The organism is Flavivirga eckloniae (assembly GCF_002886045.1).
Classification (GTDB): domain Bacteria; phylum Bacteroidota; class Bacteroidia; order Flavobacteriales; family Flavobacteriaceae; genus Flavivirga; species Flavivirga eckloniae.
The window spans coordinates 3,605,146-3,662,816 of record NZ_CP025791.1 but is presented as its reverse complement, the minus strand read 5'-3'; the positions used below and the strand labels follow the sequence as shown (position 1 = coordinate 3,662,816).

At 34.1% G+C, this 57,671-nt stretch carries 49 protein-coding genes and 1 tRNA gene (2 of these 50 only partly in view); 19 read left to right on the top strand and 31 right to left on the bottom strand.

Features of this window, described 5'->3' with window-relative positions; all coding sequences use genetic code 11:
* The 7 genes from C1H87_RS15190 to C1H87_RS15160 form a co-directional block, all read right to left on the bottom strand.
* A protein-coding gene (locus tag C1H87_RS15190; protein ID WP_158655240.1) for a hypothetical protein crosses the window boundary here: on the bottom strand, positions 1-491 show its start. The gene continues 1,285 nt to the left of window position 1, outside the view; only the first 491 of its 1,776 coding nucleotides appear in the window; its start codon is at positions 489-491; its stop codon lies beyond the left edge, outside the window.
* Positions 479-1,657, bottom strand: coding sequence for a DUF4249 domain-containing protein (locus C1H87_RS15185; RefSeq protein WP_102756624.1), 1,179 nt, complete (start codon positions 1,655-1,657; stop codon positions 479-481). Before C1H87_RS15185 ends, C1H87_RS15190 begins: the two co-directional genes overlap by 13 nt.
* Position 1,658: 1 nt before the next feature.
* On the bottom strand, positions 1,659-4,424 hold the full coding sequence (locus C1H87_RS15180; RefSeq protein WP_102758292.1) for a TonB-dependent receptor: 2,766 nt from the start codon (positions 4,422-4,424) through the stop codon (positions 1,659-1,661).
* Between the two features lies 1 nt (position 4,425).
* Positions 4,426-5,166 (bottom strand): hypothetical protein, encoded by a 741-nt coding sequence (locus C1H87_RS15175; protein WP_102756623.1) that lies wholly within the window; start codon positions 5,164-5,166, stop codon positions 4,426-4,428.
* A gap of 562 nt (positions 5,167-5,728) precedes the next feature.
* Positions 5,729-6,361: a hypothetical protein gene (locus C1H87_RS15170; protein WP_102756622.1), complete on the bottom strand. Its 633-nt coding sequence runs from the start codon at positions 6,359-6,361 to the stop codon at positions 5,729-5,731.
* Between the two features lie 364 nt (positions 6,362-6,725).
* Complete coding sequence (locus tag C1H87_RS15165; RefSeq protein WP_102756621.1) at positions 6,726-7,055, bottom strand: YegP family protein; 330 nt, start codon at positions 7,053-7,055, stop codon at positions 6,726-6,728.
* 115 nt (positions 7,056-7,170) lie between these two features.
* Positions 7,171-7,890, bottom strand: a complete 720-nt coding sequence (locus tag C1H87_RS15160; protein WP_102756620.1) for a LytR/AlgR family response regulator transcription factor — start codon at positions 7,888-7,890, stop codon at positions 7,171-7,173.
* Positions 7,891-8,044: 154 nt separating this feature from the next.
* Here C1H87_RS15160 and C1H87_RS15155 point away from each other — a divergent pair, with 154 nt between their 5' ends.
* Together C1H87_RS15155 and C1H87_RS15150 are read left to right on the top strand one after the other, a co-directional pair.
* Positions 8,045-8,434, top strand: a complete 390-nt coding sequence (locus C1H87_RS15155; RefSeq protein ID WP_102756619.1) for a MotA/TolQ/ExbB proton channel family protein — start codon at positions 8,045-8,047, stop codon at positions 8,432-8,434.
* Positions 8,431-9,900, top strand: coding sequence for an alpha/beta hydrolase family protein (locus C1H87_RS15150; RefSeq protein ID WP_102756618.1), 1,470 nt, complete (start codon positions 8,431-8,433; stop codon positions 9,898-9,900). The genes C1H87_RS15155 and C1H87_RS15150 overlap by 4 nt, the downstream gene beginning before the upstream one ends.
* Positions 9,901-10,406: 506 nt before the next feature.
* On the opposite strand, the gene C1H87_RS15145 is transcribed toward C1H87_RS15150, so the two are convergent.
* The 3 genes from C1H87_RS15145 to C1H87_RS15135 all read right to left on the bottom strand — a co-directional run bounded on the left by C1H87_RS15145 (position 10,407) and on the right by C1H87_RS15135 (position 13,602).
* On the bottom strand, positions 10,407-11,306 hold the full coding sequence (locus C1H87_RS15145) for a hypothetical protein (RefSeq protein ID WP_102756617.1): 900 nt from the start codon (positions 11,304-11,306) through the stop codon (positions 10,407-10,409).
* A 350-nt stretch (positions 11,307-11,656) separates the two neighbouring features.
* On the bottom strand, positions 11,657-12,520 hold the full coding sequence (locus tag C1H87_RS15140; RefSeq protein WP_102756616.1) for a hypothetical protein: 864 nt from the start codon (positions 12,518-12,520) through the stop codon (positions 11,657-11,659).
* Positions 12,521-13,008: 488 nt separating this feature from the next.
* The gene (locus C1H87_RS15135; RefSeq protein WP_158655239.1) at positions 13,009-13,602 is read right to left on the bottom strand and encodes an RNA polymerase sigma factor; all 594 of its coding nucleotides are present in this window, start codon (positions 13,600-13,602) and stop codon (positions 13,009-13,011) included.
* Between the two features lie 127 nt (positions 13,603-13,729).
* Between C1H87_RS15135 and C1H87_RS15130 the strand changes: the two genes are divergently transcribed.
* From C1H87_RS15130 to C1H87_RS15110, 5 genes are all read left to right on the top strand, one after another.
* Positions 13,730-14,881, top strand: a complete 1,152-nt coding sequence (locus tag C1H87_RS15130; RefSeq protein WP_102756614.1) for a FecR family protein — start codon at positions 13,730-13,732, stop codon at positions 14,879-14,881.
* Between the two features lie 101 nt (positions 14,882-14,982).
* On the top strand, positions 14,983-18,558 hold the full coding sequence (locus C1H87_RS15125; protein ID WP_102756613.1) for a SusC/RagA family TonB-linked outer membrane protein: 3,576 nt from the start codon (positions 14,983-14,985) through the stop codon (positions 18,556-18,558).
* Positions 18,559-18,606: 48 nt separating this feature from the next.
* Positions 18,607-20,019: a RagB/SusD family nutrient uptake outer membrane protein gene (locus tag C1H87_RS15120; protein WP_102756612.1), complete on the top strand. Its 1,413-nt coding sequence runs from the start codon at positions 18,607-18,609 to the stop codon at positions 20,017-20,019.
* 12 nt (positions 20,020-20,031) lie between these two features.
* Positions 20,032-20,763 (top strand): cadherin repeat domain-containing protein, encoded by a 732-nt coding sequence (locus C1H87_RS15115; RefSeq protein WP_158655238.1) that lies wholly within the window; start codon positions 20,032-20,034, stop codon positions 20,761-20,763.
* Positions 20,764-20,956: 193 nt separating this feature from the next.
* Complete coding sequence (locus C1H87_RS15110) at positions 20,957-22,345, top strand: TlpA family protein disulfide reductase (protein ID WP_102756610.1); 1,389 nt, start codon at positions 20,957-20,959, stop codon at positions 22,343-22,345.
* A gap of 333 nt (positions 22,346-22,678) precedes the next feature.
* On the opposite strand, the gene C1H87_RS15105 is transcribed toward C1H87_RS15110, so the two are convergent.
* From C1H87_RS15105 to trxA, 4 genes are all read right to left on the bottom strand, one after another.
* Positions 22,679-22,752, bottom strand: a tRNA-Asp gene (locus tag C1H87_RS15105).
* A 172-nt stretch (positions 22,753-22,924) separates the two neighbouring features.
* Positions 22,925-23,854: a DUF58 domain-containing protein gene (locus tag C1H87_RS15100; protein ID WP_102756609.1), complete on the bottom strand. Its 930-nt coding sequence runs from the start codon at positions 23,852-23,854 to the stop codon at positions 22,925-22,927.
* A 16-nt stretch (positions 23,855-23,870) separates the two neighbouring features.
* On the bottom strand, positions 23,871-24,416 hold the full coding sequence (locus C1H87_RS15095; RefSeq protein ID WP_102758291.1) for a ClpP family protease: 546 nt from the start codon (positions 24,414-24,416) through the stop codon (positions 23,871-23,873).
* 82 nt (positions 24,417-24,498) lie between these two features.
* On the bottom strand, positions 24,499-24,816 hold the full coding sequence (gene trxA / locus C1H87_RS15090) for a thioredoxin (protein ID WP_102756608.1): 318 nt from the start codon (positions 24,814-24,816) through the stop codon (positions 24,499-24,501).
* A gap of 342 nt (positions 24,817-25,158) precedes the next feature.
* On the opposite strand from trxA, the gene C1H87_RS15085 reads away from it, so the two are divergent.
* From C1H87_RS15085 to C1H87_RS15075, 3 genes are read left to right on the top strand one after another with little or no spacing between them, the layout of a single operon-like run.
* Positions 25,159-25,590 carry an SRPBCC family protein gene (locus tag C1H87_RS15085; RefSeq protein ID WP_102756607.1) on the top strand — a complete coding sequence of 144 codons (432 nt, stop codon included), beginning with the start codon at positions 25,159-25,161 and terminating at the stop codon, positions 25,588-25,590.
* Positions 25,580-25,909, top strand: coding sequence for an ArsR/SmtB family transcription factor (locus C1H87_RS15080; protein ID WP_102756606.1), 330 nt, complete (start codon positions 25,580-25,582; stop codon positions 25,907-25,909). Before C1H87_RS15085 ends, C1H87_RS15080 begins: the two co-directional genes overlap by 11 nt.
* Entirely contained in the window at positions 25,902-26,297 is a 396-nt protein-coding gene (locus tag C1H87_RS15075; RefSeq protein WP_102756605.1) for an SRPBCC family protein, read from the top strand. The genes C1H87_RS15080 and C1H87_RS15075 overlap by 8 nt, the downstream gene beginning before the upstream one ends.
* 339 nt (positions 26,298-26,636) lie before the next feature.
* On the opposite strand, the gene dnaE is transcribed toward C1H87_RS15075, so the two are convergent.
* Positions 26,637-31,022: a DNA polymerase III subunit alpha gene (gene dnaE / locus C1H87_RS15070; protein ID WP_102756604.1), complete on the bottom strand. Its 4,386-nt coding sequence runs from the start codon at positions 31,020-31,022 to the stop codon at positions 26,637-26,639.
* 200 nt (positions 31,023-31,222) lie between these two features.
* Here dnaE and C1H87_RS15065 point away from each other — a divergent pair, with 200 nt between their 5' ends.
* From C1H87_RS15065 to rimM, 3 genes are all read left to right on the top strand, one after another.
* Positions 31,223-32,284, top strand: a complete 1,062-nt coding sequence (locus tag C1H87_RS15065; protein ID WP_102756603.1) for a lactonase family protein — start codon at positions 31,223-31,225, stop codon at positions 32,282-32,284.
* A 111-nt stretch (positions 32,285-32,395) separates the two neighbouring features.
* Positions 32,396-32,953, top strand: coding sequence for a 30S ribosomal protein S16 (locus C1H87_RS15060; RefSeq protein ID WP_102756602.1), 558 nt, complete (start codon positions 32,396-32,398; stop codon positions 32,951-32,953).
* A gap of 348 nt (positions 32,954-33,301) precedes the next feature.
* The gene (gene rimM / locus C1H87_RS15055) at positions 33,302-33,826 is read left to right on the top strand and encodes a ribosome maturation factor RimM (RefSeq protein ID WP_102756601.1); all 525 of its coding nucleotides are present in this window, start codon (positions 33,302-33,304) and stop codon (positions 33,824-33,826) included.
* A gap of 15 nt (positions 33,827-33,841) precedes the next feature.
* Here the strand turns inward: rimM and C1H87_RS15050 are convergent, their stop codons facing one another.
* A complete protein-coding gene (locus C1H87_RS15050; RefSeq protein ID WP_102756600.1) occupies positions 33,842-34,291 on the bottom strand; it encodes a DUF2383 domain-containing protein in 450 nt (149 codons plus the stop codon).
* A 146-nt stretch (positions 34,292-34,437) separates the two neighbouring features.
* Here C1H87_RS15050 and C1H87_RS15045 point away from each other — a divergent pair, with 146 nt between their 5' ends.
* The 5 genes from C1H87_RS15045 (at position 34,438) to C1H87_RS15025 (ending at position 41,906) form a co-directional block, all read left to right on the top strand.
* Complete coding sequence (locus tag C1H87_RS15045) at positions 34,438-35,181, top strand: tRNA1(Val) (adenine(37)-N6)-methyltransferase (protein WP_102756599.1); 744 nt, start codon at positions 34,438-34,440, stop codon at positions 35,179-35,181.
* Between the two features lie 108 nt (positions 35,182-35,289).
* Entirely contained in the window at positions 35,290-36,468 is a 1,179-nt protein-coding gene (locus C1H87_RS15040; RefSeq protein WP_102756598.1) for an acyl-CoA dehydrogenase family protein, read from the top strand.
* A gap of 144 nt (positions 36,469-36,612) precedes the next feature.
* The gene (locus C1H87_RS15035) at positions 36,613-40,059 is read left to right on the top strand and encodes a hypothetical protein (protein WP_102756597.1); all 3,447 of its coding nucleotides are present in this window, start codon (positions 36,613-36,615) and stop codon (positions 40,057-40,059) included.
* A gap of 129 nt (positions 40,060-40,188) precedes the next feature.
* Positions 40,189-41,088: a metallophosphoesterase family protein gene (locus C1H87_RS15030; RefSeq protein ID WP_102756596.1), complete on the top strand. Its 900-nt coding sequence runs from the start codon at positions 40,189-40,191 to the stop codon at positions 41,086-41,088.
* A gap of 23 nt (positions 41,089-41,111) precedes the next feature.
* Positions 41,112-41,906, top strand: coding sequence for a DUF1853 family protein (locus C1H87_RS15025; RefSeq protein WP_102756595.1), 795 nt, complete (start codon positions 41,112-41,114; stop codon positions 41,904-41,906).
* A gap of 375 nt (positions 41,907-42,281) precedes the next feature.
* Here the strand turns inward: C1H87_RS15025 and C1H87_RS15020 are convergent, their stop codons facing one another.
* The 15 genes from C1H87_RS15020 to C1H87_RS14950 form a co-directional block, all read right to left on the bottom strand.
* Positions 42,282-42,611: a 2Fe-2S iron-sulfur cluster-binding family protein gene (locus C1H87_RS15020; protein WP_102756594.1), complete on the bottom strand. Its 330-nt coding sequence runs from the start codon at positions 42,609-42,611 to the stop codon at positions 42,282-42,284.
* 290 nt (positions 42,612-42,901) lie between these two features.
* Positions 42,902-43,234, bottom strand: coding sequence for a hypothetical protein (locus C1H87_RS15015; RefSeq protein WP_102756593.1), 333 nt, complete (start codon positions 43,232-43,234; stop codon positions 42,902-42,904).
* 160 nt (positions 43,235-43,394) lie between these two features.
* Positions 43,395-44,819: an NADH-quinone oxidoreductase subunit N gene (locus C1H87_RS15010; protein ID WP_102756592.1), complete on the bottom strand. Its 1,425-nt coding sequence runs from the start codon at positions 44,817-44,819 to the stop codon at positions 43,395-43,397.
* A gap of 220 nt (positions 44,820-45,039) precedes the next feature.
* The gene (locus C1H87_RS15005; RefSeq protein ID WP_102758290.1) at positions 45,040-46,527 is read right to left on the bottom strand and encodes a complex I subunit 4 family protein; all 1,488 of its coding nucleotides are present in this window, start codon (positions 46,525-46,527) and stop codon (positions 45,040-45,042) included.
* A gap of 22 nt (positions 46,528-46,549) precedes the next feature.
* A complete protein-coding gene (nuoL, locus tag C1H87_RS15000; RefSeq protein ID WP_102756591.1) occupies positions 46,550-48,469 on the bottom strand; it encodes an NADH-quinone oxidoreductase subunit L in 1,920 nt (639 codons plus the stop codon).
* Positions 48,470-48,631: 162 nt separating this feature from the next.
* Positions 48,632-48,949 carry an NADH-quinone oxidoreductase subunit NuoK gene (gene nuoK / locus C1H87_RS14995; protein ID WP_102756590.1) on the bottom strand — a complete coding sequence of 106 codons (318 nt, stop codon included), beginning with the start codon at positions 48,947-48,949 and terminating at the stop codon, positions 48,632-48,634.
* 75 nt (positions 48,950-49,024) lie between these two features.
* A complete protein-coding gene (locus C1H87_RS14990) occupies positions 49,025-49,567 on the bottom strand; it encodes an NADH-quinone oxidoreductase subunit J family protein (protein WP_102756589.1) in 543 nt (180 codons plus the stop codon).
* Between the two features lie 4 nt (positions 49,568-49,571).
* Entirely contained in the window at positions 49,572-50,066 is a 495-nt protein-coding gene (locus C1H87_RS14985; protein WP_233783163.1) for a 4Fe-4S binding protein, read from the bottom strand.
* Positions 50,067-50,390: 324 nt separating this feature from the next.
* Positions 50,391-51,536, bottom strand: coding sequence for an NADH-quinone oxidoreductase subunit NuoH (gene nuoH / locus C1H87_RS14980; protein WP_233783161.1), 1,146 nt, complete (start codon positions 51,534-51,536; stop codon positions 50,391-50,393).
* Positions 51,537-51,672: 136 nt separating this feature from the next.
* Positions 51,673-52,794, bottom strand: a complete 1,122-nt coding sequence (locus tag C1H87_RS14975) for an NADH-quinone oxidoreductase subunit D (RefSeq protein ID WP_102756587.1) — start codon at positions 52,792-52,794, stop codon at positions 51,673-51,675.
* A gap of 6 nt (positions 52,795-52,800) precedes the next feature.
* Positions 52,801-53,262 carry an NADH-quinone oxidoreductase subunit C gene (locus C1H87_RS14970; protein WP_102756586.1) on the bottom strand — a complete coding sequence of 154 codons (462 nt, stop codon included), beginning with the start codon at positions 53,260-53,262 and terminating at the stop codon, positions 52,801-52,803.
* A 187-nt stretch (positions 53,263-53,449) separates the two neighbouring features.
* On the bottom strand, positions 53,450-53,935 hold the full coding sequence (locus C1H87_RS14965) for an NADH-quinone oxidoreductase subunit B (protein WP_158655346.1): 486 nt from the start codon (positions 53,933-53,935) through the stop codon (positions 53,450-53,452).
* Positions 53,936-54,033: 98 nt separating this feature from the next.
* Complete coding sequence (locus C1H87_RS14960) at positions 54,034-54,384, bottom strand: NADH-quinone oxidoreductase subunit A (protein ID WP_102756584.1); 351 nt, start codon at positions 54,382-54,384, stop codon at positions 54,034-54,036.
* Positions 54,385-54,401: 17 nt separating this feature from the next.
* A complete protein-coding gene (locus C1H87_RS14955; RefSeq protein WP_102756583.1) occupies positions 54,402-55,412 on the bottom strand; it encodes a 2-oxoacid:ferredoxin oxidoreductase subunit beta in 1,011 nt (336 codons plus the stop codon).
* A gap of 7 nt (positions 55,413-55,419) precedes the next feature.
* The gene (locus C1H87_RS14950) at positions 55,420-57,282 is read right to left on the bottom strand and encodes a 2-oxoacid:acceptor oxidoreductase subunit alpha (RefSeq protein ID WP_102756582.1); all 1,863 of its coding nucleotides are present in this window, start codon (positions 57,280-57,282) and stop codon (positions 55,420-55,422) included.
* Positions 57,283-57,440: 158 nt separating this feature from the next.
* Between C1H87_RS14950 and C1H87_RS14945 the strand changes: the two genes are divergently transcribed.
* Positions 57,441-57,671, top strand: partial view of a 4Fe-4S dicluster domain-containing protein gene (locus C1H87_RS14945; RefSeq protein WP_102756581.1) — the 5' portion only. 120 nt of this gene lie beyond the right edge of the window; only the first 231 of its 351 coding nucleotides appear in the window; it begins with the start codon at positions 57,441-57,443; its stop codon lies beyond the right edge, outside the window.

The window sequence follows — 57,671 nt, the reverse complement described above, 5'->3', positions numbered from 1 at the left end:
GCTGGGTTATTATTTTCAGACGTGTTATTTACCGAATCCGGAGTTAAAACATAAGGGTTAACAACGTAAATATCTTTAACAAAAAAAGGGTTTCTAGGACCGTTAATCGTCCATTTAGTATAGGCAATAAGTTTGTAATTACCGGTTTCAACATCAGATGGTATAAAATAATCTCCACTTGCCATACCGTCTACTAACTTGAGCTTCTGATTAAATAAAATAGTATTGTTTTCTCCTACTAATTCAACATATGCTATTTTACTTATACTACTTAATTCACTTGTTTGTTCTAATAAACAAAAAACTTTATAATAAAATGTTTCTCCAGCTAATAGCAATTTATCATTTATGTGCACTACTACTTTTTCTTTTGGGACTGTTTTTATCATGACATTTTGAATGTCATCTTTAATTTGTCCAAAAGCAACACCATGAGAGAAACACAGTATAATGCTGTTTATGGCTGTTAAATATTTTATTAATCTTCCCAAAATTCTGGTTTTATGTTTGAAGAAAACGTTGTACAATCTACACATTTTGATGAAACAAATCTAGGCGAAAACTTACCACCAGAAACGTACATATAAGCACTTGGGCTATTTAGCCATTTAAACATCCGAAATCTTTCCTCCATTTTACCATAATTTAAAGTAATTTCATCGCAACGAAAAAAATAAAATGGATAATCAAAATCGAAATCTTTATAATTGAAGTAAATTCTTTTAGACGTTACTGAAGAGACATCAAAAAAACCAACAATTTTTTCTTTACGGTTTTCTTTTGAAAAGATATTTCCTCGTATAAAACCTGGTTGATTGTCTATTAACAGGCTTCCATCTGAGCCCAATTCTTTTAATATTTTATAGAAATTATTTGCGTTTGCAGATTGCACATATTGTCTTACTAAAATACTATACCGTTCTCTTAAAAAAGCGGTTTCAGAAGATAAAAAGCGAATAGGAAATCTGGATATTTTATCCTCACTTAAACCGTTAACACTTGTAATTAAAATTTGATTTGAATATTTAGTAGAGTAACAAACTTGCTTATCTCTAGATCTCAAAACATCTAATGTATCAAAATGTATATCATATTCTGTATACACAACATTAACAGGTATAATATTATTGGTTGTAAAAAGTGGAGCCACAACCTTATAGGTTTCTTCATATTCATATCTAAAATAGTTGGCATCACCTAAATTATCATTAGTATTAACAAAAACCTGTGCACCAGTCGTACCATTCGCATTAATTGCTTCTACATACAAATCCATTTCTGCTTTGGGAGCTAGCGACTCTTCATCAGAAATATATTCTTTTCCATCTGATGCTGTTATGAATAATTTATAAGAAACACCTTCTACCGCTTGAAATTCCTGAATTGAATTGTATATACCTGATCCTTCATACCTAAAATCGTATTCATTGTTGTTACTATCTACTATTTTAACCTTTGCCTTTTCCTCTAAAACGGGCGTATCGTTTTCTAGTCGGTATGTACGAGAAATTTTTATTTTTTGCGTTTTCAGCTCATCAGTTATAGTTGCCTCAACTACCAAAGTATCTTCAAAAGATTCCGTGACCAGGTTAAATGGTTCCGTACAACTAAAATTAACTACCAAAACAAGTAAAAATATATGCTTATTTAATCTCATTTTAAAATTTAAAATTATAAGTTATAGTAGGCACTGGGATTGCAAAAACAGACGATTTATAACCTTTTACTTCTCCATTCTCATTTACAAAAAAGACCGATAACGGATTATTTCTCCCCAAAACATTATAAACAGAAATATTCCAAAAACTATGAGCAAGCTTTGCGTTTTTATGGTTTCCTTCAATATTAATTCCGAGATCTAATCGATAATAGTCTGGTACTCTAAACTTGTTTCTATCACTATATATCAATTGTTCTGATCCATTATAAATGTATTTACCCACAGGATATGTAATGGGCCTTCCAGATTGATAATTAAAATTTAAAGAAAAACTATAGCGCTTGGTTAATTTATAATTTGATATGAGACTAACATCATGGGGCCTATCTTGATTGGCCGAAAAGTAATCTCCATTATTTACTTGATTTGTTAAAAACTCACTATCCAATTTCACTAATGTTCTTGAATAAGAGTACCCAAGCCAGCCATTAAACTTTCCTTTTTTCTTTTTCAATAAAAACTCTATACCATAGGCTTTTCCTTCTCCCTGCAACAACTCTGTTTCAATATCCTGATTAAGCAGTAATTCGGCACCCACTTTAAAATCTAAAAGATTATTCATTTTCTTATAATAGCCTTCTAAACTAGCCTCATACACACCGCTATCAAAATTTTTAAATACTCCTAAAGAGTACTGTTCTGCTCTTTGAGGTTCTATATTTAAATCGGATAACTTCCAGGAATCGATTGGAGAAGCCGTTGTATTAGAAGATAATAAGTGAGAATATTGAATGGTCTTATTATAACCACCCTTTATTGAAAGGGTAGGCGATAAAAAGTACCTTGCAGAAAACCTAAATTCCGGACCGCCATGTGTTTTTATGACTTCATTATTTTTATATTGTTTCGTTTCTATAACCGATTCTGAACTCAACGGTACACCTGAAGCATAAACTTTCTGGGTTCCTGGTCCAAGAGCTGCATAAAAAGAATATCTAAAGCCTAAATCGAAAAGTAATTTTTCATTAACTTCAAATAAATCTGAGATAAAAACAGCCGACTCAAATCCCTTTTCTTTTTCTACAGTTTTACTTTCAATAACAGATTTATCTCCTATAGGATAAATATTTCCGGGTCTGATAACATATGATTTACCACTTAATCCGTAAGTGAATTTATGTTTCTTGTTGTACCGGTATCTCGCTTTTAGCTTTAATTGAGTTTCATCAATGCTATAACCAAAATCAAAATTTCTATTAAATATGCCATCATAGATTATGTTGAATTTATATTGGCTGGTTGCTAATTGAACCGATGCTCTGTTTTTTTCATTAAACCTATGATGCCATTTTATTGAAGCTAACCTATTACTATAATCAAAAACAGAATCTGAAGTTATACTAAACTTATCCTTACTGTAATAAGCTGTTGCTTGTAACGAATTCTTATCATTAATATTATGATTGTATTTTATTACCCCATCATAAAATGACGCTTTACTGTTTTTTATAGATTCCTCGGAAATTGTTTTTAAAACCCAGTCTGAATATGTAGCCCTACCACCTATTAAAACTGCCGCTTTATCTTTAACAATTGGGGCTTCTAGCATTAAATTTCCAGTTACTGGACCAATATTACCTTCTCCCGAAAACGCTTTCATGTTTGCCTCTTTTGTTGAAATGTCTATTACAGAAGATAACCGTCCGCCAAATTCAGCAGGAATACTGCCTTTATAAATATCTACACTTCCTGTTGCAAAAGGATTTATAGCCGAAAATATTCCAAAAAAATGCGACGGATTATAAATTACTGCATCATCAAAAAGAATTAAATTTTGATCGACCTTCCCTCCTCTAACATTGTAACCTAAAGTCCCTTCCCCTGCTGTTTTTACACCCGGCATTGTCGTGGCGACCTTTAAAACATCTCGTTCACCAAGAACCAATGGTATGTTTTTTATACCTTCAATGTCTACTTTTGTTACACCAACGTTGGCACTTTTAATATTCCTATCTCTATCAGATTCAACCACTATCTCTTCTAGCTCTTCAATCTCCTCAAATAAATCAAAGCTTAATGTACCATCACCATAAACAACTATTTGCTTTTTATGTTTGCCATATTCCATCGAGGCTGTTTCCAAAATACTAAATCCGGCAGGCACTTTCATATTATAGTATCCAAGGTTATTGGTTACCGTGTTAATAGATGTTCCCTGAATAAATACAACTAAACTCTCTATGGGTCTTTTAGTTTTGGCATCTTTAATATACCCGGATATGTTAAACGCTTTTTGGGATAATCTTTTATTTTCTTTGCCTATATGAAAAATCTCAACGTTTTTAACTTTAGATGCATTAACGTACTCTTTTTGCAGTACCGGAGCCTTCTCATCATTCAAGGGGACGACCTCATCTCCCTTTTGATCGTAATAGAAAAGTGATATGTTATCTCTAATCGCATTATTCTTAGTTAGGATAACCCGATTGTTTAACATAAAAAAATTAATTGAAGTTTCTTCTAAAATCTCACTTAAAATGGCTTCAATACTAGCATTAGTGAATGATTTTGAAATCAATGAATCGGGAAACCAATCTTTATTAAAATAGAATTGGTAATCGGAAATGTTTTCCAATTCAATTAAGACTTCAACTATTCCTTTATTTTCAAAAGCAACAGAAATTTTCTCTTTAGATTGGCAATAGGCTATTTGCGAAAAAAAAGCAAAGAAACTGGTCATTCCAATTATTTTTATTGTCCTCATTTTACCCATCTGTATTTAAATAATTCATTGTATCTAAATACTTGACAAGCCTTACAAAAAATTGTTCTTTGTTACTTTTTAACACACGAGAATTATTTTTGTAAAACGTTCGAATTTCTTTTCCTCTAAACGAAAAGGCTTTTAACATATCTTTTCTGGAACCTATTTCATGAAACACATCTTTATGATGCACTATAAATGTTTTGTGCTCTTTAAAAACATTAACAACCATGCCTTCACTTAAGTCTTCTTGCCTATCCTTTCTATATTTTATGTATAGTGAAAATTTTCCTCCTTTATAACCTTCTTTAAAAAATCCATTTTCGTAAATAGCATGTAATGACGGACTATTCTGTAACCTTACAAACTTGTGTTCTTTCAACTTAAATTGGGAAACTCTTTCTGGGCTAAGCCTTAAATAATTTGTCTTCTTACTCACATAATTTAAAAGCACACAATCATTTAGTAAATCATACTTCATTTCTAAATCGTAGTAAGGTTGCTCATCGTAAATAATGAATCCCTTTTTAAAACCAAATGAACCATAAAACTTATTATTAGTTTCCTTGGTTCTGCTTAATTCCGGGAACACATCTACGTACTCCAAACCATTAAAAACCTCATGATTCTTATAATCGAAATGCGAGTCGAATAACTTATAATATGTTTCTGTTGAAGACTTAGTTTGAGAAAAACTAAAATAAATAGAGGTTAAAAATAATAAGGGCAGGCAATATTTCATTTTTCTAGATCAAGTGGCTACCAAATGTAATCTAACCTGCTTTAAAATTATTACATAGAATGTTCAAAAAATAGCACAAACTGTCCTATTTAGCATTAAAGCTTGTTTTAATAATATTTAACTAATGAAAATAATATTTAATCCCTATAAAAAAATGAATAGAACTAATTTGAAGTTTACGAAATCGGCTAAGCTTAATGGATTTAATACTTAGTAAGATTTACTAAAGTTTAAATTAAAATATTAACTCTATCCTGATTTGTTAGCATAAAGTTTTTAAGCGAATGTTATAAACAAAAAAAAGGCGAACAGAATGTTCACCTTTTTTTGCCCCAAATCTACCATGAACTTAACCTACTTATGTTATGGTGATGCCAATTTAATTGATTACAAGGTAACTACTAAAAATTATTAGTTTAACTGCACAATTAAATTGATTAAGTGCATTTTAGGGGCAAATTTTGTCATTTTTCAACTTCTTAAAAATAAAAAAGCTTCAATTTAAATTGAAGCTTTTAACAAATTTTTCGATTTGTATAAATTCAAAACGTTGTCGTTTAAATTACCACTCTTCTTCCTGTGCTTTTCCGGTTAAATAATTCACAATGCTTCTTCTTAAACTGTTAAGTAAAGTCTCTATTTGAGAAGAAGCCTTCTCATAACCATCTATGATTGCTCCATTCTTAGCAAATTTATTTTTCTTCAAGTTTATAGTCTGCTCTTTCTTATCAGAGGCTCCTTTATAAGTTAGCTTTATAGGTTTAAATCTTAAGTCCCCATCTCGCAACCTAAGCTCAATAGTATATTCCACAGTCTCACAACTGTAATCGGCTCCTTTACCTATACAAATAGCATTATTTGTAAACCCAGTAAAACGTAGTTTTTTGTTATTATTTGCTTTCCCTGTTGCATCACCTTCGTTGTCTTCATATATTTCATAAGCCGTAATACTTTTACCTGGCTTTATTTTTTTATCATTATTACTATCACTTTTACCTTTTGGGGCTTCATACTTTTCATTAAGCCATTCTTCTGCCTTCGTTTGCATTTCATCCATGTCCATGCCTTTTATATCTATAGTAATATGTCTCGGCTCAAGTCCGTTTTCGCCATAAACAAACTTTGAATCGTTAGTGTTTTGCGCATTAATAAAGGAGGAAATTAAAATTATTGCTAATGGGATAATGCTTTTCATAACTATTTTAATGATTTAAATATTACTACAATTTATAGAGTGATTGTTTCGCTTACTACTATTCCTACATTTTCAAATTTAACAAATAAATTCACACAATCACATAAACGTATTACATTCAACCTATTAATAATCATTTTAAACTTGTAACCACTAGGCGGTTTTTTTAAATTGCCCCATTTAAGTATTCAAACAAAAAAAGAGGATGACTTAAAAGTAATTTTGTCATTCTGAATGAAATGAGAAACCTTATAAACCTTTAAACTGATAGGTTGTAATTCAACAAGATTCTTCGCTACACTCTGAATGACACTTTTAAGTCACCCTCAAAACAATATAATTATGAATGGTTACTAATTATGCACTATGATAAATCCTCTACAGAGGCTTCTGAAGCATTCTTCTTAACCGAAGCGATACCATTCTCCATAGCGCTAGTAGATGAGTACATTTCGCTAGTTCCTATAACTTGTCCATTTGAAGCTTTTAAGTTAAAATAAGGACTACCGCCTTTAGACTCTAATCGAGAATATCTAGTATCGTCTGTTGAATTCTTTTTTACGGATTCAATGCCATTAGTACACCCAGCTTTGGATGCATAACCTTCGCTAGCCAATATATTTTGACCATTCCCTGCTTTTAATCTAAATCTAAATTCTTTTCTTTTGTCTTTATAAATTTCAAACTTTGCCATGTTTACCAGATTTTAAATATTAAGTTTGGTATTAAGACACTGGCAAAAACAAAAGGTCACATCTTATTTAAATATTCCAAAATAAAAAATAGGTAAACAGTAATTAAGAATATGGTTACTTGATTATTTTTAGTTTTTCTAAAACCTCAGGTTTGTATTTTCTACTAATGGGAATCTTATTTCCTTGTATTTCAATTTTTGTATTATTAAAAGACTCAATTTTCGAAGTATTTATAAGGTATGATCTGTGGACTCTAATAAAGTTAGAAGGTAATCTATTTTCCAATTTACTAATCTTTTCTCTGCTGGTAAACACTTTTGCTTCACTATGTATTTTAACATAATCCCCTAGGCTTTCAATATAATCAATTGCCTTTTCTGATAGCTGTACAGTCTCTCTATTAGATCTAAATTGAATTAATGTCTCAGAGTCTTTTTCTTTTACAGACCACCTTCTAACCAGATAAATCAGATTGCTCAGAAAAACAACAAAAAACAAAGCAACAGCTAATTGCTCAATGTTATGACTTGCAGGAGTCATGTTATTAAAAGAATAATTACCTAAATTAACAAGTGCCCATAAAACAATAAGAGTTTCCAGATATACAGAAAGTACAACAACGAGCAATCCGTACAAAACAAATTTAAACAGTTGTTTTTTAAACAAGTATTGCGGAAACAACCAATAATTAAAAAGATAAGAAATTGTTATAACTACTGGAAGTAAAAAACCAGTAAAAGCAAGTGTAAAAGATAAACTCCCCTTTTTTCCAATAAAGAATACAATTAGAAAACTACTAAATATCCAAAACAAAACATGTAAAAGTATGCGCATGTAAGTAAATTTAGCATAAAGATCTCATTAATTTTTAAAAACAATATTTTTTGTCGATGAATAACTAGTTTAACATCGGATTTAACATGCCCAGAAACCTATAATATTTCTAATTTTAAACTGATAATTTTTTTAAAAAACAATTAATAAAGACATGATAGATTTTATCAAAAATGGCGGCCTCATATTTACACTACCACTAACATTAATGTTATTAATAAACATCGTTATGGTAGCAAGAAGCGCTTCTTTTCTTTTTGCTAATAAATTCTCGTCAAAAAAGGCTGCAAAAAAGGAGATTGATTATATAAGATATCTTGGTGTGTTTGCTTTAGCCTTTGGTCTTTTTGGGCAAATTATTGCTCTTTATGAAGCATTCGAATCCATCGAAAATTGGGGTAATGTCGATTCCGATCTTCTCTTTGCAGGATTTAAAGTTTCTACAATCACAACACTTTATGGGCTAGGCATATTTATACTATCCTATCTATCCTGGCTATTATTAAAGATTAAATTAAATGCATTAAACATAAAAACGAAATGAGAATTCTAGAAATTATATTATTACTAATAGTAACTATTTTACCTTTTGTAAAACGGCCCTTACTTAAAATTATAAACAAAAAATATTTGTTAATTGCTTTAGCCACAATTTTAATTTTACATACAGTTATTGAAAGTTGTCGCTGGCAGCTAATTCCTGCATATCTCTTAATGCTTGTTTTAATGTGGAGGATTATTTCTATTGACCAAACAAAGACTAATAAATTAACCTTTTTAAGAGGTCTTGGCTATATCTTCATTATAATATTACTAATTCCTAGCTGGTTTTTACCGAATTTACTTCCTGTATTTTCACTACCCAAACCCACCGGAGAATACCCTGTAGGAACTCATTCTATCCATCTAAAAACAAATATTGACGAAATTATTACCAAAGACGAAAACGACAAAAGAGAATTTATGGTCAAAGTTTGGTACCCTTCGTCCTCTATTGTTTCCGGAAAACAAGAGCCATATCTAGATCGGGCAAACAGAGTAAGTTTTATAAATAAATATCTAGGAGGTATAAACCCTAATCTATTAAATTATTTAGATCATGTAGATACCTATGTTTATGAAAATGTACCGATCGTTGAAAAAAATTTTCCTGTTTTGATTTTTTCTCACGGGTATGGCTCTAATGCTTTGGGGTATTATTCTCTTTTAACCGAGATTGCCAGTCAGGGCTATATCATTTTAAATTTAAATCATACTTACGAAAGTTTAGGGTCTACATTTCCTGATGGGCGTGAGAAGTTTTTCGATTATGAATTTCAAGCCAACCAAACAGTGAATGTATTGGAACGTATGAAACCTGTAAAAGAAGCTTTTAAAAAAGAGCTCTCTTTTGAAGAGCGACATGCCATTATAAGAGAGGCTTCCAAAGGCTATTCTGTGACTAATATGATAAAAAGATGGACTACAGATATTATTTATACCATAGATCAATTAGAAAATTGGAACAGTACAGGGTTTTTAAAAGATAAGTTAGACCTAAATCGAATAGGTGTTTTTGGGCACTCTCGCGGTGGTGGTGCGGCAGGTCAAACGGCCATAAAAGATACCAGAATAAAAGCCGCGGCTAATATTGATGGCGTACAATGGGGAGAAATGATGGATACTATTTATCATGTTCCATTCCTATATATTTCGGCAGATTGGCCGGCAGAACATGAGGACATAAACTCGCACGTATATAAAAATAAAAGTACTGACTATTTTTATGAAAGTAAAATACTTACTTCGGCACATCCAAATTTCATGGATATACCTTTTATGATACCTATTAAAGAACTTGCACAAACGGGGGCTGTAGATGCCGAATTAGGCATTAAAATTACTAATGAGCTTGTAACAGCTTTCTTTGACAGACATTTAAAAAACAATTATATCGCTGATCCAAAAAAAATAAGTCAAAAGTATGAATTGCTTGAAATGACTATACATCAGGGGGACTCTATTCGTTGATTTCAGCTGCCAAAAGATATGCTTGTTGAAAAACACAAAACCTTGTAGAACAAAAAGCCTGTCTGTATTAGCTACGGTGTACCCACATCTTTTTAATCAAGCCACGAATTACACAGATTTACACGAATAAAACCTCAATATGGTGGATAACTCTCTATACTATTCATAATCACGAATCAGACTTTCAGTCTGTTTTTACAATCCAAACCCGATTTAATTCTATTATATTCCTGCACTCTAATTTATTGATAAGTAAACTTGAATTACTTATTTGTAAATAATTTATATTTAGAACCATTTGTGATAATTCGTGAAATTAGTGTCTATCTTTGTAAAATTATTATTTAATATGCTGCCATATTTGTGGGTACACCGTAGCTGTATTAGACATGCATCTCAATTCCAATACACAAGAAAAGTTTCTTCCTTATTGAAACACCTAATTTACTTTAGTATAATTACGAATAAATCGGTATAGAAATTTGCTATATAAAATCTAAAACTAATTATTCTTTTAATTTCTCAATCTCTAATTGCAATTCTAATAATTTAGTTGCCAAAGTATCGATTGTAGTATTTTGAGCTTTTAATTGTTTTTCTTGATCAATAGTATACAATGTTAACTCTTCTATTTTCTGTAACAGTTTAGCATTCATATCTCCTAAATAAATCCCATTTTCTAATACTTGTTTCTCAGAAGGAATGTTTTCCAAGTGCCCTTTTTCCAAAATATATTTTTCAACCTCTTCCAAAGCAGGTAAATTATATGCTTCCTCAAAAACAAAATCGGACCATGATCCTACTTCTACTTTAACTTCTCTGGCTCCTATACTACCTTCGACTGCCAATTTGTGGGAGCCCATTGTTGTAGTTCCAACTCCTACATTACCATTTGCAATAAAATCCCCGTTATTTTTAACTTCGAATGGTGTATTAGAATTAAGGTTATTCCATAGTTTTAAACCATTTCCATCTATTTTAAAAATATAAGAGGCAGGAGTATTATAAGATTGTAGAGCCAATATATCTTCTCCAACAGCTCTTATATGAAGCCATCCTAAACTAGGAGTAGTACCCAATCCTAGTCTACCATTTTTAACTGCCCAAACTGTATTATAGTTTGAGTAGTCAACTAAACTAAATGAATTTCCTGCGCCCAAAAAGAAAGCATATCCGCTTTCATTTGTACTTTTCATACGTAAAATACCACTAGAAGATCCTGAATCAATAGTGAGTTGTTCACTATTAGTAGGAATAGTCCCTATACCAATATTATTATTTGTAGTATTATAATAAAAATCAGATGCTGTAGTTGTACCCCCAATTCCAATAGCTACATTTGTATTCTGTGCCTGCATTCCAAAACTCATTACGAGTAATGAAATTCCTAAAATAATTGTTTTCATTTTATAAATTTTTAGATTAATTATAGTTGTTTTACTCTTTGATTATTTTTTATCGCACTATTTTAAAATGATTAACATACCTACACCAGATATTTAAGACCTCCGAATAAACGAAATAACACGTTTACAAACACACCATATCTTTCTGTGGTTTAGAACATTATAAAATTATAGAATATAACTGAAAAACTGCTAAGGTTTGCCCTTACACTTTGTAAGGTTTATCCTTACTTTTTAAAGCTTTATATAAAAAAAGCCATCAAAATTGATAACTTAGGAATTAAGTTTATGACAAAAAAAAAGAGCTACAATTTCTTGTAGCTCATAACATATAATTGAATTAATTAATATTAATTTTGGTCATATTTTGATTCACATTCAATTAGCTTTTTTCTCAATCTATCTATTTCAACAATTAAAGTAGAATAAGGAGTTTCTCCTACTTTAATCATTTTAGATTTCTCTAATTTCTTGTACTTATTGAGTTCATTCTCCAACTTGTTTATTTTTCCTGTAAGCCCTTTAGTTATAGAATTATTCAGATTCCTCAACTTTATTATTTTATCATTAAGTTTATCTATCTCTGGCTTACAATCGTTAGTTTTCAATTTTATAATTTCCTTTACAGGCTTCTCTTTTACTGAAATGATTTTTCTCAATGAATCATTAACTTTATGAATTGAATCATACTTGATTTTAAGAAGATTTATATTTTCAGAAAATTGTTTGTTCTTTTTATTTAAGAACTCATTTTTCTCTAAAACCTGTCTTTTATCTGAATAATAAGTATCCTCAATCCACCAACTTATTTCACGTTTGAAAAAATTTGATACAAATGATGCTTTTTGTGGTGTATTGTTTGTAATGATTTTACTTTGAATTGAACTAGTATTTTCAAAAGAAAGCTTTGAAGAAATTGCGTTTAATCCAGAAGCATTTATGAATATCAGCAACCCATTGAAAAAAGCAAAAAGCCATAGTTCAAACTTTTTTTTTCGTCTAACCCTCATTAACATTACTATTGCAATGGTCTCACTCAAACCTAAAGCTATCAACCTGTAATAGGCAGGGGTAAAGAGTTTTGCATCAGGGTCTAGATTTGCTAAAACTAAGCAAAATAACCACACAGCACCAGCTGCTCCACTTAATGTAAAAAAATTAGATGCTTTATAAAATTCATCAGGTATAACTTTACCTACTGTTTTGTCTGTCATATCTCTAATTATTTGAAAATTAATAAATAATCTAAAATAGAAACAAAATCCTACAAAACAAAAAAGCATCCCAATCTTCAATTAAGAAAAAAGGAAAGCTTCTCATTGGCGTGTGCTGAACTCTAGTACTGAATTTATTTCAGTATCACTCAGCAACTCTACCTTTTTACCTCAATTTTCATTGAGATAAACAACACAACTTCTTTTTATTGCCAAAAAAAGCCCTAATTTCTCAGAGCTTTCTTTTTGCAATTTTGCGGTCTGGATAGGAATCCAAACCTTATCTTATGCTTGTAAATCATATAAAACCTAACACTCTCTGTATTTTACAAACTTGTGTTGACGATTTGTGAACTTTTATATGATTTCTTATAATGTCAAAATAACTCTTAAGATTCAAATATATAATTTGTGGTGTGACAAAACAATACAATTGTCAAATAAATTTAATGAACCATTTTTAACTTTGAATAGATTATCTCTTAAAATTAAACCCGCTTACCTCCTGCAAAAAAATTGATAAAAAGATTTAAATATTTATTTTCGAACATTTTTTTTCTTAAGATCTTAAATGCTTTACCTACCTGATTCTCTACAGTATTTATTGAAATACCTAAAGCATCCGCTATCTCTTTATATTTCAATCCTTCAAACTTACTTAAAACAAATATTTCCTTGCATTTAGTAGGTAGTTCTTCTATTGCCTTTCTTAAAGCCAGTAGCCTTTTTTCCTTCAATTCATTATCATCTTCAATCAATTCATTTAAAATATTATATCTCAAAGATTCTAACTTCTCATTTATTCTTTTCTTTTTCCTGTAAAGATCCATAAAAGAGTAATAAACAGACTTATAGAGAAAACCTTTAAAAGAAGAATGAATTTGAATTTCATCTCTATTCTCCCATAGCTTTAATAGTACATTTTGCACAATATCTTCTGCTGCCTGCTTATCATTAGTATAACCTTTAATATATACGCACAGATCCTGATAATAAGTTAAGTATATGTATTTATACACCTCCTTATCACCATTCTTAAAAGCATCAATAAGTGCCTCGTTGGTATATGAAAGATTCTTCAAAATAACTGGATTTCTCTGCAAATATGTTTACAAAAGAAAGAAATTTAAATAAATAATGGTGGTTTTCAAAAAATAAAACGTCATATCGTCAATAGTCCTAAATTACCTTGTATTAAATTTTAAACTCATGACAAAAAAAGATATGGAGAAAATCATCTCCAAATATATAAATAATGAAGCCTCTGTATCTGAAATAGACGGTTTAAGTAAATGGTTAGATAAAAAAGAAAATCTTAAAATCTTTAAAGAGTATTTAACCATACACCACACATTAAATAGTGACCTGATATTTGATTCTCTAGCTGCTTATGAGAATTTCTCAAATAAAGATACCTCTACCAAGAAAGCAAGAAAATTGTTTTTAACACCTATTTTCAAGTACGCTGCTGCAATTTTAATCTTTGTATCAGCAGGTTACTTTTTCTTAACTAAGGATAAACCCGTTAAAGACAACACTCCTATAATAGTAAACAACAAAATAAAAATAGGTACAGATAAAGCAACTTTAACCTTAAGTGAAGGTTCTTCCATTAATTTAGAAAAAGGCAAAAAATATACTACAGATAATTTAAATAGTAATGGCGAAGAAATAATTTATAATTCGCAACCCGCTACTAGCCCTAAAATAGCATACAATTATTTAACCATACCAAGAGGCGGACAATTTTCTGTAAAGTTATCAGATGGCACCCAAATATGGTTAAACTCAGAATCTCAAATTAAATACCCCGTTGCTTTTATAAAAGGTCAAACCAGAGAAGTAGAATTGATCTACGGTGAAGCCTATTTTGATGTAACATCTAGCACCAAACACCACGGAGCCAAATTTAAAGTAGCACATAACATGCAAGAAGTAGAGGTTTTAGGTACAGAATTCAATATAAAAGCATATCAAGACGAAGTGCATGTTTACACAACATTAGTAGAAGGCAAAGTTGGAGTATCTAATGGGGCAGAAACTGTGGTCTTAAAACCTAAAGAACAATCTATTGTAGGAGATTCAAAAGATATAGAAACAAAAAACATAGACATATACAATGAGATTTCATGGAGAGAAGGAGTCTTTAGTTTTGAGGGTAAATCTTTAAAGTCTATTATGAAAGTTTTATCCAGATGGTATGACATGGATGTTACTTTTAATAACGCCGAACTTGAAGATGTTAGGTTTATTGGCGTATTAGGCAAAGAACAAAAAATAGAAGAAATTTTGAATACTATAACAGACTTGGGATTTATAAATTCTTATGAAATTAACAATAAAAAAATAGTCCTAAAATAACATAGAAAGGGAACGAAGAAGACATTTTGCGGTATCGATCTTCGCCCCTCTATAGTGTGTATTAACTAATTAATGTTTAATCAATTAAAACAAGCAAATTTATGGAAATTAAATTAACTAACCTTCTATTCTATTTTAGAAAGAAATTTTTAATCCATCTTATGAGAGCTTTTATTTTTTTCATATGCACCACTGCATTTAGTCTTGCTCCCAATAATGTATTTTCTCAAAGAGTAAAAATCAATATTGATGCAGATAAGACTGTTACAGTAGATGAAATTTTTAAAATTATTAAAGCCCAAACTGATTACAGATTTATTTATCAAGAAGACATGTTTAAAGGTTTTCCAAGTGTAAATCTTAAAAGAGGAACTATTCGAGCCAACAAGCTGTTGCAAGAAATTTTACCAAAAGGAAATTTTAAATTCAACATTTCTGGCAAGAATACCATTGTTATAAAAAGGAAACCTGCTATTGTACAACAAAAAATACAAGGCAAAGTAACAGACGAGAATGGTGAGCCATTAATTGGGGTTGTTGTAATTGTTAAAGGAACGTTACGTGGAGCAACTACTAGTTTTGATGGGATTTATAAAATAGACGCTCAAGAAGGAGAAACATTAGTCTTAAGCTACCTTGGCTATCTTGATTCTGAAGTTATCATTGGGCAAGGCACTACTTACAATGTGCAAATGGCACCATCTTCTTTCGAACTTGATACCGTAGAAATAGTTTCAACAGGTTACCAAACCATTTCCAAAGAGCGCTCTACGGGTTCTTTTGAACGTGTCAATGAGAAAACATTAGATTTAAAAATCAATCAAAATATTTTCTCTAAGATTGAAGGAGAAGTCGCTGGTGTTACCACAGATACTGACGGTAATTTTATTATTCGTGGACTCAGTACGATAAGTGCTAATAGTGACCCACTAATTGTTGTAGACGGTTTCCCCATTGAGCAAAACCAAAATACTATAAACCCAAATGATGTTGAAAGCATTACCATATTAAAAGATGCTGCTGCAGCCTCTATTTGGGGTATAAGAGCTGCAAATGGTGTTATAGTTATCGTTACTAAAAAAGGAAATAGAAATGGTAAGCTAACTATTAACGCTTCAGTAAATACTTCTATTACTCCAGAACCAGATTTGTTTGCCGCGCCAATTGCAGATGCAGCAACACAAGTGGCCTATCAACGAGAGGTTTTCGAAAGAGGAGGGTTCCATGATCAAACTAATTTATTCAATGGTAATCTTAATGTAGCTTCTGGTCAGGTATTGAATCCAGTAGTACAGACCCTTTTGCTACAAGACCGTGGCGATATTTCATCAGAGGAGGCTCAATCAAGGTTAGAACAACTTGAAAATACAGATATCAGAAGAGAATATTCCCGTCTTATTCAGCGTCCAGAAATATGGACACAATATAATTTCTCTATAAACGGGGGTAGTGAAAAATACGATTTTAGATCATCGATAAGCTACAATGACAACCAGAAAGAATTAATAAACACTAAGGCAAATCAGTATCTAATCAATTTTGCCAATTCCTTCAATATATCATCAAAATTAAAAGTAAGTGGTTCTATTAACTTTTCACAATCTAAGGAAAGTTTTGGATCTACTTCAGTTAATGATGATTTTGGTAGATTTTCAGGTAGCGATAGTTTTGAAACCCCTAGAGCTAGTAGTGCGCAAAACCTTTTAAGTACTTCTATAAACAGTAGAATTTTAGATGACAATGGCAATTATTTACCTATGCAAAATTTTCTAGCTTTAAATCAGGAAGCTTCAAATTTAGCGTTGGAGCGTGGATTTCCGTATGATTGGACCTATAATTTAAAACAAGAGTTAGATAATGCAGATAATATTTTACGAGAAACAGCCTTACGATTAAATACGGGTCTGAATTATAATATTATTGATGGGTTGGATGCAAGCGTCACTTATCAATATGAATGGCAACAGCAAAATATAAGAGACTTTCATAACGAGCAATCTTTTTATACGAGGTTTCGGGTAAATCTTTTTACACAATTAGACCCTAGCACACAATTACCGGTGTCTAATGCTATTCCAGTAGGCGCTATTTTAGATATAGATACCCGCAATCAAAGAGCACATACCTTTAGGACACAATTAAACTTCGATAAGCTTTTTAATGAAAAACACCAAGTAACCGCTATAGCAGGTTATGAAGTACGTAAAACCATTGCTGAGAGGGCTACGAGCAGACAATATGGTTATGATGAACGCTCTTTAGATGCTAAGCTTGTTGATTTTACGACCGATTTTACAGAAAGTTTGCCACTAAGGTTTGCAAGTTTAATTCCTGACTTTAATGAAAATGTATTTGTCGAAAATCGTTTTATCTCTTATTTTGCAAATGCTTCCTATACTTTCGATAATAAATATACCATATCTGGAAGTACACGTTTAGACGACACCAACTTATTTGGTGCATCGGACGAATATAGAAATATACCTCTATATTCTGTTGGTGCTAAATGGAACATTGCCAATGAGTTTTTTACTGGTAACCAAAACATAAACAGGCTGCAACTACGCGCCACATATGGTATTAATGGTAACGTGGATAGATCTACCAGTCCGCAATTGTTAATCACCCCAAAAAATATTTCGTTTCCTTTTGTAAATGGCACAAATGCAGATATTACAGGGCTCCCTAACCCAGAATTACGTTTAGAACGGACCAATGCATTGAATTTAGGATTAGACTTTGGATTGTTTGGCAATCTAATCAGTGGTAGCGTAGAATATTATAAAAAGGATAGTGAAGATTTACTAGCTTTTACGTCGGTTAATCCTATTTCTGGAGTAAACGGCGCTCGAATAAATAATGGTACATTACGTAACGAAGGCTTTGACATTAATTTAACTTTAAGACCCTTACGAGGCGATAATTTCAGATATACTACTACAGGTAATTTTAGCGTAAATACAAATACTTTAATAAAGGTAGATGTTCAAAGCAACGCACAGATATTCGATTATGTAAATGGTAATTTGGCAATTCCAGATCTACCGTTAAGAACCATTTATAGCTATAATTATCAAGGGTTAGATCGTAATGGTGCACCTCAGTTTTTAAATGAAAATAATCGAATTGTCGATTTCAGAGCTAACATCTTTGAACCAGATGCTTTGGTAGAAGAAGGTTCTTTATTGCCTAAATACTATGGCTCATGGGTTAATAATTTAGAATATAAAAACTTTTATCTAAGAACATTGACCACATTTAAAGCTGGTCATGTATTTAGATATCGAAACGCTTCTTTTATACCTGCAAACAGAGTTAGTCCTTTAGAAAATGTACCTGCAGATTATGTTAATCGATGGCAAAACCCTGGAGATGAAAACAATACAGATATTCCCGCAATACCTGCTTTTCAAGATAGGGGAATATTAGGATATGCCTATTACAGAGACTCTAATAAATTTGTGGATGACGCATCACATATCCGTTTAAGCCAGCTAAGTTTTGGCTATGTATTCCCAACAAAAACTTTAGAAAGATTAGGCATGAATAGCCTTCAAATAGGATTTCAAGCAGATAATATGGTCGTTTGGAACTTTAATAAATGGGACGTTGATCCAGAAAGTGCTTTTATTCCTAGGCAAGCTACTTATACATTAAACATTTCTGCTTCCTTTTAAATAAACTTAGGTTTAATCTAAAAAAAGTAATAAATCAAAAGAATAAAAATGAAAAATATAAAATATATAGCACTAACAGTAATTTGCTTTGTAGCGATTACAGCATGTGACCGAGAAGAGTACCTAGACATACAGCCCAAAAATGTGATTGTTCCAGAAACACTTGCCGATTTTAGGTTGTTGTTAGATAATACGGCACTTAGTTTTTTCGATGGAGGGCTGGTTGATGGCTTTCAAAAAACGCACACCATAAGTCAGTTTTTTAGTGATGATATTAGACTAAGTCCTGCTTTAGCAGCCGCATTCTTTAATCAAGATACAGATATTAGAGCTTACTTATTTGACCCTACAATCTATAACGCATCCCAAGACGATACAGATTTTAATGCTTATTATTCACAAATTTATGCAGCCAACGTAATTTTAGATGGTCTGGAATCGGCAGAAGGGAGTATGTCAGAGAAAAATGTTTTAGAAGCAGAAGCCAAGTTACATAGGGCATATGCATACTTTAATCTTGTAAATTTATACGCAACTCATTATAACAGTGCCACAGCAAGTTCAGATTTAGGAGTTCCAATTAGAGAGGGTGTTGCTTTAACAGGATTGGATTTAATCCGGGCATCTGTACAAGAAGTTTACGACCTTGTTCTTAGTGAAATTCAGTTTGGAATTCAGATTTTACCAGACACCCAACCCCAAGACCTTATTTTTAGACCATCTAAGGCTGCAGCTTATGGGTTATTAGCAAAAGTATACCTGTACCAAGGTCATTACGAAGAGGCATTAGTTGCTGTTAATAACGCCTTGTCTTTAAAGAACGATTTGAGAGATATTAATACCGATGAAACTAGCTTTTCCGACCCTAGCTTACGTGTTGTTCCTTTTGTTTTAGATAATCCTCAAGTTGTTTGGTACAAAACAGTGGGATTCTTTCTGCAAAACGCCCCAACAGATGCACTAATCAATCTTTATGAAGATGGAGATGTTCGCAGACAATGGTATGCCGATTTAAGACCAAATATCGCTGATCTAGATGGTGTTTACTATGGCGCTAGGTATTTTCAAGGCGGGGCTTCAGGTTTAAACACTCCCGAATTATATTTAATACAAGCAGAAGTTAATGCAAGATTAGGCAACATACAATCGGCCAATGATGCTTTAAACACGCTACGATCAAACAGGTTTACTCCAGAAACCTATACTCCTATTTCTATTACCGATCAGACAGAATTACTCCAATTTGTAAAAGAAGAACGCAGAAGGGAGTCTGGAGGAAGTATAGATCGCCTTTTTGATATTAAACGTTACAATCTTTTGGATAACGACAACATTTCAGTAACACATACCTTTGGGGATCAAACCGTTACACTACCCCCTAACAGCCAAAATTTTGTATTACCTATCGGGTTAAAATACATTCAAATCAACCCTGAAATTATTCAAAACCCAAGAGACTAAAACATGAAAATTATGAAAAAAATAGTATCCATAATAGCAATACTTACGATAGGCTTTTTTGTAGCCTGTAGTAATGATGATGCAAGCCCATTAATTGTACAAACTGACGATTTTTTTGCAGAATTGGCCATATCGGCAATAGTTGGAGATACCATTGGCATTGTTCCTGGGACTTCTAACCAAGGAACAATAAACTATAGTATCAACTCTCAAACACCTGAAGGAATTTTTACAATTGGGCAAACTTACGGTGAGCTTATTGTTGCCTCTGATGCCGTTGCCAATTTACCCATTGATTCTAAGGTCACTCTTGAAGTTAGCGTCAGTAAAGAAGGTGTTTCTCAAATTTCAAACGTAGAGATTACCGTAGTCCCTCCTCCTGTAGATATTTCTCCTTGGGTAGGCACAGTAGTAGTAACTGAAGATCTCGGTTTTTTTGTGTCAATGGTAGAAGTTCCTACAAGTGATTTAGATAATGGAATACTGGAATTATCTGGAGGAGATCCTTTTGATTTTTTCTGTTCTGCAGGTACACCCACGGTCATTATAAAATTTGGACAGCTAACATCCGCCACTGAAGGCCCTGTTACTGTAGAGAAGCAGAATTTCCCATGTTATGGTGGATCAGAGACTATGGAAGGTACAGGTACATACAACACTGTCACTAAAGTGATTACTTTAGATTTTACATATTCTGGTAGTTTTCCTATTAGTGGAACAAAAGTCATTACTCCCAAAGAATAATTATTAAAATGATAAGCTAGTATAGCTTCTTTTTAAGAAGCTATACTATTTAAATAATTTCTGTTCTTCAACAAAAAAACAACAATATAACGATACTATATTCTGTTTTATAAATCTCACTTCGTTGTAAGAGTATGAGCTTGTATAGCTATTGTTCCGTAATCTACTAATCTATTTATAATCAATAATTAAAATGAAAAAAATAATATACCTTTTAAGTATTACTATTACAGTTATGTCCTGTGAAAAAATAACTACACCCAGAGATTACATAGTGTTTTCAGGAAAAATTGAAAACCACGCTGATAATAAAATAAACCTTCATATAACTGGTTTAGGCCCTATTATCTTAAAAGAAGATGGTCGTTTTGTTGATACTATTAAGATCAAAAACACAGGACACTACATGTTTGTTGATGCAAAAAAAAACAGAATGGAATTGTATCTAGAAAACGGTAATGATATTAATATGACTTACGATGCAAGTGATTTTAAAAATACGATAACGTTTTCTGGTGAGGGTAGTGCGGCTAACAACTATTTGTTGAAAAAAGAACAGTTAAAAACTGCTCTTGATAAATCTGTGCAAACAGATAGTATTTCATCTATTTATCAATTAGACCAAGCTACTTTTAAAGCTAAGCAAATAGAATTGAAAAAGTCTATTATGAAAGTATTGGCCTCAACCGAAGGTCTTTCTGAAGTTTTCAAGACCCAAGAAAAAAGAAACATCAATTATGAATACTTGTTAGATCTTACATTATTAGAAGATCTTCATATTATGATAAAGACACCTAATTTCGAAGAATCAAAAGATCTTCATTATGAGTTAGAAGGTCTTTCCTATACCAATGATGCCGATTTTTTATTCTCAGAATCTTATAAAGAGCTTATTAAGTTTCATTACAGAAAAAAAGCTCAAAAAATAGTTGAATCTGAAGGAATATCAGATGAAGTTGCTTATTTAAAAGAACTAGCAACACTTAACAATACGTTTATAAAAGACAGCTTATTGTTTGAAAATGCGATTATGTATATGGATTATTTCGAAGATCTGGATGGTTATTATAGTGCCTTCAAAACAACATCTACAAACGAAAAACATATAGCAAAAGTCACCGAAAAATATAATATTTTAAAACGCGTTGCAGCTGGTTCTCCTTCTCCTAAATTTGTGGATTACGAAAATTATGCTGGTGGCACTAATTCTTTAGATGACTTTAAAGGCAAATACGTATATATAGACGTGTGGGCCACATGGTGTGGGCCTTGCATTTACCAAATGCCTTTTTTAGATAAAGTTGAAAAAAAATACCATGGTAAAAATATTCAGTTTGTTACGATTTCGGTTGATGAGAGAAAGAATTACGAAAAATGGAGAGCTTTTATTGATAAAGAAAAATTAGATGGTATTCAGTTACTCGCAGACAATGCCTTAGAATCAGATTTTATAAAAGGGTATTCAATAGCTGGTATTCCTCGCTTTATTTTAATTGATCCTCATGGAAATATTGTAAATAATAATGCTCCTAGACCTTCAGATGAAAAACTAATTGAACTGTTTGATGAATTAGGCATTTAAAAAATAAAACTATTATAAAATAGTGTTCATTGTTAATTTGAGTTAGTCATTCTTATTAAGAACGCATAAAGGGTTGTTGTTTGAATCAATGACCCTTTTTTTGTTAGCTTTCTTATTTCTTAATAAATGTTCTTCTAAGATTGAAAAGTCGAATAAATATGCCCTAAACAAAAAAGCATCCCAATCTTCTAAAAAAGAAAAAAGGAAAGCTTCTCATTGGAATACCAAATATAATCTGGTATTTCTACATCACGTCTAAGACGTGAACAACACAACTTCTTTTTATTGCCAAAAAAAGCCCTAATTTCTCAGAGCTTTCTTTTTGCAATTTTGCGGTCTGGACGGGACTCGAACCCGCGACCCCCTGCGTGACAGGCAGATATTCTAACCAACTGAACTACCAGACCGTTGCGTTATTGCGGTTGCAAATATACACGCCTTTTTTAATATCTCAAATGTTTTTTCTAAGTTTTTTGAAAATATTTTTAAAAAGAAGGCTTGACTATTTTACGTCCAAGTTTCAATTTAAACTATCATTCTCATTTTTAAGCATCTACAAAGACTAGCTTAAACGAGAAGCTAAACAAATTTTTGACGCTCCATCATATACGTAGTCAGAATATTATTAAAACCTTTATTAATATCTGCTTCTACATATTTTATCTTGTATTGCGCACACTTTAATCGTAAAGCATCAAAATAACGACTTACAGATTTACTATAACTGTCTTTTATGTTATCGGCATATAAATTAATATACTCCCCTGTTTCAACATCAATAAAACGTTTTGGTTTATTATCAAAATCAAAAGCTAACTCCTTTTCTTTATCAAACACATGAAATAGGATGACTTCATGCTTGTTATATTTTAAATGGCGTAAGGCTTCAAACAACTTTGCCTCGTTTTCTGAGGTTTGAAACATATCGGTAAACAAGAATATCATAGATCGTCTATGAATCTTCTCTGCTATTTCATGTAAATATTTATATGTTTCGGTTTCTTTATTTAAAGATTTAGAAACTACGGCATCACTTAAATGATTTAATAGCATTTGATGATGGCGCTCACTACCTTTTTCCGGCGCATAATAATCATAATCATTACTATAAATACTTAAACCAACAGCGTCCCGTTGTTTTTTAAGGATTTGCATTAAGCATGCTGAAGCCAAAGCCGAAAATGCTATTTTATTTAGATTATCGATTGAAAATGTATCCATTTTTGGGTAATGCATCGAACTACTATTATCTATAATGATATGACAACGTAAATTAGTCTCATCATCATAGCGCTTCGTGTAAAGCTTATCTGTTTTAGCATATAGTTTCCAATCGATATGGCGCGTGCTTTCTCCCTGATTGTAAATTTTATGTTCAGCAAATTCTGCCGAAAAACCATGAAACGGACTTTTATGCATTCCAGCAATAAAGCCTTCTACTACTTGTTTTGCAAGTAATTCCAGATTTTTAAAACCTTCGGCTTTATTAAGTTCTGCTTGTAAGTTCATGGATATTAGGTATAACTTATTTTAAAACACCATCAACAATACCATAAGCAACAGACTCGTCTGCTCCCATCCAATGGTCGCGATTAAAATCCTTCATAATTTTATCGAAAGCCTGTCCACAATTATCAGCCAAGATCTGTGCACTTAATTCCTTCGTAATTATAATCTCTTTTGCCGTAATTTCAATATCACTGGCTTGGCCACGGGCACCTCCACTTGGTTGATGAATCATAACACGGGCATGTGGTTGTATATAACGCTTACCTTTTTCACCTGCAGATAGTATTAATGATCCCATAGATGCTGCAAATCCTGTACATATTGTAGACACATCGCTTTTAAGTGACTTCATGCAATCGTAAATAGCAAAACCAGAAGTTACATACCCTCCAGGACTATTAACATATAAATGAATATCCTTAGTTTCTAAAGCATCTAAATACATTAAACGCTCAATAACGTGCTTTGCAGAATCGTCATCTACTTGACCCCACAAAAACACTTTGCGTTCTTCTATTAATTTGCTATCGATAACATTTTGCATTTTTATTTGTTCGCTCATATCTATTTTTTTATTTGCATCTAAAATAAAAAAAAGGTTTGCCATTACGACAAACCTTTTTAATTTTCTTTAGTCTATATTATTACAATAACGAATCTATCGCTTCTGTGTATGTGTTTTTTGGTGCAACACCAACTTGTCTGTTTACAACTTCTCCATCTTTAAAAACCAAAACAGTAGGGATATTACGTACGCCGTATTTTGCTGCAAATTCCTGATTTGCATCTACATCTACCTTACCAACAACAGCTTTACCATCGTATTCACCACTAATTTCTTCTATAATTGGTCCAACCATTCTACAAGGTCCACACCAAGCTGCCCAAAAATCAACCATTACCGGTTTATCACTTTTTAACACAGTTTCCTCAAATGTTGCATCTGTTATTTCTAATGCCATAATATTTATGTTTTAATTCTTATTTTATTTTTAATATCACAAAATTAGTCAAAAAATTTCCTAAAGCTTACAATGTAACAATTTGTTTTGCTTATATCAATATTGTTTCGCGTTATTATAGCTTTAAAACCTATATAAAACAAGCATAATCAGACTCTTAGACTTATCTTCTTTATAAAAAACAACACACTCTCTTAAAATACAAACATAAGATTATCAACACTTTACATAAATCAACTAAAACAAAAAACCAAAATAAGCAACCAAATAGTTGCGTATTAAAAATATTTGTTTTAGTTTAGCAACCTCTAAGTTGCATATTAATCAAAAAAACGAATAATTATGAATGATGTTATTAAAAAAGAAAGAGTATTCAATCACTCCATAGACAAAGTATGGAACGCCATTTCTAAAGCCGAAGAAATATCTGCCTGGTTTATTCAAGCCGATTTTAAAGCTGAAAAGGGCTATAAATACACGTTTACCGCGGAACCTAATGAAAAAGGTTGCACAATAATTAGTGGAGAGGTTAAAGAATCCAATCCCTACAAATTGGTTTATACCTGGGTAGTAGCCGAAATGAAAACAGAAACTACCGTAACATGGGAATTAGAATCTATTGAAGGAGGCACCAAATTATATCTGGAACATTCTGGCATTTCAAATTACGAAGGCGAAACAGCTGTAAAAATGTTTGAGAGCTTTAATGGTGGTTGGAATAATTGTATAGAAGGACTAACCGGATACTTAAAAGAATTAGTCGATGCAGGATAAGATAACAAAACTATTTAAGGCCATTGCAGACCCAACAAGGCGTGATATTTTTCACGCCTTGGTCATAGCAACTTCGGCCTTATCTATTACACAAATATCAAGTCAGTTTGATATTAGCAGACAAGGTATTACTAAACACATCAAAACACTGGAAGAAGCCGGCTTAGTTAATATTAATGCTGATGGACGTGAGCGCTTTTGTTACGCTAATGCAAAACCATTAAAAGAAATTAACAAATGGGTTCAATTTTACTCACAATTCTGGGATAACTCATTACAAGACCTGGAACACTATTTAAACAATTCAAAAGATGCCTGATCACACGAAACAAATAGATACACAGGATATCATGAACTACAAAAAGGAGTTAGAGGTAAATGCCAGTGCCGAACAAGTGTTTTCTGCATTAAATGAAGGACTCAACACCTGGTGGGGAAACATAACCAACTCTGAGTTTAAAACGGACGGTCAATTCACTATTAATTTTGACCCTGGTTATTGGTGGACTTTTAAAATTATGGAATATACTCCAAACCATGAATTGGTTTGGAAATGTGTTGATGGCGAACCTGATTTTAATAAGGAATGGATAGGCCATGTATTGCATTGGGAAATTGAAGAAACTAACGGTAAAAGTTTAATCAATTTTCATCAGATTGGCCTTACCCCACAGCTTCATTGCTATGAAATTTGTTCAACTACATGAGATCGATTTATAACAAAAAGTTTGAAAGATTTTTTGGAGAACAGAAAATAAAACAACATTGTAAGGGTGGAACAACCGTAGCGATCTGTTTATTTCAAGCTACGGTTCTTTTTATATTTTCTTCTGTAGATTAAAAATGAAATAAGGACTACTATAAAAAGAATCACTAATCCAAAGAGATTTAAATAAATCCACAAAATCACATTATGAATTTCTGGCGCTATTAATTTCAATAACGCCTCGGAAGAAAAGAAAAAAACTATTTCTAAAACTAAAAAAGCTAATATGTGATAGGATATTATCTTTTTCATAATATGAGATCCCTGCTTCCGCAGGGATTTAGTTCAATTTAAACAATACATCCTGACTTTCCAGCTCACTAAGTAATTCTTGAGACACTTTAACTTTTTGTCGCCTACTGTTCATTTGTAGTTTTATTTGTTCTTTGTTGTCGTACACCACAAAATTGAGCACCTGATTTCCAGGGTGCATTTGCAACAAATCTTTTAATCGAACGATATCTTCCTCTTTTAAATCTTTAATATTAAGCTGAATAGACAATTTCTTAGCATAGTTTTCCATAACGTCATGTAGTAATTGAAAACTATTGAACTGTAATCTAGGGTCGCTCTTCTTACCCGTGTCTTTATTTACCCAACCTTCTCGAATAAAAGCTTTTACAAACACAAAATTGTTCTTCATTAAAAAGTGCCTGAATTTCAAGTACTCTTCTCCAAAAATCCTAAACTCAAAACTATCGGTATAATCTTCAATGGTAAACATTCCCCATCCTTTCCCTTGCTTACTTACACGGTGTTGCACATCGGTAACTACGCCTCCAAAAACAATCTCTCTGTTAACATAGGGCTCTAAATCGTTGAACAAAGCAATATTACCATTGCAAAAGGTTTTCATTTCTGTTTTAAAGTCATCTAGCGGATGTCCGGAAATATAAATACCCACAACTTCACGCTCTTTACTCAGCTTTTCCATGGTTCCCCACTCTTCACATGGCGGTACCAGAGGTTCTTCTATTTGAACTTCGCTAGCCTCACCAAACAAACTCACTTGCGCCGAATTCTCATTTTCCTGATGCTTACTTCCGTATTTAACTGCTTTTTCTAAAAAAGTGCCACTATCACCATCTTGATGAAAGTACTGTGCACGGTGTGTATCTCCAAAACAATCAAAACCTCCAGCCAAGGCCAAATTCTCAAAAGCTTTTTTATTTGCCGCCCTTAAATCGATTCGTTTGGCTAAATCGAAAATAGACTTATATGGACCATCTTTTCTATTGTCTACAATAGTCATTACAGCTCCATGACCAACCCCTTTAATCGCTCCCATACCAAAACGCACCGCATAATCTTGGTTTACAGAAAACTTATAATACGATTCATTAATATCTGGCCCTAATACATCTAGCTTCATACGCTTACATTCTTCCATAAAGAAGGTAACTTGCTTAATATCGTTCATGTTGTTGGATAATACGGCTGCCATATATTCGGCTGGATAATGCGCTTTTAAATAGGCTGTTTGATAGGCTATCCATGCATAACAAGTAGAGTGCGATTTATTAAAAGCATAACTTGCAAAAGCCTCCCAGTCTTTCCAGACTTTTTCCAACACCTTAGCATCATGTCCGTTGGCACTAGCTTGCTCAATAAATTTTGGTTTCATTTTATCCAGTACCGCAATTTGTTTTTTCCCCATCGCCTTACGCAATACATCGGCTTCACCTTTTGTAAATCCAGCTAATTTTTGAGACAACAACATCACCTGCTCCTGATATACCGTAATACCATAGGTTTCTTTTAAGTACTCTTCCATGGCTGGTAAATCGTACTCAATATCTTCATCCCCATGCTTTCTCCTAACAAAACTTGGAATATATTCCATAGGCCCTGGACGGTACAGAGCATTCATGGCAATTAAATCCTCAAAAACCGTTGGCTTTAAATCTCTAAGGTGTTTTTGCATACCGGGGGATTCGTATTGGAACACCCCTACTGTTTCACCTCGCTGGAATAAAGCATACGTTTTTTCATCATCTAAAGGAAAAGATTCCGGATCAAGCTGAATATCGTGTTTTGCCTTAACAATTTTTACCGTATCCTTAATTAGGGTCAACGTTTTTAACCCAAGGAAATCCATTTTCAGCAAACCGGCATCCTCAACAACCGAGTTATCGAACTGGGTTACATATAAATCGGAATCTTTTGCAACAGAAACTGGTACGAACTTCGTAATATCGTCTGGCGTTATAATCACCCCACATGCATGAATTCCAGTATTTCTTACCGAACCTTCCAGAGCTCTTGCCGTATTAACGGTCTCTGCTTCTAAACCAGACCCTTCAGAAATATTTAAAAGCTCATTAACTTTTTCTAATTCTTCTGCTCTAAACTTACCAGCTAACGCCTTTTCATCTAAACCAAAAATTTTATTGAGTTTAGACATGTTAGGTATCAACTTGGCAATTCTATCGGCATCAAACAAAGGTAAATCCAATACACGGGCTGTATCTCGAATAGATGATTTAGCCGCCATGGTACCATAGGTGATAATTTGTGCTACCTGATTTGCACCGTATTTATTGATTACATAATCCATAACCCGGCTTCTCCCCTCATCATCAAAATCAATATCGATATCGGGCATACTAATACGATCCGGATTTAAGAAACGCTCAAAAAGCAAGTCGTACTTCATAGGATCGATGTTGGTAATCCACAAACAGTATGCTGCTACCGATCCGGCAGCCGATCCACGCCCAGGTCCTACAGACACATCCATATTTCTGGCTTCGCGAATAAAATCCTCAACAATTAAGAAATATCCCGGATATCCAGTATTTTCTATAACGCTCAACTCAAAATCAACACGTTCAATAACTTCTTCACTAAGCGGTTCTCCATAGCGTTTTTTAGCACCTTCGTAAGTTAAATGTCTTAAATAGGCATTCTCACCGCGTTTTCCTCCATCAACCAAATCTTCCTCGTGCTTAAATTCATCGGGGATATCGAAGGCCGGCAACAGGACGTCACGCGCTAATTGAAACCCTTCTATTTTATCTACTAATTGTTGAATATTTAAAATGGCTTGAGGTACGTCTCGAAACAATTTTTTCATTTCTTCGGAAGACTTAAAATAGTATTCCTGATTAGGTAATCCGTAACGATACCCCCTTCCTCTACCTATAGGCGTAGCTTGCTTTTCCCCATCTTTCACACACAATAAAATATCGTGAGCATTAGCATCATCTTTCTTTTGATAGTAAGTATTATTGGTAGCTACCAAATTTACATCGTGCTTTTTAGCCAATGCTATTAAAGTTGTGTTAACCCGGTTTTCATCTTCCTGATCATGCCGCATAAGCTCCATATACAGGTCTTCTCCAAACTCATTTTTCCACCACAACAATGCTTCCTCGGCCTGTTTCTCTCCAATATTTAGGACTTTACTAGGCACCTCGCCATATAAATTCCCTGTAAGCACAATAACATCTTCTTTATATTGCTGTATAAGCTTTTTGTCTATTCTAGGAACATAGTAAAACCCATCAACAAAGGCATGCGACGATAATTTGGCCAGATTATGATAACCGTTTTTGTTTTTCGCTATTAATACAATTTGATAGCCGTTATCTTTTCTCGATTTATCCTGATGATCTTCACATACAAAGAATTCGCAACCAATAATAGGTTTTATTAGTTGTTTTTCTGAAGCCTCGCCTCTTTCTTCTGCTTCTGCAATAGTCGCCTTTATGGCACTGTTTTGTTTGTTAACTGCATTAATAAAATGGAATGCTCCCATCATATTTGCATGATCGGTAAGCGCTACTGCCGACATATTATGCGATGCTGCTGCTGCCACAATATCGCCCACACTCATGGTAGACTGTAATACGGAAAATTGCGAATGATTATGAAGGTGTACAAAATTGGCTTCTGCCAAATCGGAAGCATTTTGCTCAATATCTTCATTAGAAATCGTCTCTTCGTTAAGACTTTTAAGACGTTCTCTAATTTTAGCACTTTCTTGTTTAAGGTTAACATGCTTTAAATTAATGAGCTCAATTTCCTTCGGATTCGCCTCATTAAAACTCTGAAAATAATCAACCTCTACATCAAGTTGTTCTTTGGTATACTCCCCCAAACGAACCAATTCGAAAAAACATCGTGTAGTAGCTTCAACATCGGCTGTTGCATTATGCGCTTCGGCAAAAGGCACTTTAAATAAAAACTCGTGTAGCTCTGTAAGCGTAGGTAGTTTAAATTTGCCTCCTCGTCCTCCGGGAATCTGACACAAACTTGCCGTATGCTCTGTACAGGTATCTAAAACCGGTAATTCTTGTAACGCATTCGCAACATCACCCCGAACAAATTCGGCTCCCATAATGTTTAAATCGAACTTTACATTTTGCCCTACAATGAATTTCGTTTTACCTAATGCCTCATTAAACTTTTCTAAAACCTCTGCCAACGGAATACCTTGTTCTTGAGCCAGCTCGGTAGAAATACCATGAATTTTCTCGGCATCATAAGGAATATTAAACCCTTCTGGCTGTACTAAATAATCTTGATGATCGATACAGTTACCCATGGCATCATGCAATTGCCATGCTATTTGAATACACCTTGGCCAGTTATCAGTATCTGTAATGGGTGCATCCCAACGTTTAGGCAATCCGGTAGTCTCTGTATCGAAAATTAAGTACATTCTTTAAGCTAGATATTTGATGTTAAGTCGTTTAGAATTATTAAACGCAGTTTATAAAAATACATAGAAATCACACATCTTTAAAGCGAAGTTATTAAGAGTTTTAAACAAAAAATTCTGCGCTTATTTATTTCAAACGGTTAGTTATGAGCTTGATTTAAAATACCTTATTTTTGAAAGCACTTAAAACTTTCATTTACATGAAACTTAAATTATTTTTTCTTGGTTTTGCTTTTACTTTTCTAAATATTCAAGCTCAGAATATACCTTTATACGTTGGCACATATACCCATGGTGACAGCCATGGTATTTATCGGTTTGAATTCAATACAGAAACCGGCGATCTAACCAACAAACAGCTTGCTATAAATATTGATAGCCCTTCGTTTCTTGCTTATTCTCCAGACAAAAAACATCTATATTCTGTAAATCAAAGTGGAAACGGATTTGTATCCTCGTACAACATTAATACCGACGGCTCCCTATCTCTTTTAACCCGAGTTAGCAGTAACGGAAAAGGGCCTTGCCATATTTCGGTAAATAAAAGTGGAGACAAAGTTGTTGTTTCTAATTATGTAGGCGGTTCTGTATCCATTTATCCTATTAATAAAGATGGCAGCTTAAGTGAGGCTTCTCAAGTTTTTAACCACAATTCGGAAAACGAAGCATCACATGCACATTCTGCTAAGTTTTCTAATGATGATCTGTTTGTTGCAGATTTAGGCAGAAATGCTATATACCATTATAAATTAAAAAATAATGATTATAAACTTGAATCGCCCTCTATTGTTAAAATGGAAGGCAATCCAGGACCTCGTCATTTTTTATTAGATAAAAAAAGCGAGTACCTATATGTTATTAACGAGTACGGCGGTTCCATTACATCGATTAAAAAAACGAAAAAAGGTTTCGAGCAAATAGATTTCGATGCTACTCTAGAAGAAACATATAAAGGCAAAAACAAATGTGCCGATATTCATTTATCTAAAGATGAACGCTTTTTATACGGTTCTAACCGTGGCGAAAATTCCATTGCAGTTTTTAAACGAAATAGCAAAAACGGGACTTTAAACAGAATTCAAAACATGAGTGTTCATGGTGATTGGCCACGAAACTTTTCATTGGATCCTACTGGTAAATTCCTTTTAGTGGCAAACAAAAAAAGCAACAACATAAGTGTATTTAAGATAGACCAGGAATCTGGGAAACTATCTTTCTTGCATTCAATAAATTCACCAGAACCAGTTTGCCTGTTATTCTAAGATATATTCGCAAAATTTCTACACAAAATAAAGCATTGATAATTAAAAAAATATAGTATCTTTGCGCCCTCATTAATAACCGAGGTCGAGAACCTCAAATAATTAATTATTATGCCAGTAAAAATTAGATTACAAAGACACGGTAAAAAAGGAAAACCTTACTACTGGATCGTAGCAGCAGATTCACGTTCGAAAAGAGATGGTAGATACCTAGAAAAATTAGGTGCTTACAATCCTAACACGAACCCAGCAACTATTGAATTAAATGTTGATGGAGCTGTACAGTGGTTACAGAATGGTGCACAACCAACTGATACTGCTAAAGCTATTTTATCTTACAAAGGAGCCTTACTAAAAAATCACCTTGCAGGTGGTGTTAAAAAAGGAGCTTTAACTGAAGAACAAGCAGAAGCAAAGTTTAATGCTTGGTTAGAAGAAAAAGCTAACAAAGTTAATGCTAAAACAGATGATTTAGCAAAGGCTGAAGCTGAAGCTAGAGCAAAGGCTTTAGAAGCAGAAAAAGCTGCTAACGAAGCACGTATTGCTGCTGCAACTCCTGTTGTGGAAGAGGAAGCTACTGAAGAAGCTGCCGAAACTACAGAAGAGGCTGCTGAGGAAACAACTGAGGCTGTGGCCGAAGAAGCTCCTGCTGCAAAAGAAGAAGAATAAAAATAGATTTTTTTATACTTTTAAACTCCGATATTTTTATCGGAGTTTTTTTGTGAAACAGTATTTTTCCAAAAAGCAAAACACGTTATTGAACAAGAGGGTGTCTAAAAAGTTTTTGAATTGTCATTTTGAGTACTTCGGCTATGCTCAGCATAAACTAAAGTCGAAAAATCTAAACACTTTAATAAACAGGTGTTTAATTTTTATAAGATTCCCGGGCAGGCGGGTGTTCTGAATGACACTTTTTAGACGTCCTCCTCATAAACTTTGAAATAAATTTTAAAAAGATTCCTGCCAAAGTTATCTTGAGCGATAGTCGAAAGGCCGGAATGACAAAAAACATTTGTCATGCAAAAAGAAGATTGTTTTTACTTAGGTAAAATTGTAAAAAAATATAGCTTTAAAGGTGAAGTTTTAGCTAAACTCGATACAGATCAACCTGAACTTTATGAAAACCTTGATGCCATTTTTTTAAATCTAAGGAATAACCTCGTACCGTTTTTTATAGAGCACTCGCAATTGCATAAATCCGAATTACTACGCATTAAGTTTGAGGATGTAGATGAAGAAGCTGATGCAGATGCCATAATGAAAAGCGAATTATATTTACCGCTTGACCTGCTCCCAAAACTGGAAGGTAATAAATTTTATTTCCATGAAGTTATTGGATTTACTATTGAAGATTCCAATTACGGAAAAGTAGGAACCATTAAAGCCGTAAACGATTCAACAGCGCAATCGCTTTTTGAAATCGACCGAGATGGTATTGAAGTTTTAATTCCTATGAATGATGAATTTATAGTGAAAGTAGACAGGGATAATAAAACTATTTTGGTTAAAACACCAGAAGGGCTAATCGACCTATACCTATAAGCGTTTAACGAGAGGCTATTTAATAAAAACCAATTCTTTTTTTATTAAACGCATTCCATTTTGGATATTATCCTGTTGCTTTACCAATAATCTACACAAGGATAAAGAGAGATTAATTTCCCTAAGTAGTTTGTTATATTTTTCTATACATAATAGCTCAACATCATAAATAGCATTTAGCAAATCTCTATTATTCTCTATTTGTAATAAACTACTAAAGCTTTTCATATAAAGATGATACCGTCTTCTTGTCATTATCGATTCCTCAACATTTGTATCAAACTTTTTAATTTCATCTTGCAACATTTCACCAAAATTATGTCGCTCTAAGCTTTTTTCTTTTAAAAAAGCTTTTGTACTTGTATTGGAAGCTTTTTCGCATGTTTTTTCATAAGTTTTTTCAATAGCCTCATTCATTAAAAAAACATCGTTTAATTTCACTAAAATTTTATCTTCTTTTTTCATTATTTACAATTAAGCCACTATTTTCATATACGTTAGCTATAATACTAACGGATATCTTTGACATTATTTTTTTATATACGTTATAATTTTTGCTTCATCCTTTCTTTTTATTTCATACTATTGCCGTAAACTTCAAACATAATTTCATGCCTAAAAAACCCTTTGTTTTCAAACAATTTTCCGTAAACCAAGAACAATGCGCCATGAAAATAGGTACCGATAGCGTTTTACTTGGTGCTTGGATTTCGGTTAAAGATAAACTTTTTTCTACATTAGACATTGGTGCAGGCACAGGTATTTTATCACTTATGCTAGCGCAACGGAGTCATGCTGAAGTCATTGATGCGATTGAAATTGACGATTATGCCTACGAACAATGTGTTGATAATTTTGAGCAATCCCCCTGGGGAGACCGCTTATTTTGTTACCACGCTTCTCTGGAAGAATTCGCCGACGAAATTGACGATACTTACGATCTTATTGTTTCTAATCCTCCTTTTTATTCCGAAGACTGCAAAACAGATAACAAACAGCGTGATATGGCAAGATTTCAAGATGCCATGCCTTTCGATCATTTAATAGAAAGTGTATCAAAACTGCTATCTGAAAACGGTATATTTTCTATAATTATCCCATTTAAAGAAGAAGAAAAGTTTATAGATTTGGCTGCAAAGTTTAAACTTGTTCCTAATAGAAAACTACATGTAAAAGGCACTCCAACCTCTGAAATTAAACGAAGTTTAATCGAATTCACTTTCGAAACAGCAGACGCGCCTGTAAACAAACAAAAAAGTGATGTAGAAACCAACTGTTTAGTTATTGAAACATCGAGACATCAATACACAGAAGATTATATAAATCTTACTAAAGATTTTTACCTAAAAATGTAATTGAATCAGTAAGAATTAAGTAAATTTAAGCCCTTAAAATGTTGAATTAACAAAAAAACAGCATTTTTATTAAAAACTTTATTTAAAACACACTTAAATTTAATCTTTATGCGACCTGACCTATTTGAAGCACCGGATTACTATAACCTTGATGAGTTACTTACAGACGAACATAAATTAGTGCGTGATGCAGCTCGTGAATGGGTAAAACGTGAAGTCTCTCCAATTATAGAAGACTATGCACAAAAAGCAGAATTCCCAACGCAAATTATTAACGGATTAGCAGAAATTGGTGCATTTGGCCCCTACATCCCCATGGAGTATGGTGGTGCTGGTCTGGATCAAATTTCTTACGGTTTAATCATGCAGGAAATTGAACGTGGAGATTCTGGAGTTAGGAGTACGGCATCGGTACAATCTTCATTAGTTATGTATCCTATTTGGAAATATGGTAACGAAGAACAACGTGAAAAATATTTACCAAAATTAGCAAGCGGTGAATGGATTGGCTGTTTTGGCTTAACAGAGCCAGACCATGGCAGTAACCCAGGAGGTATGATTACTAATTTTAAAGATATGGGAGACCACTATCTTTTAAATGGTGCCAAAATGTGGATTAGTAATGCACCTTTTGCTCAAGTGGCAGTTGTTTGGGCAAAAAATGAAGAAGGACGTATACACGGCTTAATCGTTGAGCGTGGCATGGAAGGGTTTACAACACCAGAAACTCATAACAAATGGTCGCTTCGTGCTTCCTCAACCGGCGAGCTCATTTTCGATAATGTAAAGGTTCCAAAAGAAAATTTATTACCTAATAAATCTGGTTTGGGAGCTCCGCTAGGCTGTTTAGACTCTGCTCGTTATGGCATAGCCTGGGGCGCTATTGGTGCAGCAATGGACTGTTACGATACCGCTCTAAGATACAGCAAAGAACGTATTCAATTTGGAAAACCTATTGGTCAATTTCAGCTACAGCAAAAAAAATTAGCAGAAATGATTACTGAAATTACTAAAGCACAACTTTTAACCTGGAGGCTTGGTGTTTTACGTAATGATGACAAAGCTACATCGGCGCAAATATCTATGGCAAAACGTAACAATGTAGATATGGCCATAAATATTGCACGAGAAGCAAGGCAAATGCTTGGCGGTATGGGTATAACCGGCGAATATAGTATTATGCGCCACTCTATGAATTTAGAGAGCGTTATTACCTACGAGGGCACTCACGATATCCATTTGCTTATCACAGGGTTAGATATTACGGGCTTAAACGCTTTTAAATAATTATAATTTCTCTTTTCTATTTTACGAAAACGTTTTCTTATAAAAATTATAGGAATACTGACTTTTGACATGTTTTTAAAATAATTCGCATTTTAACTTTGTGCGTGAACTTGAATACGATATGTATTCTAACTTTTAAATATCATGCAAGAATCAAGAAAAGACATTATCCAATTTATCAATTTACAACTAGCGTCATTAGGGCAGCCAACTTTTATAGATGAAGCGAATAGCACGGAGAAGTTCTGTAATCCGAAGTTTGAGGAATTAACTAGCGATTTAATTAAAAGTATTCAAGAAAAATCGAGACTTTTAGGAAATCACCTCTCGCCTGCAGATTCCAGAATTCAAAACTTCATCAATGAGTATTTAAAAGATGTTTCTATTGATAAACCATTCGTATTGCCAAACGATACGTTAATTTTATCAAAAAAAGGACAGGCAAGAGAGGTAAGTTTGCCTCCTAACGGAAATTCCTTTAAAAGTGATCTTGTTACGTCGCATCGTATAAAACAAGGGATTTTAAACAACCCATTACACGACAAAAGAACCACAAAAGGAACCTTCCATATAGTAGAAGGCCCACTACCTGTACCTTTAAACAAAAAAGAAGTTCCTAAAGTTGTTTTAAGTCACTTCTTAAAAGCAGCTTTTAGTCCGTCCGACGAATTAAAAACATTGCCATTTACATCAAATCAAAAAGATCAGGCTAAAACTATGATCTCTATGTTATTGAGACCCACAGTATGCCCTGAAGTAAAAGGAGTATCCTCAAAAAAATCTTTAGAAGTCCGTTTCTTTGCCCCAGGTAGTTTGGTAAGTAATTTAGACTTTGTTGAATCCATATTTGGAAATGCAGGCGATCCAAATCTAGCACAAAACGATGCTGCATTAGATATTGAACACTGGACAGGACACACTGGTTGTATTGTTTTAGCTCCTCAACTAAAAACCTTAAAAAAGAAAGCTGTAGGACTACCTCATTTTGATGATGCAACAGAGCGTCAAAGAAAAGATGGTATGTGCTGGAAAGATGAAAATGAATTGTACAACGATGGAGGTGCCTTTAAAATAACTTGTAGAGACGACAGTGGTGTTGTAGTAACACTTATCGCCGATAACTATTACGGTTATTCTAAAAAAGAGATTAAAACACAAATAAGCTATTCTGCAAATTTATTTGGTTTAGTTGAAGAAGAGCATGCTGGTGGAGCAATCGCTTTTGCAAGAAGGGTGATGGGAGATACATTAGATGGAAAAGACTATTCCGAATTCCATAATTATCGTCATAGTTTCGAAAACGTAAAAGAATTATTAGGAGATAGAATAGAGGTTAAACCAGAAAACTATGCGATAGATAAGAAGTACCCTAATATAGTATACATACCAGAATTTGCATATGTAAATACCAATACAAATAGTATTACATGGACACATAACGATAAAGAGCAAAAGCTACTATTGTCTCCATATAAAACATATGTGCACCCAACGGGAAATAAATTTAGATTAGAAAAGCATAAATCAGTCGATTTATGGCGTATCGTTGATACGTTTGCAGAAGGTGTTTTCTGCCACAAACCTTGTACAGTATCCGGTGGAGGTAAGTCTGAGATTTCTAAATCTATGCAAAATGCTATTACCTATAGTCCGTTTAACATTCAGGATATAGAAGAAGATTTTAAGAAAGCAGACGAAATTATTGAATTCGATTACTCAACCAGATGGAAAGTTAAAGACCCTAACAGACCAAAATCGAGACCATTCTTAAGCGAAGATAGAACCTTAAGTTCTGCAGTAAAATTGCTAATTCCTTCAGAAGAAAACTCAGATGAATTCAATGAATTCCTCGAAAACATTCCGTCACATATTCGATCTTTAGTATTATTTGTAAAACGATTATACAGACAGGCTCACGGTGTTTTAAACTGGAAGGATTACATGTCTGTAGAAATTATAAATGGTAAAAAAGGTACTGGGCTTTTACATAACAACACCCCTGTAGTTGGTAGCTATGTGCGCCTTGGTTTTAATCAGAAAGGAAACTGGATGCTTAATAAGCTAAGATCTGATTTCTCTCCTTGTGAAAAAATACAAACAGAAGATGATATTTCTGCATCGATTACATTACCAAGAGAGCAGTTAAAAAACTTAAACCCATCATTCGACAATAAAAGTGTAAAAGTGCTTATTAACTGTGAAGCACATTTATTCCAAAGACCAGATGAGGCCATCGTTAGAGGTTACGATAAACTTGCCGAATTGGATATTGTGTCAGATGGTCGTTTCTTAACCAATTACAGGTTAATGAAAAAAGAGGATGCTATAGCACTTTACGAAGACACCATCAATTTTGATAAATACACGCAACCTGTAAAAGACTTTCTTATCAGTATTGTGAATAGTCCGAATGATGAAGAAAATTTCGTGATACCATCACATACCAGAATTGTAGACGGAGTTCCAACAAACAACCCTCGTTACTTAGAACCAAACAGAACTTTTAATGAGACTGAAGCTACTTATTTGGCAGACATTGGGGTGCGTTTATCTAGACAAATAAAATCGGAAGACCCAGTAATTCATGTTGTGAATGCCATATTACCAGGTAGAAGAAATAACCCAGTTGACAAAGAGGCTGGTATACGTCCATTAGCGGTGTACAATCCAATTCATTATCAGGAGACACCAGAATTGTTTATGGAGTTTATTTCTAGCTTAACAGGTAAATCACCATCTACAACTGGAGCTGGAACCGAAGGGGCATTAACAAAAGCACCATTTAACATGTTAACGCCTACAACCGACCTGAATAACGCTCTGTTATCGCATATCTTAACAGAATCGAACGGATTCAGTACGGCTGCTGGTTACATTGGTTCAGAAAACAAAATGGACCACGATATTAGTTTATTGATTCCAGAAATTTGGGCCAGACTGGAGCCAGAAGACAGAGATCCTAAACACCTAATCACTAACGGTTCTCTTGAAAAACTTGAAGATTTCGAGTATAATGGCGAAACTGTTTTAGCCAGTCGTTTAGGATACAGAATTACTAACACCTTCTCTTTGAGATGTTTAAACCGTATATTCGATGAACCAACAGCTGTTTTTAGCGAAAGAATGTTAAAACCTGAATTACAAGGGTTAGATGATTATGTTGATGGTATTAAAAACATTATGGAAGCGCAACAAAAAGTAGCCTTGAATTACTTTGAAGAAGGAAGTGTTGAAGCAGCCATTCCTCCATTGAAAATTTTATTACATATCATGGCATATGGTAATTATGAAGGGAAAAGCATTAGCGATCCTGAATTAAGAAAGTACTTTGATAGAGACTATGTATTAAATAGCGATTGGTATAAAGAACGTCTAGCATTAAAACAGCAAAAAGATATTCGTTTTTACGATTCTCAAATCTCTTATTTAGAAACGTTTATAGCGAATCCTAGTAATGCCGGATTAGTTACAGAGATGAATCTTGAAGAGCGTTTAGAATCTGTTAAAGAGTTATACGATAACGTAAAAACCGAAGACTATTTAAATAGTTTGGTAGGTACTATTGGAGCAGATCCACTCTTTAAGAAGTAAGAGTAACATCTTAATAGTTCGTAACTTAAATTTTTTGGATTGCAATACACATTATATTAAATCCTTTTGTTTTCCAAATCTTAAAAAAGCGTTTCTATATGAAACGCTTTTTTTGTTTACATTTACCTCATGCTTTCATCCAAAAAGAGATTAGACAACGCTTATAAAAATGCTAAAATCATTGACTTTGATGATAATAGTAAGTTTATATTATTTAGCGATTGTCATCGTGGGGACAATAGTTTTGCCGATGATTTTGCAAATAACCGAAACATTTATTTCCACGCTCTAAAACATTACTATTCTGAAGGGTTTCAATATTGCGAACTTGGTGATGGCGATGAACTATGGGAAAATATATCTTTTAATGCCATTTTAAACGCACATAAAAATGTGTTTATGCTGATGAAGCAATTTCATAAGGAACATAAATTACATATGATTTGGGGTAATCATGATATGGTATATAGAAACCCTAATTATGTAAAGAAACACTTATCTACTTATTTTGATGCTAAAACCGGTGAAGATGTTGAGCTGTTTAAAGATCTCGCATATCACGAAGGCCTGATTTTAAAACATACCAGGACCGGTCAGCAAGTTTTTTTAACCCACGGACATCAAGCTGACTGGTGGAATTTTTTGTTCTGGAAATGGAGTCGTTTTTTAGTACGTATACTTTGGAAACCATTAAATGTTATGGGAATTGCAGATCCTACAAGCCCTGCAAAAAACTACAAAGAACTCATTAAAGTAGAACGTAGAACCAAAAAATGGATTAGCGAAAACAACAACTTATTAACGGTTGTTGGCCACACACACAGACCTCGTTTTCCGGAACCCGGAGACATAGCCTTTTTTAATGATGGAAGTTGTGTACACCCACGAAGCATAACAGGAATTGAAATTGAAAGTGGGGACATTTCATTAATCAAATGGCACATTGCTACCAAGGAAGACGGCACACTACAAATTGTGAGAACCGTACTTGAAGGCCCTAGAAAGTTGATTGATTATAAAACCGAATAATTAATTCTATCACTTACTAAGCAATGCTTCAAAAAAGATATATAGGCTTTTTAAACACTCCCTTTTTATGGAAAAGTAATAGCGTTGCTAACTTAAATCAGTTTGAAATTGTTTCAAAGTCTAACAAAATTGATATTAGTATTGACGAAACACTTCGTTTAGGGAAATACGTTGAGCGATTCGTTTCTTTTGAACTAGAACAGCATGAGAACATTTCTATCTTAGCCGAAAACGTTCAAATTCAAGATAACAAAATTACGTTAGGAGAACTGGATTGTTTACTTCTTAAAGACAATAAGCCAATTCATTTAGAGATTATTTATAAATTATACCTCTACGATTCTTCTGTTGGAGCAAATGAGATTGATCACCTTATTGGTCCGAACAGAAAAGATTCCTTAAAAGAAAAAATCACCAAACTAAAAGAAAAACAACTCCCACTTCTAAACACCCCTCAATGCGAAAACTATTTAAAAACCCTTAGCTTAACACCAGAAGACATTTCGCAACAAGTTTACTTTAAAGCACAGCTGTTTGTACCGTTTTCAAATCAGGATGTGCAACTTAAAACACTAAACAGCAAGTGTATTGTTGGGTTTTATATAAACCGCAATCAACTAAACCAGTTTAATGACTGTAAATTTTACGTGCCCAAAAAGAAAGACTGGTTGGTAAGACCGCATACCAATTTAAAATGGCTGAACTTTAATGAATTTGAAATAATCGCCAAAGATTATTTTGAGCAACAATTCTCTCCATTGTGTTGGGTAAAATTCAAAAATGGCGAATTGAAAAAGATGTTTTTGGTTTGGTGGTAGAAACTAAAGCCCAGACTAGATAGAGTCAGGTTCAAGCTTTTAATAATCTTAATGTGAATTCTGGATAAGAAAATTTATGTCGGTGTGTGTCCCAGACTTGTTTCAGAACTATTTTTTTACTGTCACAGTGCTCTCCTCTTTAATTTAAAGCCGAGAAATGAATTTCGATTTTGATAAAAATAGGAAGAAAGAGGAGTTTTATTAAAAATAACAAACATATATAACCCTCCGAATCCCGATCTCATAGGGATCCACCTCCCTTTTTAATAGGGAGGAACACCTTGAACTCTTAAACAAGATTCACATTAATTTTAGTTATTATTTATGAGACTCCTGCCTTACTGAAACAAGTTCAGCACAGGCCGCAGGAATTACCTAACTCTCTGGTGCTAACTCAACCTCTAGTCCCTGCATTTCTGGAGTTATTTGTATCTGGCAACCCAAACGGCTATTGTTTTTTACATCAAAAGCCTCTGCAAGCATCGCTTCTTCATCATCGCTCATTTCTGGCAAATCTGTTTGACTTAATACGTAGCATTGACAAGATGCACACATGGCCATTCCTCCACATACTCCAATTGTACCTTCTGGGGCTAATTCGTAAGACCTTACAACTTCCATAAGATTCATTGCCATATCTGTTGGAGCAACAATATCATGCAATGTACCTTCTCTATCTTTTATTTTAATATTAATATCTTCCATGAGTGTTTTAGTGCAAATTTTTTGCCGAAATTAATACTAAATTCAAAATAAAAAAAGTAATTCCTACTATTTTAATAGGAATTTAAGAAAACTGATTTATTTTAGAGTAAAAATGATAGATTGAAAAATTAATTTAACTATTTCTGTTTATTTATTAACATATGTTAGTTTTAAAAACAAGCTAGCTTTTAAGGTAAAACCTTCTAATATTGGCATTTATTACTTTGAATACTTCGACTACCCTCAGCATAAACTAAAGTCGAAATGCTCAATCTGACACAGAAAAACACTTAGGTTTTTTCACCATTATTCCAATAACGAGGATTTGTGTCTTCACTTTTTTGATTCCAATAATCTTGGGTCACCTTATGACCATCAAAAGTTTTTAGTTTACGATGAAAAACCCAGATGGTAGGATTGAAAACCATATCGGTTACCGCTACGGTATATAACTGCGGATCTTCCTCGGTTTTTCTTTTATCTTCATCTATTATAACTTCAAAACCGTTATGTTCTAATAGCTTTTTTAGGAAGTCTCGTCTGTTTTCATCCACGCCCTTTTCAACAAAAGTGACTCTGGTCTCGCCAATGCTTCCAAATGTATGTTTTCCTGATAAACTCATAGTTTTTTCTTTAAAAAATGTCAAGTCGAGCGCAGTCGAGACCTATCCAGACTTAGAACTAACCAATAACCTCTCGACTTCAGTTTATGCTGAGCACAGCCGAAGTACTAGAGGAGACATTTTTATTTAATATTTAACCGCTGAATACTTTTCACTATTTCTAAAATACACCACTTAACTCATAAATATAATCATACAACGGACTATATAATCCAATGACTAATATCCCGACAACTGTTATTATTAAACCTAATCGCATATATAACTTATTCTTAAAATAGGGAATAGCGTTATCGCTTTTTCTTAAAAACATAGCTCTTACTACCAACAGATAGTAATATAATGAAATCGTAACATTCACTACGGCTAAAAACACAAGCAAATAATACCCTTTGCTGGCTGCTGCAGTAAACAAAAAGAATTTACCAAAAAAACCTGCTACTGGAGGAATGCCTGCTAAAGAAAACAAGGCTAGCATCATGACCAAACTTAAATTAGGATTGGTTCGGTACAATCCTGTATAATCATCCATATGTTCTTTTCCTGTTTGCAACGATATGGCTTGTACCACACCAAAAGCTGCCAGGTTTGAAAAAACATAAATCATAACAAAATGTACGATGGTTGCTACCCCTAATTGTGTTCCTGTTATTAATCCCAATAATATAAAACCGGCTTGCGCAATGGACGAAAAGGCTAAAAACCGTTTCATGTTTTGTTGTCGCAATGCAAACAGATTACCAATAAACATGGTTGCTATAGCCAGTACATAAACCACATTTTCCCAAACATGCATTAATGGTTTTAATACTGTAAAAAGCAAAATCATTAAAATAAATACGGCTGCCCCTTTTGAGATAACCGATAAATAAGACGCTATACTAATAGGGGCACCTTCATACACATCTGCTGTCCAGAAGTGGAATGGTACTAACGAAATTTTAAACCCTAAACCTGCAAAAAACAATAGCATCCCTAATATTGTTAAATTACTAGCTGTAATGGCTTCTGCTATGGCATCAAAATAAATAGAACCCGATGTAGCATATAGCATAGAAATGCCAAATAAAGACACTCCTGAGGCTAATGCGGCAGACATAATTAACTTAATACCTGCTTCGCTCGATATTCTTTTAACCGTTTCGTAAGCAGCCAATGCGGCAACAGGCAATGTAGATAATTCCAAACCTATATAAAACATCAGAAAATCGCCTGCGGAAATCATAAAATACATACCCAATAAAGACGCGAATAATAGTATAAAGAATTCACTACCTCTATTTTGATTAAATATTTTCTTTTCTAACCAATCTGCTGATTGCAATAACAATATCAACACACCTACATTCAATACATTTTTAAATAAGTGTATCATATTATTTGACCTGAACATTCCGCCAAACAAGCTACTTTCTTCAAGTTCTAAAAAACCAACAGCAGTATGTATTCCGAACAAGAATATAGCTAAATGAATGAGACTACTTTTTTTCTTTTCATGAATAAATATTTCACCGATTAGCAAGAACATGGTTATTGCCAATAGGATGATTTCGTGTCTCATTAACAGAAAATTACTAAAATTCATTTTAGTCCTCTTTTTAATTATTTAGTAAATAAGGTCTCGACCTTGGTTTATACCGAGCGTAGCCGAGGCGCAGACCAGACAACTATTAAGATATTTTTTCCTTTATACAGGAATTATTTTAAATACTATTACTTCCATCTTCCATCTTCCATCTTCCGTCTTCTGTCTTCTGTCTTCTGTCTTCTGTCTTCTGTCTTCTGTCTTCTGTCTTCTAACTCAACTACAATACCCTTTGAATAAAAGGTTCCAAACTTGCTAAAATCATATCACTTAACCATAATGGCGCAACGCCCATCCCTACAATAGGTATTAGCAATAATAATATGCCTGCCTTCTCGTACCAACTAGCTTTTTGAAGATCTAAATAAGTATCGTTTTTAACAGGTCCCATAAGCATGATTCCAACCACTCGCAAGATGTAAACGGCTGTTACCACAATTGCAGATACCGATATAATGGTCACTATCCTATAAAACATATCATCATGCTGAAAAGCCCCTACAAATATGTTCATCTCTGCCACAAATCCGCTTAATCCAGGTAAGCCTAATGATGCTAAACCGGCAATAACATAAACAACCGATATAAACGGAATCACCTTAAGTAAACCGCCTAATTTGGTGACATCCCTTGTGTGTGTTCTTCCGTAAATCATACCAATGAGGGCAAAGAATAATGCCGTCATAAATCCGTGAGACAGTGACTGTAAAATAGCGCCATTCCATGCCGTTTTATTTAACATCAATAACGCAAATAACACCAGTCCCAGGTGACTTACAGAAGAGTAAGCATTAATATATTTTAAATCGGTTTGCTTAACGGCTGCAAAAGCGCCATAAATAACACCTATAACCGATAGTATTATAAAAAACCAAGACCAATGCAAGGTCCCTTCAGGCAATAAATACATCGCTACTCTAAACACACCATACCCACCAAGTTTCATCAATACACCAGCGTGCAACATAGATACGGCTGTTGGTGCCGATGCATGACCATCTGGAGACCATGTATGAAATGGAAATAAAGCTCCAATAACTGCAAATCCTATAAACGTTAAGGGAAAGAATAGCTTTTGAGCTTCGAATGGAATATTAACCTTTGCTATCTCCAATATATTAAAAGTCAATGCGCCACCATCTGCATTCGAGTTAAAGTAGATGCCTAAAATTCCGACTAACAAAATGGCTGATGCTCCCATTAACATCAAGGTTAGTTTCATTGCAGAATATTCCTTTGGTCCACTCCCCCAAATACCAATTAACAAATACATGGGGATAACTGCTATTTCGTAAAAAACAAACATGGTAAATAAATCTATAGAGATAAAGAAACCATAAACACCCGTTGCCAATACGATAAGGGAAACAAAAAACTCTTTTGGTAAATCACTCATCTTCCATGAGATAAAAACACCTGCTAAAACCACAATGGCTGTCAACAATATCAATGAAACAGAAACACCATCAACACCAATATTGTAATGGATATTGAATTGTTTGAACCAAACGATATCCTTGGTAAAAACCATGATAGCGTCATTAACAGCCCGTTCTTTAAAATATGAAAACACTAAATTTATTGCCATTCCAAGTTGAACCAAACTTCCAACCATCGATACGTGTCGAGCCTGCTTTAACCCTTTTGTAAACACCAATATGAGAATTGTGATTACTGGAACTACAACAAAAAGTGATAAAATGTCCATATAAATATTTTCTAAATAATTTTCAAACTGTCCATAAGTAAATAAACACCAAAGCAATAACTACAACACCTCCTATAAAAGCAAAAGCATAGTCCTGAATTTTACCAGATTGCATGCCTTTTATTTTTTTTGATGCCGATACGGTTGAATTTCCTATTACATTCATAGTACCATCTACAACATGCCTATCAAACCAAGCCGCTGGAGCTGACACTCTTTTAAACAATATTTTCTTCGTTACAAAAAGATAGATTTCATCAAAATAGAACTTATTGTAAGTCCATTTGTAGAACATACCAAAGACTTTTACCAATCTATCTGATAAGTTATTTTCTTTTTTATAGAACACCCAGGCAAGAGCAATTCCTATTACTCCAACCAAAACAGCTACTCCAGCTAGCGGATAATTTAAATGTGCTTCGAAACCAACTTTATCGGGCGTAACAAATTCACTAAAAGGAACGAATCCGCCAACAACACTTAATACTGCTAAAACAATCAATGGAAATGTCATTGATAGCGGTGATTCGTGAGGTGCATGCTTATATTTGGTGTCTTTACCCCAGAAAATTCCAAAGTACAATCTAAACATATAAAAAGCGGTTAAGCCTGCAACAAACAACCCTACAAAATATATGAGTTTGTTATGTTCGAAAGCAGCAACTAAAATTTCATCTTTACTCCAGAATCCAGCTAAAGGCGGTACACCTGCAATGGCTAAAGCTGCGATTAAAAACGTAATATTTGTAATGGGCATATGCTTTCGTAAGCTTCCCATGTCTTTTAGGTAATTACTATGTACCGCATGAATAACAGAACCAGCGCCTAAAAATAAGAGCGCTTTAAACATAGCGTGTGTAAACAAGTGGAACATAGACGCCATATAGCCAACCCCATCATGTCCTTCGTAACCAGAAACACCAAGCCCCAACATCATATAGCCCAATTGCGACATGGTTGAAAATGCTAAAACACGTTTTATATCTGTTTGGGTGATCGCTATAATGGCAGCAAAGAGCGACGAAAAAGCGCCTACAACAGCTACAATATTTAGAGCAAAACCATGCTCAACAAAGTAATACATCGGGAATAACCGAGCTACTAGATACACCCCTGCAACCACCATAGTTGCGGCGTGAATTAATGCTGAAACCGGTGTAGGACCTTCCATAGCATCTGGCAACCAAATGTGTAATGGAAACATGGCTGATTTTCCTGCTCCTCCAATAAAAATCAATATTAACGCCCAAGTTAAAGCTGATAACCCCATAAATGATGTTGACGCCCAATTTAAAATGGCACTCCCTTCGGGGTTATTAAGGGTTTCGAAATCGAAGGTCCCTGTGTAATAACCAACGGTCAGGATGCCAATTAAAAATCCTAAATCGGCAAAACGGGTTACTATAAATGCTTTTTTTGCAGCGGCTACTGCCGATGGTTTTGTATAGTAATAGCCAATCAACAAATAAGAAGACACTCCAACTAGCTCCCAAAAAATATAAATTTGGAATAGGTTTGTTGCCAACACCAATCCGAACATAGAGAAAGTAAACAGTCCTAAAAAAGCGAAAAACTTAGTGTAACCGGCATCGCCTTTCATATACCCTCTACTGTAAATATGAACCATTAAAGACACAACAGACACCACGATGAGCATCATTACCGAGATAGGATCAATTAGGACACCCATATCGATACTTAAGGTATCCGTAAAGTTCATCCAGGTTGTTTTACTTACTAAAGTTTGATAAACACCATCAACTTTCCCATGTGCAAAAAAGTACTGATAGGCTGTGTAAAATGAAAGTATTGCTGAAACTGTTAAACCTAAAACACCAACATATCCGGAAACCCCAGGTTTAATTTTCTGATTAAAAATTCCTAACAGTAAAAAAACTGCTAGAGGGATTATCGGGATTAATATGATGTAATTTAGATTCATATTTTTTTAATTAGTGCCTAAAGTTGGGAGTATTTAAAGTGCTTAAATTTTTGCTTCTCACTTCCTCTTATAATTTCTCAACTTCTATTTATATATTAATTTTCCATTGTTTTCAAATAACTTTAAATACTTAAGCGCACTCATAACTTTAAGTACTACTTTTTAATGCTTCATAACCTCAATATCCTTAACCTCAACCGAACTAATTTGCCTATACAGATTTATTATTATAGATACAGCCAAAGCCGTTTCTGCCGCAGCCACGGCTATAATAAAAATAGAGAACACAACGCCTTGTAACATATCCGGATATAGATATTTGTTAATGACAACAAAGTTTACCACCGACGCATTTAAGACGAGCTCTATTGAAATTAAAATCGAGATTAAGTTCTTTCTTGTAATAAATCCGTAAACACCAATAAAAAAGATAATTGAGGTAACGGTTAATAGTTCGTAAATGCTAACTCCAAAAATCATAAAGTTTGATTTAAGTCGGACCACCGATGATGGTAGACCGATGTTATAATATTATATTTCTTTTGTTCTTTCATTTTATTCTTTTTCACTTCCTTCTTCCAGCACCTTACTTCTAGATTCCAATTTTTTCCCTTTAGCAATTATTATCGCTCCAACCATTGCAGCTAATAACAGAATACTTATGACTTCGAACGGCAAAATGAATCCGCCAGCTTCATAGCTCAATAATTTTGAACCTATTTCTGCTGTTGTCGTAGTTTTTGAATTTTCAATGACATTAAAATCATGATTGTATATGGTGTAGAGAAAAACGCCTAATCCTGCTAAACAGGCTAAGCCTGTTAGAATTTGTTTGAATCGTTTTGCGACTTCCAACTCCATTTCAATATGATGTACCAACAGTACAGAGAATATTATAAGCACTATGATGCCACCTGCATAAACCGTTAATTGTATGGCCGCCAAAAAGTTGTAATCGATTAAAAAATAGAGCCCTGCTATACCGCAAAGCACAAATAGGAGATAGATAACAGACCGAAGCATTTTTCTACTTGTAACCGAAGCAAATGCAAAAACAATCATTATAACTGCTAAAACGTAAAATATATATTTCTCCATAGGCTTAATCTTCTGTCCCTGGTTTAACTCTTGATCCTGGTCTGTTTAACACCTTTGTTAGCGTGCTTCTATCGTAAACGGAATTCTCATAATTCTGAGCCCAAACGATAGCATCGGTAGGACATGCCTCTATGCATAAACCACACATGGTACATAGTCCTAAATGATAAACATGTTTATCAATTTTTTTCTTCTTTTTACCTGTGGTTTCATCAATACCCCTGTCCCAAATAATCTCAATACTTCCATTAGGGCATGCTATCTCACATTTTTGACAACCTGTACATGTGTGCTCGTTATTTTCATCATGAGGCATCACCACTTCTCCTCGAAAACGTTCAAACATCTTTAAGGTATTACGGTTATCTGGATATTGCTGCGTTATGGCTCCTTTTCGCGAGGTTATAAAGTACTTTCCAGTAACACCCATACCCTTAAGCAGCGTCTTTATCCCTTTGTATATATCTGAAAAATAACTCATACGCTTTAAAATTTTCAATCAAATATTATTTTCAAACCTCTAACTGTTTCCGATAGTTCGTCATTATATTTTGTTTTGTCACATTGAGCGCGGTCGAAATGCTTTTAAAAACTAAAACTTACATTGTCTTCGACTGCGCTACCATTGACATTTCTTATAAGTACTTAATTTTTCAATCGTTTGTCATTCAGAGCGCAGCGAAGAATCTTTATAATTAATCTCTAAAGATTCTTCAGTCGTACCTCCCTGTCTGCCGACAGGCAGGCTTCCGAATGACACCCGATGACGTCATTCCATACACTAGTTAAAATTTTTAACACAGGTCTCAGACTGCCATTTTACTTACCAACTTATAATTAAGTTGAGCCAAACCACTATTGCCATAACAACGATATTCACCAAGTTGATTGGCAATAGATATTTCCATTCGAGCGTCAATAATTGGTCAACCCGTAATCGTGGGAATGTCCATCTAAACCACATCATTAGGAATATTAAAACAAATGTTTTTCCTAAAAACCAGAATACACCCAGCCATGGGATAGATTCTGTTATTCCGAAAGGCGATAACCAACCTCCAAAGAATACAGTTGCTCCAATGGCTGCTATAATAAACATGTTTATAAACTCTGCTAAAAAGAAATAAGCGAATTTCATACCTGAATATTCCGTATGAAAACCTGCGCCAAGTTCCGATTCGGCTTCAACCATATCAAAAGGCGCTCTGTTCGTTTCAGCCGTTCCTGATATCATAAAAATCATAAAAGCAATGATAGCCGGAATATGTCCTTGTACGATGAGCCAACCCCCTTTCTGGACTTCGATAATTTCTGAAAGTTGTAATGTGCCTGTCAATAAAATCATGGTCAATAAAGACAAACCAACAGACAACTCATAACTTATCGTTTGAACCCCACTACGCATTGCACCAATTAGAGCAAACTTATTATTACTACTCCAACCTCCTAATAGAATACCTATCACCCCAATGGATGAAACGGCTATTAAAAAGAAGATACCTATATTAACATCAAATGCTTGAAAACCTTGTGTAAACGGCAGAACAGCTAATGCCATCAACGCCGTTACAATAACAAAATAGGGCGCTAAATTGTATAAAAACTTATCAGCTTTTACAGTTCCTGTTAGTTCTTTTGAAACCAGTTTTAAAGCATCTGCCATGGTTTGTAATAATCCTAGAGGGCCAACACGATTTGGACCTATACGCAACTGAAACCAAGCAGCCACCCTACGTTCGAGGAGTACCAAAAACAATCCGGCAACAGAAAAAATCCCTAAATAGATTAAAGCGACTATGACCATTGCTAAGATGTTTGCTGTTCCTTCTGACATCGTGCCAATAAGCCAATTTTGTATGGTTTCGGTTATGTTTAATGATGGATGACCGGAGATAGAAGACGGAAGATTGGTGACCGGTGACTGAAGACCGATGATAAATGACCAATATTGCATGATTAAACTAAACATTATAATTTATTTCTAAATGAATCATATCATTCATTAAATGAAATGATTCTTTATAAAATTTATTAAACTCTTTTTCTACTAGTTAATTTCTTCTTTCTCTATCATCAAACACCTATCACCGGTCATCGCTCTTCCCTCATCTATCAATATCCGGTATCACAAGATCCAATGTTGCCATAGTTGCCACTAAATCACCAATTTTCCCACCTACCGCTATATGATTGAGTAATGACAAATTTGAAAACCCGGGAGATCGAAACTTAACACGATACGGGTTTTTAGTTCCTGTACTTATTACGTAAACACCTAGTTCGCCACGAGCAGTTTCAACTTTTTGATAATATTCTCCTGGAGGTAATTTAATCACGACTTTGGTGGTTACTTTATGCTCGCCTTCTGGAATGTTATCGATTAATTGTTCTATAATCGCAATGGACTCCCACATTTCCTGAATTCTAACTTGATATCGTGATAGACTGTCTCCATCTGTTTTTAAGGATTCTTTAAAGGTCACTCTATCGTAAGCACTATACGGATGGTGTTTTCTAACATCGCATGAGTACCCCGAACCACGTCCAACAGGACCAGAAGCTCCGAACGAAATAGCATCTTCTTTGGTTAATATACCAACGCCTTTCATCCGTTTTTGAAAAATGACATTTCCGGTTAAAAGGGTATCGTATTCCGGAAGCTTTGTTTTAAAATGCGCAATAAAATCTTTGGTTCGTTTTACAAAATTTGGATGAATATCGAACATTAACCCTCCGGGAATATTATAGTTCATGGTTAAGCGCGCACCACAGGTTTCTTCGAAAATATCATTGATCATTTCACGATCTCTGAACCCATAGAAATAAGTGGTTAACGCTCCAACATCCATACCCATAACACCCCACCATAAACAGTGGGAAGCAATTCTTGTTAACTCGCCTAAAATGGTCCGAATAACTTTTACACGCTCCGGAATTTCTAACTCTAAAGCATTTTCTACTGTTAAACAAACAGCTTCATTGTTAATATGAGATGATAAATAATCCATTCTATCTGTTAAATGAACTATTTGCTGATAACTATCACGCTCGCTCATTTTTTCGATAGATCGGTGAATATATCCTAAATCTGGCTCTACTTTTTTAATAATCTCGCCATCAATAGTTAATAAAAGACGGAGGACTCCGTGTGTTGCCGGATGCTGAGGCCCCATGTTAATGAAATACTCCTCAGATTTAAAGTTATTATTTACGGCAACTGTATCCATATTTACTTATTTAATAACCATATTAATAGCGTCTTCATAGTCTTTTCTTAACGGAAATCCTTCCCACTCGTCTGTTAAAAACAGGCGTTTTAAATTGGGATGATTATTGAATTTTATTCCGAAGAAATCAAACACTTCACGTTCGTGGAATTCGGCAGTTCTCCATATATCGCATACTGTATCTAGAGTAGGGTTTTCCCGATCTGCTATTTTTACTTTTACAACAATAGTATGCCTATGAATTGTGGATTCTAAATGATACACAACGCCTAGTTCAGGATTCCAATCAACACCACTTAAACAAAACAAATAATCGAATTTAGTTTCGTTATTATTTTTTAATTCTGTCATTAATTGATGAAGGTTTTCGGGCGAAACCGTAACATTTAAAAACTGGGATGCTTCTTCGGTAAACTCTAAATCAGGCATCCAATTAGTTATTAAGTTTTGTAAGGCTTCGTTGGTCATAAGTTTTATTTTATAAAGAATTTCTTAAAACGAACTATTCTAGAGGCAAAGTCATAGAAATATTTAGCTCATTTAATTTTGAACTTTCTGTTCAAAAATCGAAATTCTGTTATTTAGATTCCCGTTTTTACGGGAATGACAATTTCAACGGATACTCCAAGGCAGAGCCTCGGAGAATTTTTTGCGATTAAAGTCCTTCATCAAATCCTTCAATCGGGTTTTCTTTGTTTTTTAAACTTTCGGTTCTAATTTTATCTTGAAGCATCAGCATACCCTCCAGCAAGGCTTCAGGACGTGGCGGACACCCCGGAACGTAAACATCTACAGGAATAACATGGTCTGCTCCTTTTACCACGGAATACGTATTATAAAAAAACGGTCCGCCAGAAATAGCACATGCTCCCATGGCTATAACATACTTTGGCTCTGCCATCTGGTCGTATAAACGCCTCAATACAGGCGCCATTTTATTAACTATAGTTCCTGCTATAATGATTAAATCTGCCTGACGGGGCGAAGGGCGAGCCACTTCAAAACCAAATCGGGAATAATCATGCCGGGCAGCCCCTGTTTGCATCATTTCAATAGCACAGCAACTGGTACCAAAATAAAGCGACCAAAGCGAGTTTGCTCGTCCCCAGTTAATGATTTGGTCTAACGAGGTAACGATCATGTTAGCTCCATTTCCGGCAGGAATAACTTTTCCCGGAAAATCTTTCGGAAATTTATGGTCTCTATCTTGAACCTCAGAGATATATCTTTTTTTATCGTCTACTCCCATTTTAACGCTCCTTTCTTCCATGCATACAACAATCCTAATCCTAGGATGAACAGAAATATGACTATTTCTATTAAAGCAACAAATCCAATATCTTTAAAAACAACCGCCCAGGGAACTAAAAATGCAACCTCAACATCAAAAATTAAGAAAAGAATGGCAAACAAATAATAGCCCACTTTAAACTGAACCCATGTTGGGCCTTTGGTTACCATACCACTTTCGTATGGCTCTCGTTTTTGCGGATTATCTGATTTTGGCGATATTAAATTAGACAAAAAGTTTGCCCCTGCGACCAAAACAATGCCCGCAATTAAAAATACAATGATGGCTTCTGAGCCCATTTATGTTATGTTTTAAATTAAAACACCTGATAAATATCTCCCGAGAAAAACAGATCGTCTGTTTTATTAAATTTAGATTTGCTCTTTACTTCGGCAGTTAAGACATCGATTCTTTCTTCTAAAGTGACATCTTCGTAGCTCCTAATAATACCAGTTACTAAAGGGTAACGTAACCTAACTAGCATTTGATGCAATGTTGGGTCTTGTTCTTTGGCATTATGAATTAATATATCTTTTTCTGTTATTCCGTTTTCGCCTATGGTAACGACTTCCAACTTTAAACCGTTTAAGACTAAACCTTTGTTTTTTTCTTTTCCGAAAATCATCGGCTCGCCATGTCTAACATATAGTTGTTTGTCCTCCCTTACTTTCTTATCTGTATATTCTGTAAAACAACCATCATTAAAGATAGGACAATTTTGTAATACTTCTATTAAAGACGTCCCTTTAAACTTTTCGGCTTCTATAAAAAGGTCTGTCATTTCTTTAGGAGTATTTCCTCCTATTCTGGCAAAAAATCGGGCTTGTGCGCCAATGGCTAATTCACCGGGAGAAAAAGGGGGCTGTGTATTTCCGTAAGGGGATGATTTTGTTTTCTGACCAACAAGCGAGGTTGGTGAAAATTGCCCTTTTGTTAAACCGTAAATCTCATTATTGAAAAGGATAATATTTAAATCGACATTTCGGCGTAGTACATGGATAAAATGATTACCTCCAATAGCCATAGAATCGCCATCTCCGGTAATAACCCACACACTTAAGTCTGGATTTGCTATTTTAACACCTGTAGCAATGGCAGGAGCACGACCGTGTATACTATGCATGCCATAAGAATCCATATAATAAGGGAATCGTGAGGAGCAGCCTATACCAGAAATAAATACGACATCTTCTTTTTTAACGTCCATGTCTGGAAGAGCTTTTTGCATGGCCCGTAAAATAACGTAGTCGTCGCAACCCGGACACCATCTTACTTCCTGATCACTAGCAAAGTCTTTAAAAGTGTATTTTTTTGCAGCTGTTTCCATAACTTACTTATTTTACTAATAATTGTTTAAATTTTTCTGCCAACTCTCCATTTCCGAAAGGAAGTCCTTGTACCTTATTATATTCTAATAAATTTAAATTATTAAAATTGATTTTTAAAATTTTAGCAAACTGTCCGTTATTTAATTCGCAAACAACGATCTTTTTGAATTTACTAAAAACGTCTTCTGTATTTTTAGGTAAGGGATTAATATAATTAAAATGGGCCAAGCCTATGTTGCTAAAACCTTCTTCTTCATTCAACTTCTTAACAGCCGTATGCAACGAACCGTAAGTACCTCCCCAACCTACAACCAATAAATCGCCTTCTTCTTCAAATTCTGTAGTTAGATCTGGGATGTAATTTTGCACCCGTTTAATTTTTTCAGCCCGAATTTTGGTCATGTATTCATGGTTTTCGGGAACATAAGAAACATTACCTGAAATCCTATCTTTTTCTAAGCCACCTACCCTATGTTCAAATTGAGGCGTTCCCGGAATGGCCCAATTACGAGCGAGTGTTTCCTTATCTCTATCATAAGGATGCCAATTTTCATGGTATTCTGAAACGATATTGTTCTTTATTTCTGACATGTCTTTAGCAGACTGTATTTTCCAAGGTGCCGAGCCATTTGCTATATAGCCATCTGTTAATAAAACAACAGGCGTCATATGCTCTAAAGTCATTTTAGCTGCCTGATACGCAAAATTAAAACAGTTAGCGGGTGTGCTTGCTGCAATAACTATAACAGGACTCTCACCATTTCTACCGTACATAGACTGTAGTAAATCCGATTGTTCTGTTTTTGTGGGTAGCCCTGTAGAGGGACCGCCACGTTGCACATTAACAACTACTAAGGGTAATTCTATCATCATCGCTAAACCAAGGGCTTCTCCTTTTAAAGCCAAGCCTGGTCCTGATGTTGTAGTAATGGCTAAATCTCCAGCAAAAGAAGCGCCTATCGCAGAGGTAATACCTGCAATTTCATCTTCCGCTTGAAGTGCTTTTACACCAAAATGTTTATGTTTAACCAATTCATGAAGAATATCGGAAGCTGGTGTAATAGGATACGATCCCAAGAACAGCTCCAAACCAGCTTTTTCAGCCGCAGCTAAGAATCCCCAGGCAGTTGCCGTATTCCCCATAATAATCCTATAAGTTCCTGCAGGCATTTTTGCTGGTGATATGGAATAAGCATTTGGGATGAGTTCTAAAGTTTCAGCAAAATAAAAACCGGCATTCAATACCTTTGTATTGGCTTCAATAATTTCTGGTTTCGATTTAAACTTTTTGTTAAAAAAGTCTATGGTATAATCGGGTGAGCGATCATACATCCAATACACCATACCTAAAGCAAACATGTTTTTACTTCTGGTAATACTCTTATTATCCAACCCTTGAACGTCCTTTAATGTTTCTTTAGTTAACGACGTCATAGAAACCTCAATAACCCGATAATTCTCAAGGCTATTATCTTCTAAGGGATTAGAATCGTATTGTGCTTTTTCTAAATTCTTCTTTGTAAAGGCATCTGTGTCTACAATAATAGTATGGCCAGGTTTTACTGCATGCAGGTTTGTTTTTAACCCTGCAGGGTTCATCGCTACCAATAAGTCTACCTCATCACCAGGCGTACTAATTTCAACACTTCCAATATGTACCTGAAAACCCGAAACCCCATACAAACTACCTTGTGGCGCTCTTATTTCTGCCGGATAATTGGGAAATGTGGCTATGTCGTTACCAAACATTGCAGAGGTGTCAGAAAACTGTGTTCCTGTTAGTTGCATACCGTCTCCAGAATCTCCCACGAACCTAATAATTACAGCTTCGAGAACTTCATGCTGTGTGTTTGATTGTGTTGTAGCCATGTGATATTTAATGATTTAGAATTAGCAAAATTTAAGCTAAAAGCGTATATTAGATACGAAATATAATTTCTTTTTAAGGTTCTTAATATGATTTTTATCACTTAAAGCTCTAAAAACTAATTTAAATTTACAAATATTATTTTCTTAAATGTTTAATTATGGCTATTATTATAACAGATGAGTGTATTAATTGTGATGCCTGCATCGTAGAATGTCCCAACAATGCAATTTATGAACCAGATCAGGAATGGGCTTATGCAGATGAAACTGCCTTAAGCGGTAGCGTTACACTTCCAAATGGAGACGAAGCTGATGCCGATGAAATGAACGACCCGATATCTGATGAATTTTATTATATCGTTCCAGAAAAATGTACAGAGTGTAAAGGG

Excerpts from the sequence above, each read along its gene's own strand:
- C1H87_RS15040 (WP_102756598.1), top strand. The coding sequence starts at position 35,290 with ATGCGACCTGACCTATTTGAAGCACCGGATTACTATAACCTTGATGAG.
- C1H87_RS15125 (WP_102756613.1), top strand. The coding sequence starts at position 14,983 with ATGGAAATTAAATTAACTAACCTTCTATTCTATTTTAGAAAGAAATTT.
- C1H87_RS15150 (WP_102756618.1), top strand. The coding sequence starts at position 8,431 with ATGAGAATTCTAGAAATTATATTATTACTAATAGTAACTATTTTACCT.
- C1H87_RS15065 (WP_102756603.1), top strand. The coding sequence starts at position 31,223 with ATGAAACTTAAATTATTTTTTCTTGGTTTTGCTTTTACTTTTCTAAAT.
- C1H87_RS15180 (WP_102758292.1), bottom strand. The coding sequence starts at position 4,424 with ATGAGGACAATAAAAATAATTGGAATGACCAGTTTCTTTGCTTTTTTT.
- C1H87_RS15080 (WP_102756606.1), top strand. The coding sequence starts at position 25,580 with ATGCAGGATAAGATAACAAAACTATTTAAGGCCATTGCAGACCCAACA.
- C1H87_RS15085 (WP_102756607.1), top strand. The coding sequence starts at position 25,159 with ATGAATGATGTTATTAAAAAAGAAAGAGTATTCAATCACTCCATAGAC.
- C1H87_RS15095 (WP_102758291.1), bottom strand. The coding sequence starts at position 24,416 with ATGAGCGAACAAATAAAAATGCAAAATGTTATCGATAGCAAATTAATA.
- C1H87_RS15050 (WP_102756600.1), bottom strand. The coding sequence starts at position 34,291 with ATGAAAAAAGAAGATAAAATTTTAGTGAAATTAAACGATGTTTTTTTA.
- C1H87_RS15035 (WP_102756597.1), top strand. The coding sequence starts at position 36,613 with ATGCAAGAATCAAGAAAAGACATTATCCAATTTATCAATTTACAACTA.
- C1H87_RS14975 (WP_102756587.1), bottom strand. The coding sequence starts at position 52,794 with ATGGATACAGTTGCCGTAAATAATAACTTTAAATCTGAGGAGTATTTC.
- C1H87_RS15100 (WP_102756609.1), bottom strand. The coding sequence starts at position 23,854 with ATGAACTTACAAGCAGAACTTAATAAAGCCGAAGGTTTTAAAAATCTG.
- C1H87_RS14965 (WP_158655346.1), bottom strand. The coding sequence starts at position 53,935 with ATGATCGTTACCTCGTTAGACCAAATCATTAACTGGGGACGAGCAAAC.
- C1H87_RS15145 (WP_102756617.1), bottom strand. The coding sequence starts at position 11,306 with ATGAAAACAATTATTTTAGGAATTTCATTACTCGTAATGAGTTTTGGA.
- C1H87_RS15175 (WP_102756623.1), bottom strand. The coding sequence starts at position 5,166 with ATGAAATATTGCCTGCCCTTATTATTTTTAACCTCTATTTATTTTAGT.
- nuoH (WP_233783161.1), bottom strand. The coding sequence starts at position 51,536 with ATGTTTAGTTTAATCATGCAATATTGGTCATTTATCATCGGTCTTCAG.
- C1H87_RS14960 (WP_102756584.1), bottom strand. The coding sequence starts at position 54,384 with ATGGGCTCAGAAGCCATCATTGTATTTTTAATTGCGGGCATTGTTTTG.
- dnaE (WP_102756604.1), bottom strand. The coding sequence starts at position 31,022 with ATGTACTTAATTTTCGATACAGAGACTACCGGATTGCCTAAACGTTGG.
- C1H87_RS14950 (WP_102756582.1), bottom strand. The coding sequence starts at position 57,282 with ATGGCTACAACACAATCAAACACACAGCATGAAGTTCTCGAAGCTGTA.
- C1H87_RS15010 (WP_102756592.1), bottom strand. The coding sequence starts at position 44,819 with ATGAATTTTAGTAATTTTCTGTTAATGAGACACGAAATCATCCTATTG.
- C1H87_RS14970 (WP_102756586.1), bottom strand. The coding sequence starts at position 53,262 with ATGACCAACGAAGCCTTACAAAACTTAATAACTAATTGGATGCCTGAT.
- C1H87_RS15025 (WP_102756595.1), top strand. The coding sequence starts at position 41,112 with ATGCTTCAAAAAAGATATATAGGCTTTTTAAACACTCCCTTTTTATGG.
- nuoL (WP_102756591.1), bottom strand. The coding sequence starts at position 48,469 with ATGAATCTAAATTACATCATATTAATCCCGATAATCCCTCTAGCAGTT.
- C1H87_RS15075 (WP_102756605.1), top strand. The coding sequence starts at position 25,902 with ATGCCTGATCACACGAAACAAATAGATACACAGGATATCATGAACTAC.
- C1H87_RS15140 (WP_102756616.1), bottom strand. The coding sequence starts at position 12,520 with ATGACAGACAAAACAGTAGGTAAAGTTATACCTGATGAATTTTATAAA.
- C1H87_RS15030 (WP_102756596.1), top strand. The coding sequence starts at position 40,189 with ATGCTTTCATCCAAAAAGAGATTAGACAACGCTTATAAAAATGCTAAA.
- C1H87_RS15110 (WP_102756610.1), top strand. The coding sequence starts at position 20,957 with ATGAAAAAAATAATATACCTTTTAAGTATTACTATTACAGTTATGTCC.
- C1H87_RS15115 (WP_158655238.1), top strand. The coding sequence starts at position 20,032 with ATGAAAAAAATAGTATCCATAATAGCAATACTTACGATAGGCTTTTTT.
- C1H87_RS15185 (WP_102756624.1), bottom strand. The coding sequence starts at position 1,657 with ATGAGATTAAATAAGCATATATTTTTACTTGTTTTGGTAGTTAATTTT.
- C1H87_RS15165 (WP_102756621.1), bottom strand. The coding sequence starts at position 7,055 with ATGGCAAAGTTTGAAATTTATAAAGACAAAAGAAAAGAATTTAGATTT.
- C1H87_RS15155 (WP_102756619.1), top strand. The coding sequence starts at position 8,045 with ATGATAGATTTTATCAAAAATGGCGGCCTCATATTTACACTACCACTA.
- C1H87_RS15170 (WP_102756622.1), bottom strand. The coding sequence starts at position 6,361 with ATGAAAAGCATTATCCCATTAGCAATAATTTTAATTTCCTCCTTTATT.
- C1H87_RS15060 (WP_102756602.1), top strand. The coding sequence starts at position 32,396 with ATGCCAGTAAAAATTAGATTACAAAGACACGGTAAAAAAGGAAAACCT.
- nuoK (WP_102756590.1), bottom strand. The coding sequence starts at position 48,949 with ATGATTTTTGGAGTTAGCATTTACGAACTATTAACCGTTACCTCAATT.
- C1H87_RS15120 (WP_102756612.1), top strand. The coding sequence starts at position 18,607 with ATGAAAAATATAAAATATATAGCACTAACAGTAATTTGCTTTGTAGCG.
- C1H87_RS15015 (WP_102756593.1), bottom strand. The coding sequence starts at position 43,234 with ATGAGTTTATCAGGAAAACATACATTTGGAAGCATTGGCGAGACCAGA.
- rimM (WP_102756601.1), top strand. The coding sequence starts at position 33,302 with ATGCAAAAAGAAGATTGTTTTTACTTAGGTAAAATTGTAAAAAAATAT.
- trxA (WP_102756608.1), bottom strand. The coding sequence starts at position 24,816 with ATGGCATTAGAAATAACAGATGCAACATTTGAGGAAACTGTGTTAAAA.
- C1H87_RS15020 (WP_102756594.1), bottom strand. The coding sequence starts at position 42,611 with ATGGAAGATATTAATATTAAAATAAAAGATAGAGAAGGTACATTGCAT.
- C1H87_RS15045 (WP_102756599.1), top strand. The coding sequence starts at position 34,438 with ATGCCTAAAAAACCCTTTGTTTTCAAACAATTTTCCGTAAACCAAGAA.
- C1H87_RS14955 (WP_102756583.1), bottom strand. The coding sequence starts at position 55,412 with ATGGAAACAGCTGCAAAAAAATACACTTTTAAAGACTTTGCTAGTGAT.
- C1H87_RS15130 (WP_102756614.1), top strand. The coding sequence starts at position 13,730 with ATGACAAAAAAAGATATGGAGAAAATCATCTCCAAATATATAAATAAT.
- C1H87_RS15005 (WP_102758290.1), bottom strand. The coding sequence starts at position 46,527 with ATGGACATTTTATCACTTTTTGTTGTAGTTCCAGTAATCACAATTCTC.
- C1H87_RS14990 (WP_102756589.1), bottom strand. The coding sequence starts at position 49,567 with ATGGAGAAATATATATTTTACGTTTTAGCAGTTATAATGATTGTTTTT.
- C1H87_RS15160 (WP_102756620.1), bottom strand. The coding sequence starts at position 7,890 with ATGCGCATACTTTTACATGTTTTGTTTTGGATATTTAGTAGTTTTCTA.